The 57,671-nt window shown below is 33.4% G+C and carries 43 protein-coding genes (1 of these 43 only partly in view); 22 read left to right on the forward strand and 21 right to left on the reverse strand.

From position 1 onward, the window contains the following. Nucleotides 1-340 carry the start of an aminotransferase class I/II-fold pyridoxal phosphate-dependent enzyme gene (locus IW18_RS17440; RefSeq protein WP_041519267.1) on the reverse strand. It extends 923 nt beyond the left edge of the window, so only the first 340 of its 1,263 coding nucleotides appear in the window; its start codon is at nt 338-340; its stop codon lies off the left edge, out of view. Nucleotides 341-630: 290 nt separating this feature from the next. On the opposite strand from IW18_RS17440, the gene IW18_RS17445 reads away from it, so the two are divergent. Further along, on the forward strand, nt 631-1,413 hold the full coding sequence (locus IW18_RS17445) for an NYN domain-containing protein (protein ID WP_041519268.1): 783 nt from the start codon (nt 631-633) through the stop codon (nt 1,411-1,413). Nucleotides 1,414-1,447: 34 nt separating this feature from the next. Further along, on the forward strand, nt 1,448-2,959 hold the full coding sequence (locus tag IW18_RS17450) for an FMN-binding glutamate synthase family protein (RefSeq protein WP_041519270.1): 1,512 nt from the start codon (nt 1,448-1,450) through the stop codon (nt 2,957-2,959). 62 nt (nt 2,960-3,021) lie between these two features. On the opposite strand, the gene IW18_RS17455 is transcribed toward IW18_RS17450, so the two are convergent. Together IW18_RS17455 and IW18_RS17460 are read right to left on the reverse strand one after the other, a co-directional pair. Then, on the reverse strand, nt 3,022-3,429 hold the full coding sequence (locus IW18_RS17455) for a hypothetical protein (RefSeq protein WP_041519271.1): 408 nt from the start codon (nt 3,427-3,429) through the stop codon (nt 3,022-3,024). An 11-nt stretch (nt 3,430-3,440) separates the two neighbouring features. After that, nucleotides 3,441-4,619 carry a glycoside hydrolase family 88 protein gene (locus IW18_RS17460; protein WP_041519273.1) on the reverse strand — a complete coding sequence of 393 codons (1,179 nt, stop codon included), beginning with the start codon at nt 4,617-4,619 and terminating at the stop codon, nt 3,441-3,443. 183 nt (nt 4,620-4,802) lie between these two features. Between IW18_RS17460 and IW18_RS17465 the strand changes: the two genes are divergently transcribed. Next, entirely contained in the window at nt 4,803-5,126 is a 324-nt protein-coding gene (locus IW18_RS17465) for a ribosomal maturation YjgA family protein (protein ID WP_084607986.1), read from the forward strand. Here the strand turns inward: IW18_RS17465 and IW18_RS17470 are convergent. Continuing rightward, the gene (locus IW18_RS17470) at nt 5,107-6,885 is read right to left on the reverse strand and encodes an ABC transporter ATP-binding protein (protein WP_041519276.1); all 1,779 of its coding nucleotides are present in this window, start codon (nt 6,883-6,885) and stop codon (nt 5,107-5,109) included. The genes IW18_RS17465 and IW18_RS17470 overlap by 20 nt on opposite strands. A gap of 86 nt (nt 6,886-6,971) precedes the next feature. Between IW18_RS17470 and IW18_RS17475 the strand changes: the two genes are divergently transcribed. The 6 genes from IW18_RS17475 (at nt 6,972) to IW18_RS17500 (ending at nt 14,773) form a co-directional block, all read left to right on the forward strand. Continuing rightward, entirely contained in the window at nt 6,972-7,550 is a 579-nt protein-coding gene (locus tag IW18_RS17475) for a non-canonical purine NTP diphosphatase (protein WP_041519277.1), read from the forward strand. Nucleotides 7,551-7,754: 204 nt separating this feature from the next. Next, the gene (locus tag IW18_RS17480) at nt 7,755-9,674 is read left to right on the forward strand and encodes a DEAD/DEAH box helicase (RefSeq protein ID WP_041519278.1); all 1,920 of its coding nucleotides are present in this window, start codon (nt 7,755-7,757) and stop codon (nt 9,672-9,674) included. A 209-nt stretch (nt 9,675-9,883) separates the two neighbouring features. Then, the gene (locus IW18_RS17485) at nt 9,884-10,657 is read left to right on the forward strand and encodes a carboxypeptidase-like regulatory domain-containing protein (protein WP_041519279.1); all 774 of its coding nucleotides are present in this window, start codon (nt 9,884-9,886) and stop codon (nt 10,655-10,657) included. Nucleotides 10,658-10,742: 85 nt separating this feature from the next. Continuing rightward, on the forward strand, nt 10,743-11,084 hold the full coding sequence (locus IW18_RS17490) for a DHCW motif cupin fold protein (RefSeq protein WP_041519474.1): 342 nt from the start codon (nt 10,743-10,745) through the stop codon (nt 11,082-11,084). A 354-nt stretch (nt 11,085-11,438) separates the two neighbouring features. Continuing rightward, entirely contained in the window at nt 11,439-12,713 is a 1,275-nt protein-coding gene (locus tag IW18_RS17495; protein WP_123902487.1) for a porin, read from the forward strand. Between the two features lie 437 nt (nt 12,714-13,150). Then, on the forward strand, nt 13,151-14,773 hold the full coding sequence (locus tag IW18_RS17500) for an arylsulfatase (RefSeq protein ID WP_084607981.1): 1,623 nt from the start codon (nt 13,151-13,153) through the stop codon (nt 14,771-14,773). 82 nt (nt 14,774-14,855) lie between these two features. On the opposite strand, the gene IW18_RS17505 is transcribed toward IW18_RS17500, so the two are convergent. After that, nucleotides 14,856-16,316, reverse strand: coding sequence for an aminoacyl-histidine dipeptidase (locus IW18_RS17505; protein WP_041519283.1), 1,461 nt, complete (start codon nt 16,314-16,316; stop codon nt 14,856-14,858). A gap of 196 nt (nt 16,317-16,512) precedes the next feature. Between IW18_RS17505 and IW18_RS17510 the strand changes: the two genes are divergently transcribed. From IW18_RS17510 to IW18_RS17520, 3 genes are all read left to right on the forward strand, one after another. Further along, entirely contained in the window at nt 16,513-17,574 is a 1,062-nt protein-coding gene (locus IW18_RS17510) for a DUF3810 domain-containing protein (protein WP_041519476.1), read from the forward strand. A 131-nt stretch (nt 17,575-17,705) separates the two neighbouring features. Then, nucleotides 17,706-18,200 carry an RNA polymerase sigma factor gene (locus IW18_RS17515; protein ID WP_035648824.1) on the forward strand — a complete coding sequence of 165 codons (495 nt, stop codon included), beginning with the start codon at nt 17,706-17,708 and terminating at the stop codon, nt 18,198-18,200. Between the two features lie 8 nt (nt 18,201-18,208). After that, entirely contained in the window at nt 18,209-18,841 is a 633-nt protein-coding gene (locus tag IW18_RS17520; protein WP_041519284.1) for a hypothetical protein, read from the forward strand. Nucleotides 18,842-18,932: 91 nt separating this feature from the next. On the opposite strand, the gene IW18_RS17525 is transcribed toward IW18_RS17520, so the two are convergent. Together IW18_RS17525 and IW18_RS17530 are read right to left on the reverse strand one after the other, a co-directional pair. Continuing rightward, nucleotides 18,933-19,742, reverse strand: coding sequence for a lysophospholipid acyltransferase family protein (locus IW18_RS17525; protein ID WP_041519286.1), 810 nt, complete (start codon nt 19,740-19,742; stop codon nt 18,933-18,935). A gap of 125 nt (nt 19,743-19,867) precedes the next feature. Beyond that, the gene (locus tag IW18_RS17530) at nt 19,868-20,518 is read right to left on the reverse strand and encodes an NUDIX hydrolase (RefSeq protein ID WP_041519287.1); all 651 of its coding nucleotides are present in this window, start codon (nt 20,516-20,518) and stop codon (nt 19,868-19,870) included. Between the two features lie 91 nt (nt 20,519-20,609). Between IW18_RS17530 and IW18_RS17535 the strand changes: the two genes are divergently transcribed. After that, nucleotides 20,610-21,047 (forward strand): DUF4268 domain-containing protein, encoded by a 438-nt coding sequence (locus IW18_RS17535; protein WP_041519288.1) that lies wholly within the window; start codon nt 20,610-20,612, stop codon nt 21,045-21,047. A 110-nt stretch (nt 21,048-21,157) separates the two neighbouring features. On the opposite strand, the gene IW18_RS17540 is transcribed toward IW18_RS17535, so the two are convergent. The 6 genes from IW18_RS17540 to IW18_RS17565 all read right to left on the reverse strand — a co-directional run bounded on the left by IW18_RS17540 (nt 21,158) and on the right by IW18_RS17565 (nt 27,360). Further along, on the reverse strand, nt 21,158-21,568 hold the full coding sequence (locus IW18_RS17540; protein WP_041519290.1) for a hypothetical protein: 411 nt from the start codon (nt 21,566-21,568) through the stop codon (nt 21,158-21,160). 20 nt (nt 21,569-21,588) lie between these two features. Next, a complete protein-coding gene (locus IW18_RS17545) occupies nt 21,589-22,533 on the reverse strand; it encodes an NAD(P)H-dependent flavin oxidoreductase (protein WP_041519291.1) in 945 nt (314 codons plus the stop codon). 12 nt (nt 22,534-22,545) lie between these two features. Beyond that, complete coding sequence (locus IW18_RS17550) at nt 22,546-24,147, reverse strand: S8 family serine peptidase (protein ID WP_041519293.1); 1,602 nt, start codon at nt 24,145-24,147, stop codon at nt 22,546-22,548. Between the two features lie 45 nt (nt 24,148-24,192). Next, nucleotides 24,193-25,380 carry a tRNA 2-thiouridine(34) synthase MnmA gene (gene mnmA / locus IW18_RS17555; protein ID WP_041519295.1) on the reverse strand — a complete coding sequence of 396 codons (1,188 nt, stop codon included), beginning with the start codon at nt 25,378-25,380 and terminating at the stop codon, nt 24,193-24,195. 155 nt (nt 25,381-25,535) lie between these two features. Then, nucleotides 25,536-26,588: a tetratricopeptide repeat protein gene (locus IW18_RS17560; RefSeq protein WP_041519296.1), complete on the reverse strand. Its 1,053-nt coding sequence runs from the start codon at nt 26,586-26,588 to the stop codon at nt 25,536-25,538. Nucleotides 26,589-26,655: 67 nt separating this feature from the next. Then, nucleotides 26,656-27,360: a toxin-antitoxin system YwqK family antitoxin gene (locus tag IW18_RS17565; RefSeq protein ID WP_041519298.1), complete on the reverse strand. Its 705-nt coding sequence runs from the start codon at nt 27,358-27,360 to the stop codon at nt 26,656-26,658. 308 nt (nt 27,361-27,668) lie between these two features. On the opposite strand from IW18_RS17565, the gene IW18_RS17570 reads away from it, so the two are divergent. Continuing rightward, nucleotides 27,669-28,649 (forward strand): fasciclin domain-containing protein, encoded by a 981-nt coding sequence (locus tag IW18_RS17570; protein WP_041519300.1) that lies wholly within the window; start codon nt 27,669-27,671, stop codon nt 28,647-28,649. A 48-nt stretch (nt 28,650-28,697) separates the two neighbouring features. Here IW18_RS17570 and yidC read toward each other — a convergent pair whose 3' ends face one another. From yidC to IW18_RS17605, 7 genes are all read right to left on the reverse strand, one after another. Next, nucleotides 28,698-30,605 carry a membrane protein insertase YidC gene (gene yidC / locus IW18_RS17575; RefSeq protein ID WP_041519301.1) on the reverse strand — a complete coding sequence of 636 codons (1,908 nt, stop codon included), beginning with the start codon at nt 30,603-30,605 and terminating at the stop codon, nt 28,698-28,700. Between the two features lie 80 nt (nt 30,606-30,685). Next, entirely contained in the window at nt 30,686-32,299 is a 1,614-nt protein-coding gene (locus IW18_RS17580; RefSeq protein WP_041519477.1) for a CTP synthase, read from the reverse strand. 559 nt (nt 32,300-32,858) lie between these two features. Then, nucleotides 32,859-33,095: a DUF3820 family protein gene (locus IW18_RS17585; RefSeq protein ID WP_039117105.1), complete on the reverse strand. Its 237-nt coding sequence runs from the start codon at nt 33,093-33,095 to the stop codon at nt 32,859-32,861. A 278-nt stretch (nt 33,096-33,373) separates the two neighbouring features. Beyond that, the gene (gene nagB / locus IW18_RS17590; protein ID WP_041519303.1) at nt 33,374-35,302 is read right to left on the reverse strand and encodes a glucosamine-6-phosphate deaminase; all 1,929 of its coding nucleotides are present in this window, start codon (nt 35,300-35,302) and stop codon (nt 33,374-33,376) included. 27 nt (nt 35,303-35,329) lie between these two features. Next, nucleotides 35,330-36,709 (reverse strand): sugar MFS transporter, encoded by a 1,380-nt coding sequence (locus IW18_RS17595; RefSeq protein ID WP_165587342.1) that lies wholly within the window; start codon nt 36,707-36,709, stop codon nt 35,330-35,332. Between the two features lie 182 nt (nt 36,710-36,891). After that, the gene (locus IW18_RS17600) at nt 36,892-37,767 is read right to left on the reverse strand and encodes a sugar phosphate nucleotidyltransferase (protein WP_041519304.1); all 876 of its coding nucleotides are present in this window, start codon (nt 37,765-37,767) and stop codon (nt 36,892-36,894) included. A gap of 9 nt (nt 37,768-37,776) precedes the next feature. Next, on the reverse strand, nt 37,777-38,868 hold the full coding sequence (locus IW18_RS17605) for a mevalonate kinase family protein (protein WP_041519306.1): 1,092 nt from the start codon (nt 38,866-38,868) through the stop codon (nt 37,777-37,779). Nucleotides 38,869-39,100: 232 nt separating this feature from the next. Here IW18_RS17605 and IW18_RS17610 point away from each other — a divergent pair, with 232 nt between their 5' ends. Beyond that, nucleotides 39,101-40,141, forward strand: coding sequence for a LacI family DNA-binding transcriptional regulator (locus tag IW18_RS17610; protein ID WP_041519308.1), 1,041 nt, complete (start codon nt 39,101-39,103; stop codon nt 40,139-40,141). A gap of 291 nt (nt 40,142-40,432) precedes the next feature. On the opposite strand, the gene IW18_RS17615 is transcribed toward IW18_RS17610, so the two are convergent. Then, nucleotides 40,433-41,068, reverse strand: a complete 636-nt coding sequence (locus IW18_RS17615; RefSeq protein ID WP_041519309.1) for a sugar-binding protein — start codon at nt 41,066-41,068, stop codon at nt 40,433-40,435. 699 nt (nt 41,069-41,767) lie between these two features. Between IW18_RS17615 and IW18_RS17620 the strand changes: the two genes are divergently transcribed. The 7 genes from IW18_RS17620 (at nt 41,768) to IW18_RS17650 (ending at nt 57,648) form a co-directional block, all read left to right on the forward strand. Further along, on the forward strand, nt 41,768-44,872 hold the full coding sequence (locus IW18_RS17620) for a SusC/RagA family TonB-linked outer membrane protein (protein WP_041519311.1): 3,105 nt from the start codon (nt 41,768-41,770) through the stop codon (nt 44,870-44,872). A gap of 37 nt (nt 44,873-44,909) precedes the next feature. Continuing rightward, nucleotides 44,910-46,421 (forward strand): RagB/SusD family nutrient uptake outer membrane protein, encoded by a 1,512-nt coding sequence (locus IW18_RS17625; protein WP_041519313.1) that lies wholly within the window; start codon nt 44,910-44,912, stop codon nt 46,419-46,421. Between the two features lie 96 nt (nt 46,422-46,517). Beyond that, the gene (locus IW18_RS17630) at nt 46,518-47,921 is read left to right on the forward strand and encodes an aryl-sulfate sulfotransferase (protein ID WP_041519480.1); all 1,404 of its coding nucleotides are present in this window, start codon (nt 46,518-46,520) and stop codon (nt 47,919-47,921) included. 61 nt (nt 47,922-47,982) lie between these two features. Continuing rightward, nucleotides 47,983-48,978, forward strand: a complete 996-nt coding sequence (locus tag IW18_RS17635; RefSeq protein ID WP_041519314.1) for a c-type cytochrome — start codon at nt 47,983-47,985, stop codon at nt 48,976-48,978. Nucleotides 48,979-49,018: 40 nt separating this feature from the next. Beyond that, entirely contained in the window at nt 49,019-52,030 is a 3,012-nt protein-coding gene (locus IW18_RS17640; RefSeq protein ID WP_240475577.1) for a glycoside hydrolase domain-containing protein, read from the forward strand. Nucleotides 52,031-52,299: 269 nt separating this feature from the next. After that, a complete protein-coding gene (locus tag IW18_RS17645) occupies nt 52,300-55,395 on the forward strand; it encodes a DUF5107 domain-containing protein (protein WP_041519318.1) in 3,096 nt (1,031 codons plus the stop codon). Nucleotides 55,396-55,467: 72 nt separating this feature from the next. Then, the gene (locus tag IW18_RS17650; RefSeq protein WP_041519320.1) at nt 55,468-57,648 is read left to right on the forward strand and encodes a M1 family metallopeptidase; all 2,181 of its coding nucleotides are present in this window, start codon (nt 55,468-55,470) and stop codon (nt 57,646-57,648) included. Nucleotides 57,649-57,671 lie beyond the last annotated feature (23 nt).

Here is a 57,671-nt window from a genome sequence, read left to right on the forward strand (position 1 = left end):
AATTCAATAAATAAGCTGCTGGTTTCATTACAAATTCAGCCAATTCATTTTCTAATTGTTCATGGTATTTAGTATGACCTGACATCATACGAGCTCCCATTGGGTAAGCCGCTCCAAATTGAGTCGCAGCATCAATATCTGCCTGACGAACTTCTGGATGATTTGCAAGACCTAAATAATCATTTAAACTCCAATTCAAAATATCTTTTCCACCAAACTGCATTCTTGGACCAAGCTCACCTTCTAATTTAGGAAACACAAAATAACCTTCTGCTTGTGATGCCCATTTTCCTAATGGACCTTTATTGTTCTGAATTCTTTCGAATAAATCTTTTACCATAATATATTTGAAGTAATAATTTTAATTTAAACAGGGTGCAAAAATAAATATTTATTCGATGGTATCATAATAATTTAAAAATGATTAAGATCGAAAATCATTGTTTAATAATCTTTTACAACAAAACTCTTTTTATTGTAATACATTTCTCAATAAAAAACACAACAAAAAAAGTCAACTTGGTAATTTATACCAGTTATAAATTCAAAACAAAAGACCTTAATTGTTTTATTTTTTAGTAATTTTAGAAGCATTTTAAAAAAATAAACACAAATTCTAACACATAAATAATGGCTTTAAGCACCTCAAAAGATCTAAAGTTAGCCGTTCTAATTGATGCCGATAACGTACCGTACAGTAACGTTAAAGGTATGATGGAAGAAATAACAAAATTTGGAACTCCAACTACAAAACGTATTTATGCTGACTGGACTAAGCCTAACTCGAACGGATGGAAAGCTGTTTTACTAGAACACGCCATTACTCCAATTCAACAGTATAGCTACACCGTTGGAAAAAACTCTTCGGATTCTGCTTTGATTATAGATGCTATGGATTTACTATATTCTGGAAAACTTGACGGATTTTGTATTGTTTCCAGCGATAGCGATTTTACGCGTTTGGCAATTAGATTAAGAGAGTCCGGCATGAAGGTAATTGGTATTGGAGAAAAGAAAACCCCAAACTCTTTTATTGTGGCTTGCGATAGGTTTATTTATATTGAGGTTTTAGATGGTGCAATACAGAAGAAAAAACCTAAAGCTACAACCACAACCGATGCTAAAAAACCAGTCGAAAAACCTGCTGAAAAAGCATTACATAAAATTGACAAACAAACTATTGAGCTTATCGAAGCTACGATTGAAGATATTGAAGATGATGATGGCTGGGCATTTTTAGGAGATGTTGGAAATCTAATTGTAAAGAAAAAACCCGAATTTGACCCTAGAAATTATGGTTTTTCTAAACTTACTCCCATGCTAAAATCGTTGACAGATATTCTTGAAATCGACGAAAGAGAATCAGACAAAAAAGGTATCAAACATGTTTATGTTCGCCTACGATTCAATTAATTATTAAACTATTATTCTTTAAATTTTTGAAAACATGAGAAAAAAATTCTTTATCTATGGATTCTTATTGTTTCTAATTGTTGCTACAATTTATTATTATTCCGATCGCGGTTTTTTACTCGTAATTATCATCCCAATATTATTAATCATTGGAGTTTATAATACGATTCAAGAAAAACATGCCATTTTAAGAAACTTTCCTGTTTTAGGTTATTTTAGATATTTATTTGAAATGATTGCGCCAGAAATTCAGCAATATTTTATTGAAAGATCGACCGACGGAAAACCTTTTTCAAGAAATCAACGTTCTTTAGTATATCAAAGAGCAAAAAACATTGATTCGAGCACGCCTTTTGGAACACAACAAAACCTAAATCACGATAGCTACGAAGGAATAAAACATTCCATTTTTCCAGCGAAAGTTAACGAAGAACTACCTCGTGTTTTAGTTGGCGGAAAAGATTGCAAACAACCTTATTCAGCTTCTTTATTTAATGTCTCGGCAATGAGTTTTGGATCGTTAAGCGAAAATGCCGTTCGAGCAATCAATATTGGTGCTAAAAAAGGAAATTTCTATCAAAATACGGGAGAAGGTGGTTTAACCGAATTTCATCTTGCCGGCGGTGGAGATATTACTTGGCAAATTGGTACAGGATATTTTGGATGCCGTGATGCCGAAGGAAATTTCAGCCCCGAAAATTTCGCAGAAAAAGCGAATCTCCCAAACGTTAAAATGATTGAAATTAAGCTTTCACAAGGTGCAAAACCAGGTCATGGCGGTGTACTTCCGGCTGCTAAAAACACAGAACAAATTGCCAAAATTAGAGGTGTTCAACCGCACACCATGATTCTTTCGCCTCCTGGCCATCATGCATTTTCAGATGTCAAAGGACTTATACAATTTGTTGCACAATTGCGTCAATTATCAAATGGAAAACCAATTGGATTTAAACTTTGTATTGGAAACACTAAGGAGTTTGAAGAAATTTGTCACGAAATGATCGCCGAAGATATTTACCCGGATTTCATAACTATTGATGGTGCCGAGGGAGGAACCGGCGCAGCTCCGCTAGAATTTGCAGATGGCGTTGGAATGCCTTTTGAACCTGCTTTAATCTTTGTAAACAAAACCTTAATTGGTTTAAATATTCGAGACAAAATACGAATTATTGGTAGCGGAAAAATTATTTCGGGATACTCAATTTTACACGCTGTTGCTCTTGGAGCAGATATGTGTAATAGTGCCAGAGGTTTTATGTTTTCTTTAGGTTGTATTCAGGCATTACGCTGTCATAATAACGAATGTCCTACAGGAGTTGCCACACAAAACAAAATGCTAATGAAAGGTTTAGTTGTGACTGACAAATCAGATCGTGTTTATCATTTTCATAAAAACACTTTACATTCTGCAAATGAACTTTTAGCAGCAGCTGGCAAGAAAAACTTTGCCGATGTTGATATTAATATTTTCATGCGTGGCGATGAATTTGCTCACTTATCAGATCTTTATTTCCCTGATAATCTTACAAGTGTTACTAAACATTAAAACTAAAAAAGGCTTTTTTGAATTATTCAAAAAAGCCTTTTTTTTTTATACTATAATTAGATTTATTCTTTCATCAATTCAGGTAACTCTTCTTTATCAATGGTCCTTTTCTCTAGAACTGTATTGTCATTAGCCAAAAAATAAACATCAAATTGTACTCCCTCTTCTATTAACTCTTTAAGGTTTTGATCTTTATTTATCATCGTTTTCAACAATTTAGGAAAATCCTTCTGAGCTTCTAATTTATTCTGTTCGTTTTGCTCTAGATTCGTCTCAAATCTTAATTCAATTTTATCATCATTTATATAACCTCTGGCAGTAGTAAGCGTAACATTCTCACTTTTAAAGTTTTTGGCTGCAGCATTATACGAAACAACATATTCCTGAAGTTTTTGCTTGATATTTTTGCAACTTACCAACATCATTACAATAATAATTGCAAATAAAAATCTGTTCATCTTCTTGATCATAATTTCCTTTTTTAGTTTAATTTCTTTAGTCTTAAAAGTGCTTCCAAATAATAATAGTCCGCATAATTAATCGAACAATCAATCTCGCTTCCAGCTAGTTTATGTCCGGTCGAATGCAACAAAAATGCCGAATTTACTTCACGACTCTGATAATGATCCGAAAGAGATTCTATCATTTTTTTAGACTTTGCAAGATATTCATTTTTCAGATTTTTATCTTTAGTATAAGTACTTAATTCTATTAATGCTGAAGAAACAATTGCCGCTGCCGAAGCATCTCTTGGCTCATTTGGAATTCCGGGTGCGTTAAAATCCCAATACGGAATTAGATCTTCTGTTATCAATCGATCTAAATAAACACGTGCAATTTTATTGGCAAAATCTAAAAATTTTGGATCTTTTGTTTCTCTATATACCATAGTAAAACCATAAATAGCCCACGCCTGCCCGCGCGCCCACATACTATCATCGCTGTAACCTTGTACTGTAATTCCTTTTAATTTTTTGCCTGTTTCATAATCATAAATAATAACATGATATGAACTGTAATCTGGTCTAAAATGATTTTTCATAGTAGTTTCAGCATGTTTCACGGCAATATCATAAAGCTTTTTATTACCGCCATTTTTAGAGGCCCAAAAAAGCAATTCTAAATTCATCATATTATCTATGATTGTATTATGACCTCCGTATTTATTATGTGGCCAAGACAAGATCGTTCCCACTTTCGGATTAAAAAGCGTTGCCAAAGTATCGGCTGTTTTCAGAATAATTTTTTTGTATTCTGGATTTTTAGTCAAATGATATCCGTTTCCAAAACTATTAAAAACCTGAAAGCCTAAATCATGATCACCTGCTTTACTTACAGATAAAGGCGTTAAAAATAGGCTAAATTTATCTGCTTCTTTTTCCCACTTCTTATCACCCGTAGCTTCATATAAATACCACAATTCACCGGGCCAAAAACCGCTTGTCCAATCTTTATAATTTACAAATTTCCATTCCTTACTTCCGTTGAGCACAGCTCTAGGCAAAGTTCCGTCATTTGGAATCACTTTTAAAGTCTGAGAAGCCTGACTTGCACAATACTCCAACTGTTTTTTAATGTTAAATGAATTATCTTTTTGAGCATAACTCGAGTTTCCTAAAACAAACAACGCTAATATTAATGTACTAGATCTAAAATTCATGTGGTTATTTTTTTGATAGAAAGTTAATAGACTTGATAAATTTATAAAATAAGTAGAATCAATATGAATCTTTGTATTTTTGCTTCTCTAAAAAACACAAACAATACCAATCAATATTGAACTTTGAAAAAATCAAGAATTTATTATTTCGTTTTATTACTCTTGACTATTTTTCTTGGAATTATGTCACGAAAAATTCCTCAGATTCCATTATCTACCGGTGATTTTTTGTATGCAGTTATGATTTATATTTTAGTAAGAATCATATTTATAAGCAAAAATGCTTTGTACATTATTACTACTTCCTTATTAATATGTTATTGTATCGAGTTTTTACAACTTTACCAAGGAAAATGCATAATCGAATTGCGAAACACTCTCTTTGGAAGATATGTTTTAGGACAGGGTTTTCTTTGGACAGATATTATAGCCTATACTTTTGGAATTGCATTTGCTTTTAGTATCGAAAGAATCATCTTAAAAAATACTAATCAAGTGTCTGCGTAATCTTATCAATATTCAAACTATTTGCCATCGCCGTAAATATCTCATAGTATACTGATTTATTATCATACAATTCATCGTGCGTTCCCTGTTCTACGCAGTTCCCTTTTTCTAAAACTACAATATGAGAAGCATCAATAATTTGAGAAATACTGTGCGAAATAATAATTACCGTTCTGTCTTTTTTAATTGCATCGAGCGATTTTTTTATTTGTTCGGTCGCAATAGCGTCCAAACTGGCTGTTGGTTCATCTAAAAAAATAATTGGAGGATTCTTTAAAAACAATCTTGCTATAGCAATTCGTTGTTGCTGTCCTCCAGAAAGCAAATGAGCGTCAGAGTCATAGCCTTTTGGCAATTGCATTACTTGTTCGTGAATATAAGCTTGTTTTGCTGCATCTATAATTTCAGATTCTGTAGCATCTGGATCTCCGTATAGAATATTTTCTGCAATAGTTCCTTTAAAAATATGATTCTTTTGCAACACTAATCCAATGTTTTTACGCAGAAAGTCAGTATCATAATCATTTAAATCAACTCCATCCAAATAAATATTTCCTGATGAAGGCAAATAAAACTTATCCAATAAATTTATAATTGTACTTTTTCCTGCACCGCTTAATCCTACCAATGCACTTGTTTCATTTGGTTTAATGGTAAAATTAATATTAGAAAGTGCTTTAGTTCCGTTTGGATAAGCAAAACCAACGTTTTTTACTTCGATAAGTCCAACTATTTTTTCAGGAATATAACTACCGCTAGTTTCCTTTTCCTGATCAGATTCTAAAATATCAAAAAAGCCTTCTGAATAAATTAAAGCATCGTTTACTTCGTCATATATACGATGCAATTGTCTAATTGGAGACGAAACATTATTAAACAACATTATATGAAACATAATTGCACCAATGGTCATTGTATTATTCAACACAAAATAAGCAGTAAGTATAATAATAATTACAACCCCTATTTGCTCAATAAACCCTTTAATACTTTCAAAAATAAAGCTTGTTTTTCTGGTCGCTAATTGATTTTCGGTCATTTCGAACTGAATTTCTTTATGACGATCTGCCTCCATAGGTTCTCTGACAAAAGATTTAATTACTGTAATCGATTCAATCAAACTTATAATTCCGTTATTCTTCGTTTCACGATAATTGCGCATTCTTCTTCTAAAACCACTTAATTTACTGGCCTGCAATTGACTTACATAAAAGTAAATAGGAATAATACATAAACTCACTAAACCTACATATACATTGGCATAAAACATTAAAACCAAAGCCACGAAAGCGTTGGCAAACAAAGGAAGAATATCAATAAAAAAATTCTGGACCAATCTGGTTAAACTACTAATACCCAAATCGATTCTGGTTTGAAGTTTTCCGCTTTCATTTTCGCTTAACGTATAAAACTCCATTCTGTAGCTTAAAATTTTCTCGACAATAGTTTGCGAAATATCTCTTGTTATAAAAATTCGTAACTTCTCTCCATAAAATTTTTGCCCAAATTGAACTACCGAATAAATCAATTCTTTAGACAGTAAAACAATACTTATTATACCTAATAAATGAAAACCTTTCGATAGAGGTTCATGCGCTACCATTAAATTACTAATCGTATCAACAGTATATTTTAAGATCAATGCATTTACCTGTGCCGCAAATGAACCTAAAAAAGTAAGCAACAATGTCGCAATTACCATTTTTCGATAAGGCTTAACAAAGGGCGTTATTTTTTTATACAATAAAGATATCTCCATTTATTTTTATTTTTTTTGGCAACATATCAAATATAAGAATTCTAAATTTGTGTTTCAATTTACTCTTACCACTAAACTTATTTATTATGAAACTCGTTTTCGCTTCAAATAACACAAACAAAATCAAAGAAATTCAAAGTATTCTAAATGGATCCATACAATTATTAAGTCTTGATGATATTGGATGCCATGAAGAAATTCCTGAAACGGCAGATACTATTGAAGGAAATGCCATTTTGAAAGCCAATTATGTAACAGAAAAATTTGGTTATGATTGTTTTGCAGACGATACAGGCTTAGAAGTTACGGCTCTAAACGGCGAACCTGGTGTTTATTCTGCCCGATATGCAGGAGAACAACGTAATGCCGATGATAATATGAACAAACTTCTAGACGCATTAAAAGATAAATCAGACCGCAGCGCCCAGTTCAAGACCGTTATCGCTCTAAATCTAAACGGAAAGCAACATCTTTTTACTGGAATTGCAAAGGGAGAAATTACTTTAAATAAAACTGGTAATCAAGGTTTTGGATATGATCCGATTTTTCAGCCGGAAAATTATACAGAAACGTTTGCCGAATTACCTTTGGAAATAAAAAATAAAATTGGTCATCGCGGAAAAGCAACTCAGCAACTAATTGATTTTCTGAACACAACCAAATAATTGTTTAAAATACAACATTTTAGAGCGCTAAATTGATATTTCACGACGTTTTTTTTCTGAAAATTATTCAATTTGTTACTCAAATGATTTTATCATAAACATAACTTTTTGATAATCAAATCATAACAAATACATAATTCTTAAAATTGCATTAGTTTATATGAATAATTAACAGTAATTTTGCACCCTATTTTAAATACATATATGAATAAATTTGAACAATTAGGATTGAATGAATCGTTACTGAAGGCGATTTTAGATCTAGGATTTGAAAATCCGTCAGAGGTACAGGAGAAAGCGATTCCCCTATTATTGGAAAAAGACACAGATATGGTTGCGTTGGCTCAGACAGGGACGGGGAAAACGGCAGCTTTCGGTTTTCCGCTAATTCAAAAAATTGATGCTGACAATAGAAACACACAAGCATTAGTTTTATCGCCAACACGAGAACTTTGTTTACAGATTACCAACGAACTTAAAAACTACTCAAAATACGAAAAAGGTATTAATGTGGTAGCAGTTTACGGCGGGGCTAGTATTACAGAGCAAGCTAGAGAGATTAAAAGAGGGGCACAAATTATTGTGGCTACTCCGGGGAGAATGCAAGACATGATTAACAGAGGTTTAGTAAACATTAAAAATATAGATTACTGTATTCTTGATGAAGCTGATGAGATGTTAAACATGGGATTCTATGAAGACATCGTATCTATTTTATCAGATACTCCAGATCAAAAAAACACATGGTTGTTCTCTGCAACTATGCCACAAGAGGTTGCTAGAATTGCAAAACAATTCATGAGCGAACCAGTTGAAATTACTGTTGGAGCTAAGAACTCAGGTTCTGCAACAGTATCTCACGAATTTTACTTAGTAAATGCACGTGATCGTTACGAAGCTTTAAAACGTTTAGCCGATGCAAATCCAGATATTTTCTCTGTGGTTTTCTGTCGTACTAAAAGAGATACACAAGCTGTAGCTGAAAAATTAATTGAAGATGGATACAGCGCTGCTGCATTGCACGGAGATTTATCTCAGGCGCAACGTGATGGTGTAATGAAATCTTTCCGTGGAAGACAAATTCAGATGCTTGTTGCTACTGACGTTGCTGCACGTGGTATTGACGTTGATAATATTACTCACGTAGTAAATTATCAACTTCCTGACGAAATTGAAACTTACAATCACCGTTCTGGACGTACTGGTAGAGCTGGAAAATTAGGAACTTCTATTGTAATTGTTACAAAAAGTGAGTTACGTAAAATTTCTTCTATCGAAAGAATCATCAAACAAAAATTTGAAGAAAAATCTATTCCATCTGGAATTGAAATCTGCGAAATTCAATTGTTGCACTTAGCAAACAAAATTAAAGATACTGAAGTTGATCACGAAATTGACAACTATTTACCAGCAATCAACAATGTTCTTGAAGGTTTATCTAAAGAAGAGTTGATTAAGAAAATGGTTTCAGTAGAATTTAACCGTTTTATTGCTTACTACAAAAAGAACAGAGATATTTCATCTCAAGCAGGTGAAAGACGTGAAAGAAGCGATTCTGAACCAAGAGAATTCAATAATAATGGAGCAGTTCGTTATTTTGTAAACATCGGTTCAAGAGACAATTTCGATTGGATGACTCTTAAAGATTACTTGAAAGAAACATTAGACTTAGGTCGCGATGACGTTTTCAAAGTAGATGTAAAAGAAGGTTTCTCTTTCTTTAACACAGATCCTGAGCACACTGAAAAAGTAATGGAAGTATTAAACAACGTACAATTAGAAGGACGTCGTATTAATGTTGAAATTTCTAAAAATGACGGTGGTGGAAGACGTGACCATAACGGCCGTAGCGGTGGTGGACGTTCTTCTGGAGGCCCAAGAAGAGAAGGTGGCGGAAGTTTCGGACCAAGACGTGAAGGTTCTGGTGGCGGTGGCTTTAGAAGCGACAGAAACTCGGCTCCAAGAGAAGGTGGTTTCAGAAGCGACAGAAACTCATCTGCTCCAAAAAGAGAAGGTGGTTTTAGAAGCTCAGCTCCAAGAAGCGAAGGTGGTTCTGATAGAGCTCCAAGACGTTCTGAAAGCTTTGGTGATTCACCAAGACCAAGAAGACCAAGAAGAGACTAATTAAGTCAATATCTTAAAATATAAAATCCCAAATTCCAGACATAATTGGAATTTGGGATTTTTTTATACTAATAATCTTTCTCCTTGCCTCTTTTTAGTTAAATACTAAAAGCAACACATCTATCCTTTGTTAATTTTCTTATAATTATATTCGAAGACTGCGAAATATTTAATCCCTATTTACTACTTTTAATGCTTTAAATCAGGATATGAAATATTTCGCAGTTTTCTTTTTTACATTACTATCAGCCGTTACTTTTGCACAAGACGTTGAGTCTACTGTACCACAAAGAGTTTCAGGTTATGTTATTAACGATAATACGAAGCAACCTCTTGCAAACGTAAATATCATTAACACAAATAAAGTACGTGGTGCAAAATCTGATGCAAAAGGATATTTTGAAATAGATGTTCAGGCAAATGATACTATTCACTTCTCTATCTTGGGTTTTCAATCCTTAAGAATCAGAGTAACAAATGACTGGATGAAAAATAAAGTAACCAGAATTCAACTTACAGAAAAGGCTATTGCCCTTGAAGAAGTTATCATTGCTCCTTTTAACTTAACCGGATATCTTGAAGTCGATTCAAAATTAATTCCTACCAAGGAAAACTATCGTTACAGTATTTCTGGTCTTACACAAGGCTATGAAGCTGGTGAATATTCTCCAAACGCTTTTGGAAAAGTATTGGGTTCTATTTTTAATCCTGCCGATGTTCTCTATGGTTTTTTTGGTAAAAATGGAAGAGAACTCAAGAAACTTAAAGAAATGCGAAAAGATGACACAGTACGAAATTTATTAGAATCTAAATACGATCGCGAAACTATTTCGGTTCTTTTAGGAATTAGTAAAGACGAAATTCCAGACATTTTACAACGCTGCAACTATTCAGATTCATTTATTCAGACTGCAAATGACTTACAAATTATGGATGCCATTAGCGGATGTTACGAACAATATAAAGTATTAAAGCGAAATTAAATTTTTACTAAAAACATACAATAATCCTCCTTACATTAGTATCGAGGATTTTTTTATTTTAATGGCTTTATCTTTTAACAAAACTATGAGCGGAATACCTTTTCAAACTATAGACTGGAATAAAATTGTAAAAACAGAACATCCCGGAACATCTGGAATTGCATACTCTCAAACACTACAACTGGGAGGTTTACGTATTCGAAAAGTTTCTTATTCTGAAAATTATATTGCAGATCACTGGTGCCAAAAAGGACATATAGTACATTGTCTCGAAGGAAATTTTAGTACTGAATTTGAAAATGGCCAAAAAGTGAAACTCACAAAAGGAATGTCTTTCATTGTTTCTGACAACTTAAGTTCTCACCGCTCTGTAAGCAATACCTATACTGAGTTACTAATTATTGATGGTGATTTTTTAAATCAATAATTCGAGATGAATTAAACTTTAATCCCTATATTTACTAATCCCGAAAGGGAAATAACTAAATCAAAATATCATGTCAAAAAGTCAAGACGCGAAGAAAACGGTTAAAAAAGAACCGTTAAAAACAGCAAAAGAAAAGAAAGAAGAAAAAAGAGATAAGAAAAACAATCCTAAAAGAGATTAGTTTTTTTTAAAAAAAAATTTTCAATCGCGGTCGCAGTTTTCTTTTTAAAATCAAAACTGCGACTTAATATTGAGTTTTTCCTCAACTACAATAAACGAATACTTTGACCAGATACTGATACTTTTTTTTAAGTGCCCAATTTTAGATATATCGATAATTTAAAATTAGAAGCAATGCAAAAAAAATACATTTTAAAGATTACGCCTTTGCTATTTCTCTTTTTTTTTAGCAGCAAAAGCTTCTCACAACATACTGATTTAGTAGATGATTCTCAAACTCAAGTCCTAGCCGATTCTACTAAAAACTATATCATTCCCGACGCAACAAGCAAAGGAATGAAATGGTCAAGAACTCACAATAAGTGGTTTACCGCAAAATTAGGATTCGCTCCTATCTTAGATTATAATGCCAATTTTCAAAATCAGGACAGTAAAAATCAGATTGGTAAACAAGAAAGTCGATTTGACATTAGAAGCGCCAGAGTTATGGTGAGCGGAAAAATTAACTTCAAAAATCCTTGGAAATACTTGATAAGCGTAGAATACAAAGGCTTAGACAGAGCCGATGATGCGAGCAATTTTGGTATAACCGATTTTAAAATTGTTATTCCTTTATCTGAAAATAGTCAGTTAGATTTCGGAAAAGTCAAAGAAACTTTTGTTTACGAAATGGTTGGAGACGCTGCCAACTTACCTCAATTTGAACGATTATTAAATCCTTTTTTCAATAGCAGAAATATTGGTGTAATTTATCGTCATTATTTATTGAACAACAGAATTTCTCTTTCTGGTGGAATTTTTAAAAATTGGCCTGCCAGTGACAAAAGTTTCTCCAACACTGACAATACTTTTACAGCCAGAATTACAGGATTACCAAAATGGCAAAATGACGGAAAAGAGTTTATGCATGTGGGAATTGGTTTGCGCTATGTAGACGCTAAAAATGATATTATCAGATTAAAAAACAAAAACGAATCAAATATCACCACTACCTATGTTGATACCGGAAATATGGATGCTTCGCACCAGTTTAATTTAAGCATGGAACAACTTTGGAGTTTAGATAATTTTTCGGTTTTAATGGAATATGTTCATAACTGGACCGCAACAAACGATTTAGGCACGCAGCAATTTAGCGGTTACTATGTAACAGGAAGTTATGTTTTAAGCGGAGAACAACGACCTTACGATCAGAAAGCAGCTTATGCTCGCAGGATAAAACCAACAGGAAAATATGGAGCATGGGAAATATTTGCACGCGTTGGAGCAAATGACCTAGAAACCAAAGAAATTCATGGCGGAATAAATAATCGTTATGATTTGGGATTGAATTGGTGGGCAACTCAATATTGGAAAGCTGGTCTTGTTTATGGAATTGGTAATTTAGAAAAAGACGGAATTACAGGAGTAACCAACAATCTTCAATTTCGAATTCAATGGATATATTAGAAGAATTTTCAGTCTCAGTTTTCAGTACTATTAAAACTGAATACTCAGACTGAATATTGAGATTTTTTCACTTATACTATTGTGCGAAAAAATTGATTCAACTTTTCCTCGCTCCATCAGCCCAAGTAAAAATTATAAACGAATCTGATCAAAACCTATAAAATCTTACTAAAAAATATCACATATACAGCTAGTTCGTTAAAAATAAGTTTGTTTCATTTTATAATTTGAAACACTTTCAAGTTTAAATTCTATCAGTAAAATCTTAAAATATCATATTTTTGGTTTAGAGGTTTTTCTTTTTTTAATACAAAGAAAAAACAACCGCTAAAAATGCTCCAAATCAAACAATCTAATTTATCGCCCCTATACAAGTCTAAATACCAAAGATTAGATTAAATAATATTGATTTTTAACCATTATTATCCAAATAAACTATGAAGACAAACAAAGTATTAATCAAAAAGCCAAACATTCGGTCAGTTTTTACAGCTCTATGTTTTTTAGTAATGACAGCAATTGGATATTCCCAGAAAAGTCCAAATATTATTATTTTGCTCTCAGATGATACCGGTTGGGGAGATTTAGGTCCCTATGGTGGTGGTGAAGGTCGTGGAGCTCCAACTCCAAATATCGACAAAATGGCTAAAGAAGGTATTCAGTTTTGGTCATTTTATGGACAACCAAGCTGTACTCCTGGAAGAGCAGCCTTAATAACCGGACGAATTCCAAATCGAAGCGGAATGACGACCGTTGCATTTCCCGGAGATGGTGGCGGTTTACCAAAAGCAGAATGGACATTAGCCTCTATACTAAAACGCAAAAACTATAGTACTTTTTTTGCCGGAAAATGGCACCTTGGTGAAGAAGATTATTCTATGCCAATTGCACAAGGTTTTGATGTGATGAAAAATGTAACGTTATATCATTTAAATGCCTATACATATACAGACCCAGAGTGGAATGCAGATATGCCTGATGATATTAGAGCAACATGGGTCAAAGGAACAAAAGGAGCTTTGGAAGGCGAAGCTGGAAAACCATACAGAGAAGTTCGAAAAATTGACGGTAAAGTAATTCCATATCTAGATCAATATACAGAAGAAGAATCTGTAAAATGGCTGAAAGAAAATGCGAAAAAAGATAAACCTTTTTTTATGGAAATCTCTTTTGCTAAAAACCATCAGCCAAACATTCCACATCCAGATTTTGCGGGGAAATCACCGGGTAAAAATAAATATGCGGATTGTATTGTTGAATTAGATACCAGAATTGGCCGCATTATGGATGAAGTAAGAAATCTAGGAATTGCCGAAAATACTTTAATTATCTATACAGTCGATAACGGTACATGGCAAGATGTATATCCTGATTGTGGATATACTCCGTTTAGAGGAACAAAAGGAACTGATCGCGAAGGCGGAAGCCGTATTCCAACTTTAGCATGGTGGCCTGGGAAAATCAAAGCAGGAACTCAAAATCATGACATATTAGGGACGCTTGATTTTATGGCAACATTTGCTGCTTTGTCTGGGCAAGAATTACCAACGGTAGACAGAGAAGGCAAACCAACAATTTTCGACAGTTATGATATGTCGCCAGTTTTATTTGGTACAGGAAAATCAAAACGAACAATGTGGTTTTATTTCACTGAAGATGAATTATTGCCAGGAGCAATAAGAGTTGGAAAATTTAAAGCAGTTTTTAATTTACGTGGTGATAACGGTCAAGCAACAGGAGGTTTAGCGGTAGATTCTAATTTAGGTTGGAAAGGGGCAGCAAGTTATGTAGCAACTGTACCTCAAATATTTGACTTATGGGCAGATCCGCAAGAGCGCTATGATTTATTCATGAACAACTTTACTGAGAAAACTTGGTTCTTACCAACTATTCAGAATATCATTGGTGAATTTGCTAAAACTTATGAAAAATATCCACCTCATGTAGTACAAAGTAACCTATATCCTGGTCCAATTACTATCGATAATTATTTGAAGCTTAAAGAGGCACAAGAGAAATTAAAATCCATATCAACTGCTAAAAGAAGTGGTGGTGGTTGATTTTAATTACCATTTTAAAAATTTATAAAAAAATAACCCGACAGGTTTCAAAACTTGTCGGGTTAATTATTTTATGCACTAATTATTTTACTGGAATATTCGAAAGAATTTCTAATACAAATTTCCAATATTTTTGAGCAGACGATATACTTGCTCTTTCATCAGGAGAATGCGCACCGTGAATAGTTGGTCCAAAAGAAATCATATCCATATCTGGATAATTTGTTCCTAAAATTCCACATTCTAGACCAGCATGACAAGCTACAACTTTTGGTTTCTCTCCGTTTTGTTTTTCATAAATACCAACCAAAGTATCTAAAATCTCAGAATTTACATTTGGTGTCCAACCCGGATAAGAACCTGAAAGTTCCACTTCGCAACCCACTAATTCAAAAGCAGAACGCAAAGCATTTGCCAAATCAAATTTTGAAGTTTCAACAGATGAACGTGTTAAACATCCAATAGATATTTCACCATCTTTTATAATAACTCTAGCAATATTGTTTGAAGTTTCCACTAAATCAGCCATATCAGCGCTCATTCTGTAAACGCCGTTATGAGCAGCATAAATAGCTCTGATAATCCCTTCCTGAACTCCTAAATCCATTACTTTCTTTGGCGTATCGCATTTTACGATTTCAATAGTAAGATTTGGTTCAGTAGTTTTGTATTCAGTTTTAATATCGTTGATGATTTCCTGCATATCAAAAATATACGCTTCATCAAACATTTCAGAAATAATTACTTTCGCAACACTTTCTCTTGGAATCGCATTTCTTAAGCTTCCACCGTTAATTTCTGCCACTTGCAAACCAAAGTTTTCAAAAGCATCAAATAACAAACGGTTCATAATTTTATTAGCATTCCCTAAACCTTTATTGATATCCATTCCTGAGTGACCACCATTTAAGCCTTTTACGGTAATAATATGCCCTACAGAACCTTCCGGAACTTCTTCTTCATTATAAGACCTTGTAGCCGTTACATCGATTCCACCTGCGCAACCTATATCAATTTCATCATCTTCTTCAGTATCAAGATTTAATAAAATCTGACCTTGAAGAATTCCTCCTTTTAGGTTTAAGGCACCAGTCATTCCAGTTTCTTCATCAATTGTAAACAAAGCTTCGATGGCCGGATGTGGAATATCTTTACTTTCCAAAATTGCCATAATAGTTGCTACTCCTAGCCCATTATCAGCACCAAGTGTTGTACCACGAGCACGAACCCAGTCACCGTCTACATACATATCGATTCCTTGTGTATCGAAATCAAAAACAGTATCAGCATTTTTTTGGTGCACCATATCAAGATGCCCTTGCATTACAATTGCTTTACGATTTTCCATTCCGGGAGTTGCCGGTTTACGAATGATTACATTTCGAATTTCGTCTTCAAAAGTTTCCAAACCTAAGCTATTTCCAAAGTTTTTCATAAACTCAATAACACGCTCTTCTTTTTTTGAAGGACGTGGAACGGCATTCAAATCAGCAAACTTATTCCAAAGTGCTTTTGGTTCGAGATTTCTTATTTCTTGACTCATTATATTTTGTTTGAAGTTTAACAATTAAGAAGCCCAAAGTTACAAAGTTTAAGCGCTTTTTCGCCACGAATTTCACGAATTATAATGACTCTAAAGTTAAACAAATCAATAATTAGTGAAAGTTCGTCAAATTCCTGGCGAACATTTTTTAAACATTCAATTTTGTAATTATATTTACGTATTAAAAATTCAAATCGTGAGAAGAAAGTATATACTTCCCTTATTCTTATTAATTCAAATCATCTTTTTAAAAATTCTACGCTTTTTCCCAGATTTTGTCGAAGGATTTTACAGCAACAATTTATTTGTTAGGATTTCGCACTTCTCCAGAACACTTTTAGGAAAAGTTCCATTTTCTGTAGGCGATTGTATTTATGCTCTTTTAATCTTATCTATAGTAATTTGGTTTTGGAAAATTCGAAAAACATGGAGAACAGATTGGAAAGATCACCTTTTAAAAATATTAGGTAAAATTTCTGTTTTTTATTTTTTCTTCCATCTTTTATGGGCTTTCAATTACTATCGTGAACCTCTTTTCGAAAAAATGGAAATCAAAAGAGAATATACTGATACTGATCTTTTAGCTTTTACAAAAAGACTAATTGTTAAAACCAACGAAATTCAATTTCAGATTACTAAAAATGATAGCGCCAAAATTGTTTTTCCATATTCTCAAAAAGAAGCCTTCAAGATGAACTTGAATGGCTATAACAATCTCGCCAAAGAATATCCGTTTTTTAAATATGAAATACCAAGCGTCAAAAAATCACTTTTTAGCGTGCCTCTAACCTATATGGGTTTTGGTGGTTATTTAAACCCTTTTACAAACGAAGCACAGATAAATTCTTTGCTTCCTATGTATAACTACCCCCAAACAACGGCTCACGAAATGGCGCATCAAATTGGTTTTGCCAGCGAAAACGAATGTAATTTTATTGGTGTCTTGGCTTCTGTAAAAAATGATAATCTCTACTATCAATATGCAGGGTATAGCTTTACATTGCATTATTGTCTAGGAATTTGGAAGTATAAAAACGAGAAGATTTATAATCAATTAAAAAAATCTGTACACGTTGGAATTTTAAAAAACTATCAGGAAAGTCAGGATTTCTGGAAAAAGTATGACACTTTTCTTGATGAAGGTTTTTACTTTCTATATGATAATTTCTTAAAAACAAACAATCAAAAAGACGGAATGGATAGTTATAGTAAATTCATTGATTTGATGGTGAATTATTATAAAACTAGAAAACTTTAATTCTACCACAGATTAAAAAGATTTAAAGGATTTCATTTTAGAATAAAAAAAAACACTTCAAATCTTTTTAATCTGTCGCAAAAAAATAAAAATTACTGTAACAAAACCTATCGCAATACTACTAATACATTATGAGCGAAAATCTAGAACAGTCGTTTGTTGCGCAATTGCAGGCAAACCAGAATATAATCCACAAGATTTGTAGATTATATACTGCTGGCGAAGATGCTCACAAAGACTTGTTTCAGGAAATAACAATTCAGCTCTGGAAAGCGTATCCAAAATTTAGAGGCGACAGCAAATTTTCGACCTGGACGTATCGTGTTGCTTTAAATACCGCAATTACCTTATACCGAAAAACCAAACGAACCATATCGACAATAGAATATGAAAGTCATCAGCATTTTGTAAAAGATGTTGACTACAATTATGAAGAAGAAGAACAGATTAAATTGATGTATAAAGCCGTTTATCAGCTTAATGACATCGAAAAAGCATTGGTTTTTATGTATTTAGAAGACAAAGATTATCAAGAAATAGCTGAGACCTTAGGAATCAGCGAAGTGAATGCTCGTGTGAAAATGAATCGAATTAAAGGGAAACTTAAAAAAATATTAAATCCTTAAAAATTATTATGAAAGAACTGGATTTACTAAAAAAAGACTGGAAAAAGAACTCAAATTCTTTTCAACAAATTTCTGAAACTGAAATTTACAAAATGATTCATAAAAAGTCTTCTTCGATTGTGAAGTGGATTTTAATTATTAGTCTTTTGGAATTTTGTTTTTGGACGTTTTCAAACTTATTTATCAATACTGATGATTTATTACGAAAAATGAATCATCCTGAAATTGTACTGGCTCTTGATATTTTAACCTATTTCAATTACGCCGTTGTATTGTTTTTTGTGATCAATTTTTATAAAAATTATAAAACAATTTCTACCACCGTTGCTACAAAATCCTTGATGAATGCTATTTTAAAAACCCGCAAAATAGTACAGTATTATGTATGGTATAATCTTGGTATGCTTGTAATTATTTCGATTTTTAGCTATTTTATTGCTTTTGTTTACAATCCAGATTTTGCATTTTTTAGAGAAAGATTAGAGTCAGATGGTAAAGCAATGTTTTTTACAGTCGGAATTTTAATTCTAACAATACTTGGTTTGCTGGGTATTTTCTGGTGTATTTACAGATTGCTATACGGAAGATTGCTGCACAGATTGTACGCAAATTATAAAGAGTTAAAGAAGATTGATTTCTAAGAAAAAGCACAAAGTTACAGAGGAACAAAGGTTCAAAGGTTTTGAAACTTACAATTTTTAAATCTAAATTCTAAAATCAAAAATCTAAAATTTAATACTCCCATCTTCTTAGTTTATTAAGTTCTTCCTGTACTTTAATTTCTTCAGCTGGAATAACTTTTAAAAACGATGGATGTTGCTCGATTGCGTATTCTACTTTTTCAACGATTTCATCAATCGTATCGTTTTCATAATCAATATCAAGAGGTTCTTTGATAATGAATGATTGCAGAATTCCTTTTTTCTTCATTCGTAAACCTTTTTTATCAAACGAACGACGAAAGCCGTCAATTACAATAGGAATTACAATGGGTTTATGTTGTTTAATAATATGTGCTGTTCCTTTACGAACGGGTTTAAACGACTTTGTTGTTCCTTGCGGAAAAGTAATAACCCATCCATCTTCAAGAGCAATTCTAATATTTTCGGTATCATTTGGGTTTACATCGCGTTTTTCAGTAACATCTACACCTTTTGCACGCCAAGTTCTTTCGACAGTAATAGCACCAACATAAGCCAAAATTCTTGGTAACAAACCTGCTTGCATGGTCTCTTTGGCTGCAACATAATAAATATTCATTTTAGGTTGCCACAAGTAACCAATATTCTTAATATTATCCTGACGTCCGCTTAAACTTGCGTTAAACACATGAAACATCGCTACAACATCAGCAAAATAAGTTTGATGATTTGATATAAACAAAACATTTGTATCCGGAAGCGTTTTAATAATTTCAGATCCTTCGATTTGCAAATCATTAAAACCTCTATATCTTCGGTGAGTCATGGCGCCCAAAATTCGGATTAACCATTTCTTGATGAATAATATATGTCCAAAAGGATTTCGTTTAAACAATCCCATAGCTGTTTATTGTGTTTTTTTGTTAGGACGCAAACATACAAAAATTATTCTTTTAGCAATACTAATAAACTATTTCGGAAAGAAATTGTTATTATAATGAATATCAAATTGTTAATTCTAGCTTTTTATTTATTTTCTTCAAAGGTAATCTTCAAAACATCTCTCAATTCACTTAAAATCATAGCGGTTGCTCCCCAAACGACATGATTTTGAATATTAAATGCAGGAACTAAAATATTATTGCCGTAAGATGTTGACAATGTGGCTTCGATAATAATTTCATCATCTAAAAAAACAGAAAGAGGCAGTTCTATAATACCCGCAACTTCTCTGATATCGGGATAAAACTGAAGTTCCTCTTTTGAAATTCCTAAAAAAGGATGCACCAAAAAATTACTTGGCGGAATATACATTGGTGAAAATTGCTTAATTACTTCTATTTTATTTGGTGCAATACCTACCTCTTCATGTGTTTCTCGCAAGGCTGTTTCCGCATAATCAACATCTGTATTTTCATATTTTCCGCCTGGAAAAGCAATTTGCGATGAATGAACTCCATTGTAAGCATTTCTAACAATTAAAACTAAATGTGTTTTTCCATTTTTTGGATAAAACAACATCATTACCGCAGCAATTCTAGGATTCTCTGCTTTAAAATCAAGTTTTTTTAAGGCTTCAATACGTTCTTTGGGAGCCATTTTAATATGTGCTAACGTTGCTGGCAGTTCAACCGGAATTAAATTAGGAACATATTGTAAAAAATCTTGAAAATCCATAAGCAAAGTTTATTTTTGTACTTTCAAATAAAATATAAATATACTCTAGAAAACGCGTTTCTACAAGTTTTCTAAAACCAAAGCCATAAAAATGTACAGCAAAGAAGAATCACAAAGAATAAAAAGAGAGTTTTGGGTGGCTTTCGCCGAAAAATATCCACGCAAATGGGTTCTTTATGACACGAAGATTAAAGATTTCTCTTTTAAGTTTTATGTTGACAATAAAAAAGCACAGGTTTTTATCGATATCGAACAAAGAAGCGACGAAAAACGAACTGCTTATTTTGAAAAAATTGAAGCTCTAAAAAATATTCTGGAAGAAGAATTTATCAAAGATTTGGTCTTTGAAAAAAATTACACTTTAGAAAGTGGTAAAACTATTAGCCGAATTTGGACTGAAATTCAAGGTGTAGGTTTTAGTAACCGAAATAATTGGGATACTATTTTTGAATTTTTCAACGAAAAAATGCACGCTCTTGAGATGTTCTATTTAGAATATGATGAGTTTATTAAGGATATTGATTCTTAAAAAAAGATACTAAGATACTCAGATGCTAAGGCACTAAGTTTTTTTTATATAGTAAACCCGACAGGTTTTTAAGATCTGTCGGGTTTATTAGTTTATAGCGTTTTCTAAAATCACACAGTAATAATATTATAAACAATAATGTGATCGTCGTAGTTAATGTAAAGTTGCTTGCGGTAATCTTGTTTTTTACGCGTAATTATAGAAAGTTTACAGTCTTTTCCATCATTATCTTTGCACATAAAAGAGTAAACAATATCGGTATCATTTTCTTCACGCTCAATATAATCCAAAATACTAAAAAGCTGAATTTCTTGCGAATACACGACAATTCTATGTTTATTGGTATCTAAAATTACCGATAAATTGACTAGGTCAAGATTCGACCATTCGCCCCATTTCCCTCTTTCGTTTTTCTCTAATACACTAAATCCTGATGTTTTAAAGTGATACGACTGGCTTTGAACTTGTTGCAGACCAAATCCTAAAAAAAGTAATAATATATAATTTCGTATGGAATTCATGTTATATTTCTAGCAGGTAATTAAAACTCAAATTTAGCTTTTTCTAAACAAGCAACTTCAAAATCTGCTACCATTTCTTGAATAATTTGTTCTACAGGTAAAATTTCATGAATTAATCCAGCGATTTGACCAATCTCTAGTTCTCCCTCTTCAAGATCGCCTTCAAACATTCCTTTTTTTGCTCTTGCTCTGCCTAAAAGCTGCACTAAATCTTCTTTCGAAGGACATTGTTCATACAACTCCTGTACATCCTGATAGAACTTATTTTTTATCAAACGCACCGGCGCCAATTCTTTCAATGTTAATTGCGTATCTCCTTCTTTAACTCTAACGATTGTTTCTTTAAAGTTATTGTGAGCAGAAGATTCTATCGAAGCCGCAAAACGACTTCCAACTTGTACACCATCTGCACCTAAAACCATTGCAGCGAGCATTCCTCTACCCGTAGCAATTCCTCCGGCTGCAATAATAGGAATTTGAATTTTTTCTTTCACCATCGGAATTAGTGTCAGAGTGGTTGTTTCGTCACGACCATTGTGTCCACCTGCCTCAAAACCTTCGGCAACAATAGCATCAACTCCTGCTTCTTGTGCTTTTAAAGCAAAAACACTACTACTTACAACATGAACAACAGTAATTCCTTTTTCTTTCAAAAAAGAAGTCCACGTTTTAGGATTTCCGGCAGAAGTAAAAATAATCTTCACTCCTTCTTCGATCACAATATTTATGATTTCTTCGATATTTGGGTACAACATCGGAATATTGACACCAAAAGGTTTATCGGTTGCTTTTTTACATTTCTGAATATGTTCTCTTAAAACTTCAGGATACATTGATCCAGCTCCTATAAGTCCTAAACCTCCTGCATTACTAACGGCCGAAGCCAACTTATATCCACTATTCCAGATCATTCCGCCTTGAATAATTGGATATTTTATTTTAAAAAGTTCTGTAATTCTATTCATTCAAAAATGCTATTATTGTTTGATTATCTTTCCTGTTTTATGCAAACCATCAGCTTCAAAAGTATAAAAATACAATCCGCTTTTTAGCATTTCAATAGAAAGATTTGGGTTTTGATTGGTTATCTGCTTCTCAATTACTTTTTGCCCTAAAACAGAATAAATTGAAATTGAAGCTGTATCACTTTGGAACAAAAATGAAACTGTTGTTTGAACTGGATTTGGAAACACAGAAAAAAGAGATGAAGAAGTTTCAAAAGTCTCTACTCCTAAAGTAGCTCCAAAATTTGGAATTCCATAACCATAACTATTGTTAGGAGAATTATATCGATCTGAAGATGCCAAAATCATCTGCCTGATTTCTTTATTGGTTTTCGACGGAAAAGCCTGCCATAAACAAGCAATCATTCCTGCCATAATAGGACATGAAAATGAGGTTCCATCGGCGACTCTTATCGTTCCTAATGCATCTGAAATTACGGCGGAGCTTCCCAAAGCCATAACATCAGGTTTTATTCGACCATCATAACTTGGACCTATAGAACTAAAACTAGATTTTGTTTTTGAAGCTGTAACTCCTCCAACTGTAATTACCGAAACTGCATCTGCTGGTGCACCAATATGAGGCTCAGCTTTATTTCCTTCATTTCCTGCAGAGGCTACAACAATTATCCCTTTGCTAAAGGCGATTTCTGCACCACGAGAAATAAAATTTGTTGATCCATTCATATCACTATACAAATGACTATAATTTGGATTATCAAAAGCAAAATAACCTAACGAAGTGGTTATAATATCAACTCCTAAACTATCGGCTTTTTCCGCCGCTTCAACCCAATACGATTCTTCGACTGGAGTTTCTGTAGGGTCATATTCTGTAATAAACAAATAGTACGAAGCATCAGGCGCAGTTCCAACCAAAGCATTCTCCTTGTAACCGCCCATTGTCGAAAGCACCATAGTTCCGTGATCGTCCCCTGTATAGAAATTTTCGTTTCGGTTCACAAAATCATAACCTCCAAGAATCTGGTGATTATCAACTAATTTTTTGAATGGCTGAGCTGTATTTACTCCAGGAAATCCTGCATCCAAAACAGCAATTATTTTACCTGAACCTGTTTTATTTTGTTGATGTAAAATTTGCCCGTTAAGCATTTGAATTTGACTTCCTGATGATCCATAGGCATAATCAATTGTCGTTTTTAGCTTGTCACTTGTCTTATTAACTTGATCTGTCGAAACTTTTTTAGAAGTGGTATTTAAAGTTCGATCTGCAAAAACAACTTTATCTACAAATGAAAGCGATTTAAGAGCCAAAACATTACCCTGAGTTCCTTGTATATGAAGCGCATTTAACCATTTAGATTTTGCCTTTATAGTGATTCCTGAACTCAATTTTACCTGATTAATATAGGATGCTTCTATTGGAGCATCGGTACTATTCAAGGCAATACTTTGATTGGTTCTTCGCTCTAAAGACCGAGCCGAAAGCATATTTAATGGATTATCCAGATAGGATTGTGCATTTGGTTTACTCTTAAAGTATACCCAGGCATCTTCTTGCGAAAACATCACAGAAGAAATTAGAAGCAAAAATAACAAGAAATTGAACTTCATAATATACTTTTTTAAAAGGTTAAACCTATTTAAGAAAGTATAAAGCTATGAAATTACTCCCGAACCAACTAATTCATTATCGAAATACCAAGCTACGAACTGACCTTCAGTAATTGCTGACTGAGGCTCATCAAAACGAACATACATTCCGTTTTCGAATTGGTGCAAAGTTGCTTTTTGCAAAGGCTGACGGTAACGAATTCTCGCCATAACTTCTAAAGTTTCACCAACTTTTAAAGTTAAATCTGTACGAATCCAGTGTACTTCAGATTTATCAACGAATAAAGCTTTTTTAAACAATCCAGGATGATTGCTAGTTAAACCTGTATAAATTGTATTGGTATCAACATCTGTAGCAATAACAAATAACGGATCCGTAGTTCCACCAACATTCAATCCTTTTCTTTGTCCGTTTGTAAAATAATGTGCTCCTTGATGATTTCCCATTACTTTTCCCATTGTTGGAAGATAAGCAGGTTTTTGAGCCTCTATTTTCAATACTTCTTCTAAAGATAATCCAGCTGGTATTTCAACTGTATAAATTGGATCGTTTTTGTCAATTTGAATAATTTTACCTTCTTTTGGTTGTAATTTTTGCTGCAAAAATTCAGGTAAACGAACTTTTCCAATAAAACATAAACCTTGAGAATCTTTCTTCTCGGCCGTTACCAATTCCATTTCAGCAGCGATTTCGCGAACTTCCGGTTTTGTTAATGCCCCAATTGGAAATAATGCTTTTGACAATTGATCTTGCGACAATTGACATAAAAAATACGATTGATCTTTATTATTATCAGCTCCGGCAATCAATTGATACATTGGTTTTCCATCAACTTCAATTTCATTTTTTTGACAATAATGTCCTGTTGCAACATAATCTGCACCAAGACTTAAAGCAATTTTCATGAAAACATCAAATTTGATTTCGCGATTACAAAGCACATCAGGATTTGGAGTTCTTCCTTTTTCGTATTCGTTGAACATATAATCAACGATTTTTTCTTTGTATTCTTCGCTTAAATCGACAGTTTGAAACGGTATTCCAAGTTTTTCAGCTACTAATAAAGCATCATTACTATCTTCTAACCAAGGACATTCGTTAGAAATAGTAACCGAATCATCGTGCCAGTTTTTCATAAAAAGCCCAATAACTTCGTATCCTTGTTGTTGCAATAAATAAGCAGCAACACTCGAATCTACTCCACCAGAAAGTCCAACAACTACACGTTTCATTCTAAATCGTTTATATTTTTACAAGGGTGCAAAGATAAGCCGTATTTTTGATAATTGCAGTAGTTTTGATTAGTTTATGTAATGACATTGTAGATAAAACTTATTATGTTATTTGTTTGAAATAAATTAATTAAAACAGTTAATCAATTTAAAAACTATTTCTTCCAATTGTAATCTTTTGACCAAGCATAGAATTTATCTAATTCATCCTGATTTTTCTTATGCCATTTTACAACATCTTCAGTACCTGAATCAACATAGACGATATACGCAAAAGGTTCAATTAACTTTTTCTTTTTCATTTCAAGAAAATAGGGAACGAAAGTAGCCCAGTAAAAGCCATAATTATCATTCTTTACTTCGTCAAGAGATGCACAAATAGTTTCAAATTTTCTAATAAAATTCTCAACGTCAGTTTTCTTAATATTTTTTTTATCAAAATCTAAGGCAGCATCCATTGACAAAATCAGATCTGTTATCGAAAAATCATTTTCTTTTTTATTTGCTGTTCCTGTAGAATCAGGAAGGCTAGCTGCATTAATGTTTATGGAAATAGATTTTGTTCCGGTTTGGGTAACACCTTGCATTAATAAACTCTGTAAGCTTTTAAAGTTTTTCTTAGATCGAGATGTTTGCGGTTCTACAATTAAAAACCTTGAAAAGGCTAAAACTGCTGGAATTCTATGTTCCCCCATTTCAAGAGTTCCAATTGCATTTAAAGAACCTGCATGCTTTGGATTAATTTTAAGCGATTTCTGAAAACAAAGAATAGCATCATCACGCTTATTCATGTTAGCGTAACAAATTCCTTTATTAAAATATAATTGATAGTAATTAGGAAATTTCTCAATTCCCTCGTCATAGATTTTTAAAGATTCATCAGTCTTTTTTAAGTGATCTAATGAATTAGCATAACTTACATATAAATTACTAAGATCATCGTTTGAATGTGTTGCAATAGCCAATTTAGCAACTTTTATTGATTCATCATATTTACCAGTTGCGTTTAGAGACATTGCTTTTTCTGAATACGCAAGCAAATTATCCTTATCAACCTCTAATGCTTTACTATATTTATCGATTGCTCCTTGATAATCTCCTTTATCATGGAGTGCGACGCCTTCATTTATAAGCTTTTCAGCTTCAACTTGATTTTGCGCATAAGCACCTGAGAACAATAAAAATAAAAGTAAAGTTTTGATCTTCATAAAGATTAGTTTTTTAGATTATAAACTTAAGTATTTAATTTAAAATACCAGTTTTTAAAATAAAAATCTAATTCATTTTAGGCTTTGAATCTACTTGGTAACTGCTTTTGGGGTCGCTCATATTTACTTCTTTGGTTAATTTACCTTTTAAGTAAAACTGCCATATATTCGCTTTTTTTCCATTGACAAATTTCCCTTTTGAAGCTACAACTCCATCGGCGTCATAAAAAATGGCATCACCATTATATTCATCCTTTTTATAAGTACTTTGCTCTAAAAGAATTCCGTTTTGACCGTATTTTTTATAAATCCCCTCCTTTAAGCCGTCTTTGTAACTTACTTCTTCAGCAATTTTTGAGTTTGGATAATACACCGTTCTTGCACCTTCTAACTTTCCATTTTTATAATTTTCAAGCGTCATCAATACTTTAGAAGCTTTATGATAATACTTCCACTCTCCTTCATGCACTTTACCAAGTTCTTTTCCTTCACTTACTATATTCTTACTCTGGTCATAAAAAATAGTATACGAAGTTCCGTCATTTGCCGTAAAATCACGAGTTGCTAAAACATCTCCTTTTTTAGTGTCATCGAAAAATTTAAAAATTCCAGTTTCTTTTCCGTGATTAAAAGTTCCTTCATAACGAGGACGTTTTGAAACTTCGTATGTTCCTTTCCAAACGCCGTCTTTTTTTCCGTTAGCATCTACTTTATTAAACTCTTGAGAAAAGGCTACAGCACTAATAAAAAGTAAAATCCAAAAATTTTTCATAATTCAGTTTTCTATATAACAACAAAAATTCAGTTTTAGTATCGCAAAAGTATAACCATTTTGACTTTATTCGAAGCTCCAAACGATAATATTCACTTTAATTTCTGTTTAACCTTTCATTTACAATTACTTCATATAAAAACAGCGAAAACAAAAGCGAAACAAACATAATTAACTAAAAATCAACAACATAAAACACTAAACAAAACAGTTAAAATATAGCCAAACTTAATATTTGTTTAACTTTTTAGTCATTTTGTTAAACAAAATAAATAACTTAGTGGTAACAAACGAAAAAAAACTATATTATGAAAACAATCAAAATTAAATTAATTGCTTTATTAGCATTAATTGCTTTCGTCAGTATTTCATGTAACAACAACGATAATGATGATTCGTCTCAACAATCAAAAACAATCGTTTCAATTGCGAAAGCAAACCCTAATTTAAGCTCACTAGTTGCAGCTTTAGAAAAAGCAGATTTGGCAACTACACTGAATTCTTCCGGTACTTATACCGTTTTTGCACCTACCAACACAGCTTTTAGTGCTTTTTTAAGCGCTAAGGGTTATGCAAATTTAGATGCAGTTCCTGTTGCTGCTTTAAAAGAAATATTACTTAATCACGTTTTAGTCACCAAAGTAAAATCGACGGAAATTGCAACTGGCTACGTAAAAACTTTAGCCAAAGGAACTGCATCGACTTCAAACACATTAAGTATGTATCTGGAAAAAGGAACAGGATTCGATATTAATGGAGGAAAAACAAATGGAGGTGCTACTGTAACAACTGCTGACATTGAAGCTTCAAACGGTATCATTCATGTTGTTGATGGTGTAATTGGTTTACCTACAATTGTAAATCATGCCATTGCAAATAAAAATTTCACAACTCTTGTAGCCGCTTTGACTTACAATCCATCGTCCGGATTTGCCGGAATATTATCTGGAACAGCTAGTTCACCTTTCACTGTTTTTGCGCCAACAAATGCTGCTTTCACAAGTTTTCTAACTGAAACCGGATATTCAGGACTTGCCGCAATTCCTGCAAATGTTTTAGAAACAACTCTAAAATATCATGTGGTCGCAGGTGCCAATGTACTTTCAACTTCTTTAACGAACGGTCAAGTAGTAAGCACTTTTGCAGGACAAAATTTCACAATTGGATTGACAGGAGGGGCAAAAATTACTGATACAAATGGAAGAGTCAGTACTATTGTTGCAACAGATGTGCAGTGTTCAAACGGCATAATTCATGTGATTGACAAAGTCTTATTGCCAAAATTTTAAACAAAAAAAAACCGCTATTTACAGCGGTTTTTTTTTATAAAATTCTAATTATTTCTTTTTGCCTTTTGCAGCTTCTTGTTGCTCCATCACCTCTTGTAGACGTTGCTGAAACTTGCTTTGTTTTTTAGGCTCTTTCAATTTATTTTCTTGAATTTGAGCATGAATTTTATCACTGTCAACAATATAGTTTTTAATTACAAACATAATTCCAATTGTAATTAAGTTAGAGATAAAGTTATATAAACTCAAACCTGCACCATAACTATTAAAGAAAATTAACATCATTAATGGCGAAACGTAAATCATGATTTTCATCATTTTTGCCATATCCGGCATACCTTCTTGTTGAGGAGCGGCCATTTGCTGATCTCCAGATGTCATTTTCATATAAAAGAAAATCGCAATTGCTGCCAAAATTGGGAACAAACTAATGTGACTTCCGTATAATGGAATGTTGAATGGTAATTTTACAACAGCATCAAATGATGATAAATCGTCTGCCCATAAGAAACTTTTTTGTCTTAACTCAAAAGCTGACGGGAAGAACTGGAATGAAGCATACATAAAAGGAAGCTGAATCAATGCCGGAATACATCCTGCCATTGGGTTTACTCCTGCTTTGTTGTACAACTTCATTGTTTCTTGTTGTTTCTTCATTGGGTCTTTTTTGAATTTTTCTCCCAACTCTGTAATTTCAGGACGTAAAACTTTCATTTTAGCCTGAGACAAGAATGATTTATAAGTAATTGGCGACATAGCCAATTTAACAATAATAGTAAAAATGATAATGGCAATTCCTAAAGACAATCCCATTGTAGAACTTAAGAAACCGAATAATGGAATAAAAACCCACTTGTTAATCCATCCGAAAATTCCCCAACCTAATGGAATAATTTTCTCGAAATTTTTATCGTAAGATTTTAAAGTTTTATAATCAGATGGTCCAAAATACCAGTTCATTTTATAATCAACTTCTCCATTAGAAAAAGCTAAAGGAACTGTAGCTTTAAATTGTTTGATATAAGTTGTATCTATTATTTCATCTTTAACTAAATCATCAGATTGTAACTTAGATTTTTCGAATGGTTTATCGGTTGCTAAAATAGCCGCAAAAAAGTGCTGTTTGAAAGCAATGTAACTTACTTTTTCAGGAGTATCTTCTTTTCCAACACCATGACTTACTGAGCTGTATTTTTCATCACCATACTCATACTCAATTTGAGCATATCTCTTTTCAATAGAAACACTTTTTTCATTTCTATAACTCTTTAAATCCCATTGTAAATCTAATGGTTTTGAAGAATTTAAAACTTTATTTAATCCTTGAGAACGAATATCAAAACCAACTAAATAATCGTTTGGTTTCAATATATATTTGTATTCTAAAAACTCATTTTCGCCAGCTTTCAAACGCATAGTCAAAATTTGATCTGCTCCGTTTTTAGTTAACGTTGGCTCAAAATAAAGATCTTTAGAGTTTAAAGTTCTATTATCTGTTGTTTGTAATTGAATATTTAGATTAGAATTATTGTCTTTGATCAATTCTACTAATTGTCCAGAATTTTTCTCAAATCTTTTGAATTCTTTTAGAGTAGCTTCAACTATATAACCACCTTTGTTGGCGATTTTTAGTATCATCTTTTCGTTTTCAATAGTTGTAAAACCTTCTTTAGCAGAAGGAAGTGTAGCTGAATAAGCAAAACCTCCTAATGATTTTTGTAATTTTGCCAATTGAACTGTATCTCCCGGAGTTGCTGTAGCAGCAACTGGCAAAACAGCTGTTTTAGTTTTATCAGCCTGAGCTTGCGCTTCTTGCTTGGCAACTAATTCTTTCTTGGCTTTTTCAGCAGCAATCTCTTTGTCAGAAGGCTGATTTTGGTACATAATCCAAATCAAAATACCAAATATCAATACAAAACCAATGATTGAATTAAGATCAAATTTTTTTTCTTCCATTATAATTTAAAAAAGGTTATTCGTTTAAGGCTATTAGTTATGAGTTTGACTCAAACGTTACATCCTTTCAGAATTAATTATTATTTTTTATGCGTATTTACTGCAGCTGCTACAAAATTCACAAAAATTGGATGCGGGTTTGCAACCGTACTTTTGTATTCTGGATGGTATTGTACTCCAATAAAAAACGGATGATTTTCAAGTTCTACTATTTCTACTAAACCTGTATCCGGATTTACTCCTGAAGCTTTTAAACCAGCTTTTTGTAATTCGTCTGCGTATTTGTTGTTATACTCATAACGGTGACGGTGTCGCTCTGAAATAGTCGTTTGTCCGTAAATTTTATGCGCTAATGTGTTTGGTTTAATATCACATTTCCAAGCTCCAAGACGCATTGTTCCACCTTTATCAGTAACTGTTTTTTGCTCTTCCATCAAATTCACAACCGGATGAGGAGTATTCTCATTCATCTCTGTTGAATTTGCTTCTTTATAACCTAAGATATTTCTAGAATACTCGATAACTGACATTTGCATTCCTAAACAAATTCCGAAAAACGGAATGTTATTTTCACGCGCATAACGAACTGCTTCAATTTTTCCTTCAATACCTCTTTCTCCAAATCCAGGTGCAACTAAAACTCCATCAAGAGGTCCTAATTTTTCTTCAACATTGTCACTATTAATATGCTCTGAGTGAATAGAAATAACGTTTACTTTTGTTTCGTTAGAAGCTCCCGCATGTATAAACGCCTCTAAAATAGATTTGTAACAATCTTGCATTTCTACGTATTTCCCAATCAAACCAATATTTACGGTATGTTTTGGATTTTTTAATCTGCGTAAAAAAGTGTTCCAGTTTTTTAAATCCGGAGCTGCTTTTTTAGGTAAATCTAATTTCTTTAAAGCCACAACATCTAATCCTTCTTCAAGCATTAAATTTGGAACTTCGTATATTGTTGATGCATCAATAGACTGAATTACTGCTTCTCTTTTTACATTACAAAATAATGCCAATTTACTACGCAATTCATCAGAAAGTTCGTGCTCTGTTCTACAAACCAAGATATCTGCTTTGATACCACTTTCCATCAAAGTTTTTACAGAGTGTTGTGTCGGTTTTGTTTTTAACTCACCGGCAGCAGCCAAATAAGGAACTAACGTTAAATGAATAACGATTCCATTATTTTCTCCTAATTCCCAAACTAACTGACGAACTGACTCTATATAAGGTAAGGATTCAATATCACCAACAGTTCCACCAATTTCAGTAATAACAATATCATAATCGCCAGATTTACCTAGCAATTGCATTCTGTCTTTGATTTCGTTTGTAATATGAGGAACAACCTGAACTGTTTTTCCTAAAAATTCTCCTCTTCTTTCTTTTTCGATTACTGAAAGATAAACTCTTCCTGTAGTAACATTATTCGCTTGAGAAGTAGGAACATTCAAGAAACGCTCGTAGTGACCTAAATCTAAATCTGTTTCTGCACCATCATCTGTTACATAACACTCTCCGTGTTCGTATGGATTTAAAGTACCTGGATCCACATTAATATATGGATCAAATTTTTGAATAGTTGTACGATATCCTCTTCCTTGTAACAATTTTGCTAAAGATGCCGCGATAATACCTTTTCCTAATGAAGAAGTCACACCGCCTGTAACAAAAATATATTTTGTTTGATTCATTCTGTTGTTGTTTGTATTGTAGTTGTGTAAAAAACTTGGCAAAAGTACAAATTTAATTAGATAATTTATCAATTAGGGAATGAGATAATTTGCAAATTTTTAAAGAGAACGATTACTAGGTTTTGTAATCGATAATTTTAACTTTTTATTAGAGCTTTTTTTGAAGAATACTCTTAAAATACGTTTTCGATATTGTTTTTTTGACTCGATAAAATGATTCCACATACTGTAAAATCAATTTGAACTAAAAAAAAATTCTTGCGTCTGTCAACTACACTTGTTCCTATTGAAGTAAATTTAGCCAAAAAAAAAAATATTATAATCTTCAAAACATTGACTTGTACACATTAAAAAATTCAGGCTTGAATTCTGTGGTATCAATATGTTTTAATAAATTATAATATTTTTATGTATTAAATATTATCTTTTAAAAATAATGACTTGTACACATGTATACATTCAGGCTTGAATTTGTGGTATCAATTTATTTTTAAAAATTATAATATTTTTATATATCAAACATAAATAAAAAAAACGAAACAACAAAAGATTTTTCTTACTATTTTAACGGTTTAGGGTATTGTTTCTTAATATTTCGAATTAATTCTTCTAATCCGTTTAATTTTAATTCATAAACAAGCGCCAATTGTTGCCCTAATTCTCCATTAGGAAATCCTTTATTATGATACCAAACGACATAATATTCTGGTAAATCGATTAAAAATCGTCCTTCGTATTTCCCGAAGGGCATTTTGGTGTGGGCTAATTTTATGAGAAGTTTTTTGTCTGGTTCCATTTTTTTAAAGAAGAAAGAAGCAAGATGAAAGAATATAGATTTTCTCTCTTCTTGCTTCTATTTGATGCAAAGCTATTATTTATTTTTATTTTCTGCCACAGATTATACGAATTAAAATAATTTCTAATCGGTGTATTTTTTAAGAGATTCTAAAAAAATCGCCACGAATTCACGAATTATATTTAATTTAATTCGTGAATTCGTGGCGAATATTTTCAAATACTAAATAATCTTAGCGACTTAGCAACTGAGTCCCGAAGCCTCGGGATAGCAGCTTTTTAGTAATGCCATCTTACGAAAGCTTCCATCGCTGCATAAGTTGCCAAACCTAATTGGTGGTACAAAGCTGCAGTTTCTGCATTTCTATCTTCGGCTCTTTGCCAAAATTCTCTGGCATCTGTTCCTTGAAAAACAACTCCGTCTTTTTGAGATTGATGCTTGAAAATTCCGTGACGTTTTGCCAAAACCTGATCTGGGCTCATTGGAACAGCCATTTCGACTTCGTCAATTCCCCATTCTTGCCAAGCTCCACGGTACAACCATAACCAACAATCATCCATGAAAGATTTTGGTTTTAAAGCTTTTACAGCTTCAAAAATAGCATCTAGACAAACTTTATGCGTTCCGTGTGGATCTGCTAAATCTCCTGCTGCGTAGATTTGATGTGGTTTAATTTTTTCAATTAAATCCATTGTCAATTGAATATCTTCTTGTCCAATTGGCTTTTTCTCGATTGTACCTGTTTCATAAAATGGAAGTTCCATAAAATGAATCTGGTCATCTGTTAAACCAACAAAATGACTTGTTGATCTTGCTTCTCCTTTTCTGATTAATCCTTTAATGTAACGTACTTCAGGAATATCAATTTCACTGTTCTTTTTATTCTCTAAAAAGGTTTGTGCTTTTTTGTAGATATCATCCGCTTCTGCACTTTTGATTCCGAATTTCTCATTGTAATCAATTACGAATCTTGCAAAACGCAATGCTTCGTCATCGGCAACAGCAATATTTCCCGAAGTTTGGTATGCAACGTGTACTTCGTGTCCTTGCTCTTGCAAGCGCATAAAAGTTCCACCCATACTAATAATATCATCATCTGGATGTGGACTAAAGATCAATACACGTTTTTTAGCTGGCTCTGCTCTTTCCGGACGATGTGTATCATCAGCATTTGGTTTTCCACCTGGCCAACCTGTAATTGTATTTTGTAATTTATTGAAAATTTTAATGTTTGTGTCGTAAGCCGGTCCAGAATCTGCCAATAAATCGCTCATTCCGTTTTCGATATAATCAGCATCAGTAAGCATCAAAATTGGTTTTTTAAGATCTAATGCTAATCCTAAAACTGCTTTGCGAGTTAATTTATCTGTCCAAACAATTTTCTCTACCAACCAAGGTTTATTGATTCTTGTTAGTTTTGAAGAAGCTTCTTTGTCCAAAACAAAAACTGCATTATTATGTTCTTGCAAAAATGAAGCTGGAATTCTATTCGTAACTTCACCTTCGGCAGATTTACTTACAATATTTGCTTTCCCTTCACCCCAAGCCATTAAAATAACTCTTTTGGCTTCCATGATTTTTTTAACTCCAAGTGTAATAGCGGTTCTTGGTGTATTATTTAATCCAAAAAAGTCTTTACTTGCCGCAACTCTTGTAATGTGATCTAAAGCTACTAAACGAGTTTTAGAGTTTTGTAGCGAACCAGATTCATTAAAACCTATATGTCCGTTACCACCAATTCCTAAAATTTGAAGATCGATTCCGCCCAAAGCCTCGATTTTAGCTTCGTAATTGTGACAATAATCTGCGATTTGTTCTTTTGTTAAAAGCCCGTCCGGCACATGTGCGTTTTCAGGTAAAATATCGACGTGATCAAACAACAATTCTTTCATGAAGCGAACATAACTGTTGATTGAATTTGGTTCCATTGGATAATATTCATCCAAATTAAAACTTATTACATTTTTAAAACTCAAACCTTCCTCTTTATGCAAACGCACTAGTTCTGCATATAATCCTTTTGGAGAAGAACCAGTCGCTAAACCTAAAATACAAGGTTTATTTTCTTTTTGTTTGGATTGAATTAAAGCTGCAATTTCTTGAGCAACAGCTTTCGAAGCTTCGTTTGAATTTTCAAAAACAACTGTGTTTATATTTTCGAATCGTTTTTCGAAACCTGTTGCTTTGTCGATTTTACTTTTTAACATGATATATTTATTTATAATTCCTGTCGATTAATTGTGCCAACTTCTATACTTATGTCCTTTTATGGCATAAAAAAGAATCATCAAATATGATGGCAGTAACATTAAATATGCAATTTGGTTTCCGCTTTTTGAAACAGCCTGTGTCCCATTTGCAATATTTGATGCGTTAATACTTTCTGTAATCATTCCGTAGAACAAAGGAAAAATTGCTCCTCCAATAATTCCCATAATCAAAATGGCGCTTCCTATTTTTGTGTATCCTCCTAAATCTTCTAATGCCATTGGCCAAATTGCAGGCCAACAAAGTGCATTTGCCAAACCAAGTAATGCTACTAAAAGAATTACAATTGGCAAACTTGGAATTCCAGGTAACTGAATCATTATTTTTGGTGAAACCAGAACTATTGACAACACCAAAATTATACCTAAAGCTCCTGAAGCCTTTAAAGCTGTAACTTGAGAAAGATATTTTGGAATTAATGTTATTCCTAATATATATCCAACAACCATTGCAGACATTGTAAATGAGGTTAGTTTTAAGTAAAAATTCCCTTCATCGCCATACACTCCTAATTGTTTCCCGAAACCACCTATAGAATCTCCTGCTAAAACTTCGGCTGCTAAATAAAGCATCAAAGTTACAACTCCTAAAACTAATTGAGGTCGTTTAAATGCGTTTTTAATTTGTTCAAAAACACTCAAATTTGTTATATTTCCATCTTCATCCAAATCAATTTCAGGAAGCGGAGATAATTTTACTAATAATGCCAAAACTACAATAATTAACCCCATATAAATATAAGGTTGTTGCAATTGTAGTGCAAGCGAATTTAAGGCATTTGCTTTTGAAACTGAATCTAATAATGCAATTTTATCTGCGGTAAACTCTTGCATGTTTGACAAAACTAAAGCTGTCAATATTAATGGCGCTACAAATCCTGCTAATTTATTTGCGATTCCTAAAACACTAATTCTAGCTGCCGCACTTTCTCTTGGACCAATTACTACTACATAAGGATTTGATGCGGTTTGCAAAATTGCTAATCCAGTTCCCATTATAAATAATGCAATTAAGAACAAAATAAAAGTTCTGCTTTCTGCTGCCGGATAAAACATAAATGCACCTGATGCAATGATTAATAATCCTAACGAAATTCCGTTTTTATACCCTACTTTCTCGATTACCCAAGATGATGGTATTGCCATTACAAAATAGGCAATATAAAAAGCAAATGTTACAAAATATGCCTGAGAAGAGGTTAACTCACACGCTAACTCAAAAAATGGAATTAAAGGACCGTTTAGCCAGGTTACAAAACCTAGAATAAAAAATAATGCTGTTAAGATTATCATCGGAATAATAGTACTCCTCTTTTCTATTTGTAACGCACTTTCAATGTTTGACATAATACTTTTGGTTGATTATTAATAGATTATTGGTTTTTTGAATCTAAATTAGCATCAACACTTTTGAAATTATCCTGCAATTTTCATGCAAATGAATGCGTAAAAATTGCAATTTGAAGCAAAAGTACTTTAATAAGTTAAACTTATTGGTAAATTAGATATCAATTTTTTGTTAATTTTTGTTATACATTCCAGTCTAAAACCGGATAATATTTTTGCAAATATTCTTTTACATCTGCAATATCTTCTTTTGCTGTTAAATCAGGAACGTGCTCTGAAAAAGGAATTCCTAAGGTTGTATTTGGGTTTTCTTTTACTGAATTTAAAAGCACTGTTGGCAATTCTTTTTCATCTCTCTCAGGATGAACGGGACAATTTTTTAGATGTGCATATAAAGTACTTCCGTTAAATTTAAAAGCATTCATACTTACTCTAATTTTTCCTTCAACATCTTTATAATCATTTAAAACTTCTGCCGATGGTTTTTCCAGAATATCTAATAACTGATTGTTTTTATCCAATTTTGCAATTGCAAAACGAGAAATTCTTTCTGAAGGAAATTCTAATGCATCACGATCATATGCGATAAAAGCGTTTGGACTGGTTGTTTCTCTCAATGCTAATAATGCTTCTGCCGAATATAAATTATCACTATTACAAACTGAATATTGTTGCGTGTTCAACTCTGTAAATTGCTCAACTGCCTGAAACAATGCATCGGCAGTACCAAATGGTTTTACTCTCCCTTCTGGAATATATTGTACGGCAAATGAAATATTAAGTCCGTGAAAATCATTATTTACATTTTGACTTCCGTAAAACTCTTTAAACAATTCTCCTTGTTCTCCTATAATAATATAAATGTTTTTATATCCTGCCTTTTTAGCATTCAACAAAAGATAATCTAATAATGGTCTTCCGCTAGATCCAACCCCAATTAAACCTTTACTTCTTTCGTTTGCCTGTGCTATTTCTTCTGGCGATAAATTATCTAAAACAGCTTCTTTTTTCATACGAGACGATGCTCCTCCCGCTAGAATAATTAAATTGTTGTGCATACTTATTTTTTAAATTTGAATATTTTCAATGATTCTTGCTCCCGGATCTACGTTTACCGCATAAGCTTCGAGCGCTCCCGCTTTTAAGATGGCTTCTATAACCACATTTTCTTTTTCAGGATCTGCAATAACAACGATACTTCCGCCACCGCCAGAGCCTACAATTTTTGCACCGTAAGCGCCTGCTCGCAATGCAGCATTGATCATATCATCAATTCGCGGTACAGTTATTTTTAATAAATCACGCAAAACTTCGTGATGCTGATTCATTAATACTCCAATTTTCTTAAGATCTAAAACTGGTTTTTCAAACTCTTTTAAGGCTTCTTTGGTGTAATGATAATTTTTTAATGCTGCCTCAAAAAACGGAATTAAGCGATCTGGCAAACAATTTCTATAGCGGTCGATATCTCCAATTTCGGAAGTATTTAGGTCAAAATCAGGGAAATTTTGTTTTACAATTCCTATAGACATCAAAGCATTGCCCTTAATTTCGCCAATTAAACCAATTGTCTCTTTAGGAACTCCGGAAACTCCGGTAATTAGTCCTTTTAATTCGGTACCAATAACATTGTATGAAAAAGGTTCTTTGGTATTTATATAAACCACATTCCCTACTCCAATACTAAAATGATCCATCATTCCGCCTGGTTCTCCGTGTTCTAAAACTTCAGATTCATATCCAACTTTCGAGATAAATTCTGGTGTAACTTCACGATCTACTCCAAAAGCAGCCACTAAAAATCGAATCCAAGCCATTAATAATGCCGATGAACTCGATGTTCCTGAATTTATAGGAATGTTTCCTGTTACTGTAATAGTGTAACCAACATTGGGAACACAACCGTATCTGCGCAAAACCCTCAACGAAGAGGCAAAATAATCGCGCGGCTCTAATGTTTCGAAAGTTGCATCGATATTAATGATTCGAACTTCGTTAATATCGATCATATTTAGAACAAACGTACCTGAGTCATTTTGTTCTGCGGTTAGTTTTATATTTCGATCGATTGCACAGGCTATAACCGGCAATCCTAAATAATCTTGATGATCTCCAAAGAGACATGTCCGACCCGGGGCTAATGAAGTAATTTTTCTCACTTATATTTCTTTATAATAAAACACTGCAAAACAAGTAATTACAATGCTGTTTGGTTATAGATTTATTTGTTTTTTGGGATTTTGATTCTACGAAACTATATATTATATTTTTATAAAACAAGAAAAAAACAAAAAATGTGCTCGAACACACTTAAACAATGTTCTCGAGCACACTAAATAATTCTTACACCATTTTTTAAATTATTAAATCAAAGTTTCTATATTTGCTTATATGGATAAAAAGTACACAATTAAGGATATAGCAAAAATGGCTGGAGTTTCTAAAGGAACTGTAGACAGAGTTTTGCATAATAGAGGAAAAGTTTCTCCAACGGCATTAGACAAAATCAATGAAGTCTTAAATGTTATTGACTACGAACCCAACTTAATTGCTCGTAATTTAAAAAACACAAAAGTATATCGTATTTGTGTTTTACTTCCAGATCCCGAAATCGATCCTTACTGGCTTCCATGTGTTAACGGAATTCAGGAAGCTATTACCGAATTTAAGGCTTACGGTGTTATTATCGAAACTCACTATTTTAATCCGGAAAGTACGAAGTCGTTTTTGCATACTAACGAAACCATTATCAAAAAATCGCCCGATGCGGTTTTAATTGCTCCATTATTTCACAAAGAAACTTTAGGAATAGTAAAGCAATACGACGAATTGAATATTATGGTGAATACTTTTAATAATCAAATCGAAGGCGAATCTATCAAAAGTTTTGTTGGCCAGGATTTAAATAAAAGCGGACGTGTTGCTGCCAGTTTAATGAATCTTATTATTACTGAAGGACAAATTGCAATTATCCATATTGACGAAAGCCTTAAAAATGCAGTTCACATGCAGGAAAAAGAAAAGGGTTTTAGAAATTATTTTGACGAAAAAAAGATTCCAGGTTTTCCTATAACGACTTTAAAGTTAAAGCACCCAAATGTTGAGAGTAAATTCTCTACTTTTTTAGAAGAAAATCCAAACTTGAAAGGAATTTTTATAACAACTTCTAAGGCCTATCAGATTGCTTCGATTTTAGCGCCTTTAAAAAATAAAAAAATTGCCATTATTGGTTACGATTTAGTCGAAAAAAATGTAAACTTCTTAAATCAGGGATTGGTACATTTTTTAATTCACCAAAACCAAAAAAGACAAGCCTATTTAGGCGTTAGTACTTTAGTGGAGCATTTTTTATTTAGAAAAGACATTCCTGAAACTATTCTGCTGCCAATTGACATTATCAATGTAGAGAATGCCTCTTTTTATGTGTCGTAAGAATATAGCACGCTGATTTTTTGTTTCTCTCAAAGTTTTTTTTTAAAAGCTATAATTTGTCATTTCGACCGAACGGAGAAATCACAAAGCTATTCCTAATAGTAAAAAAGACTCCTATATGTCATCTCGACGCAAGGAGAGATCACACTCGAAAATCGACAAAGATTGGCGATTTTCTGTGAGTCATTTCTAGTGCGATTTCTCCCTTCAGTCGAAATGACAATTTTGTGTTCAAGCTTTGTACCTCTGAACCTTTGAACCTTTGAGCCTCTGAACCTTTGAATCTTCCCCCTACAACAACCTAAACTTCCCAAATGAAGAAGCAATATGAAAGTTTGGTGTTTCGGTATTTGGATTTACCCACGAAATCCAGGTTGGCTCATATTCTTGTTTTTCGTTTTTAGAAAACTTGGCTCTATAAACTCCCGCTTCAATAATATTATCCTCAATTAAGTTTAACTCTCGTAAGGATTGAATGCTAATTCTACCTTCGACAGTAAATGAAATTTCGTCTTTGGATGTTTTTATATCCAGATCTTTTTTAGGCCATTTCCAATCAAAATCAAAATCTTTATTAGGATGCGCTTTAAAATCCATTAATCTACCCGAAGCATCCATTTCCAGACAGAAATAAGGATTTAGAGATTCATTTTTTCGAAAAAACAACTCTACTCTATCAGAATTTCCAATACTATCAAAACTGTCATCTTTTTGATCCAAATAAACATCTGTATCAAAAACTCTAAAATTGAAAAAGAAATTTTCAAGATTCCAAAGTGCTCTAAATTCAATTTTCAAAATAGGATCTTCATTCCAGGCAGAACAAAAATCGGTTAAACAATTTGCTTTCTCAAAAAAAGAACCATTCAAACTTTCATTAAAATTGATATGATTTTCACTCACTAATTTCACTTGATATTCTTTCATAATTAAACTGTTAATTTTTGTTAATTTTTTATTTTTAGAAAAGAGAGAGACAAATCAAAATACTACCTTTTCTTGTTAGATTTTTACCGCTTTACGAAAGTACTCTAAAACGTAAGAAAAAAAAATCTCTGATTACTGAAATATATTTTTACAAACCTCCATTTATTAGTAAGAAAAACGATAATAAAACACTATTTAATTAGTATCAAACACACTTTTACATTAGTAAATTCCTAACATTTTACAACATCTTCTAACATTCTTATTACATTTTAAACTTTGCCTTAAAAAAAAGCCAAAAACAAGAACTCATTTATCTGTCAAATATTTTACTATAATCATACGAATTTAAGTTAAAAAAAACATTTCACACAAATTTATGTGCTCGAGAACATAAATTTCGTGTGTTCGAGCACATTTTTCATGTTTTTTCTTGTTTAATAAAAATATAATCAATAGTTTCGTCAGGTAATAATCTTAAAACTAAGTTAAATAAGTTCTTTTTTAACAGAATTTAATCCTTCGAAAACGAGTAAAAGTGGCGGAAATACAACAAAAAAAGAAATCAGGTATCTTTTTTTTAAACCATTTGGAAAGGCGATGAATTAAAAACCAAAAAAAAATAACGCAACAAAAAAGAAATCAAAAACTTACAAACAAAAAAAAACAAATTAATCATTAACCAAACCCAATTTAAGTATGAAATTATTAACCCAAAAAAAACCTAGAGATTTTCGGATTAACAATCTAGCTAGTAAAGAAATTAAACTCACACTTCTTTCGCTATTAGTTTTTACATTTCAAGCTTCTGCGGCTTCGTCAATAGAAACATCAACTAAAGACAATACCACTTTGTTTTTTGAAAAAACGGTGAAAGGAAAAGTTACAGATCAAAATGGACTTCCAATTGCGGGGGCAAATGTTATTCTGAAAGGTACTTCTACAGGCGTTCAAACGGATGTTGATGGAAGTTTTGCTATTACTGTTCCAGATAATGCTACTAAGCTTATCATTACTTACATTGGTATGGAAGATCAGGAAGTAGCTATCACGGCTTCTCCTCTAAAAATTGTCATGAAAGAGGTTGGACAAAAATTAGAAGAAGTAGTAATTGGATACGGAAAGTCTAAGAAAAAAGATCTTACCGGTTCTGTAAGTTCTATTGGTAAAGACAACTTAAACTTGGGTGGAACGATTGCCAATGTTGGACAAGCTTTGCAAGGTCGTGCTTCTGGAGTTCAGGTACAACAAAACAGTTATGCTCCGGGAAGTAGCCCATCGATTGTAATTAGAGGAGGAAACTCTCTTAATACTTCGAACGCGCCTTTGTATGTTGTTGATGGATTTATTACTAGTACCGGTGCACAAATTAGTCCAAACGATATCGAGAATATTCAGATTTTGAAAGATGCTTCGTCTACCGCTATTTATGGTGCTCGAGGTGGAAATGGGGTAATTTTAATTACTACTAAAAAAGGAAAATCTGGAAAAATGCAAATTGAAGCAGAGATTTCTGATGGTTTTCAAAACATCATCAAAGAACCTTCTTTGTTAAACGGACAGCAATATGCTGACATTCAAAATGCTATTGCTAAAGAAAACGGAAGACCTCCAGTTTTCCCTGCAAGTTTTCCGGTAGCCAATACCAATTGGTTTAAAGCAGCAACACGTCCGGGTGAGGTTTTAAACAGAACGATTAACTTTAGCGGAAGCGATAAAACTTCTAAATTCTTTCTTTCCGGAAACTATTTAAAACAAACTGGTGCATTAGAAAATACCGATTTTACAAGATATTCTGTGAGAACGGGTGCTGAGAAAAAATTTAGTGATAAATTAACTATCGGCGTTAACATTTATGGTGCTGCAAGTGAAGGTCATAACAGTGATTTTGGCGATAATATTCTATCTCCTATGTACTCACTACAAACTGCTGCGCCTAATCTTCCTATTTATAATGCAGATGGAACTTATTACAAATATCTAGGAAGAGATAATGCTTTAGCACTTTTACTGGAACCAACTGATCACACTATTAACAGATTGGTAAACGGTAATATGTTTATGGATTATGAAATCATAAAAGGTTTAACGTACCATTTTGGTGCAGGATCTGAGTGGCAGGAAAACATTCAAGGTAAATATACTCCTAGAACATTGGTTGCAGGAGCGGCTCTTAACGGAACTGGTTCTGAAGAAAACAAAACTTATTTTAGATGGAGTACGGAGCAATATTTAACGTATAAATTTACCGTAAAAGAGAGACACGCCATTTCGGCAATGATTGGTACATCAAACCAAAAAGATACTTACGAAAGAATGAAAGCTTCTGGTTCTGGTTTTTCTAATGACTTGCTAACGTATTACAATCTTCAAGGTGCAGCGGTTTATTTGAAACCTGAAACTGAGAAAACAGAAACTAAACTGACTTCTTATTTTGGTCGTTTAAACTATGGTTTTGATGATAAATACTTGCTTTCTTTCACGATAAGAAAAGATGGTTCGTCTCGTTTTGGACCAAACAATAAATTCGGAATTTTCCCTTCTGGAGCAATTGCCTGGAAAATGTCTAACGAATCTTTTATTCAAAAATTAAACACTTTCTCTGATCTTAAATTAAGAGTAAGTTACGGTCTTACAGGTAATGACGGTATTGGTGATTATGCTTATATGAACCGTTTAACTTCTTGGGGAGTAACAATTGGCGAAGGTAATTTTGTGGGTGGTACTGAACCAGCAAACTTAGCAAACCCGAACCTAAAATGGGAACAAACAGCTCAAACTAACATTGGTTTAGATATGGGTTTCTTTAATGACAAACTTACTGCTACAATAGATGTGTACGAAAAAAGAACTACAGATGCTCTTTTAAATGTTCCTGTTGGTGGATGGTGGGGATTTGATACACAAAGAATCAACTCTGGAATAATTCAAAATAGAGGTATCGAGTTGGGTATTACAAGCACAAATTTCAGAAATGACAAATTTACTTGGACCACATCATTAAATATGGCGTATAACAAACAAGAAATTATCTCGCTTGCTGATAATGTAAAAATCATTAGCACAAACACTTCTAACCCAAGTGGTACTGTTTCTGGACAAGAATTTACAAGACTAGTTCCTGGTAAAGAAATGGGCGAATTATTTGGATATAAATATGCAGGAGTAATAAAAACCGGAGAAACATACGCAGCTCAGCCACTTTCTGTAGCGGGAGATCCAAAATATGTTGATGTTAATGGAGACGGAATTATCAATGCTGATGACAGAACGTATTTAGGAAATTCAACTCCGCACTACACTGCTGGTTTGAATAATGATTTTAGATACGGAAATTTTGATTTGAATATCTTCTTTCAAGGTGCTTTTGATTATTCAGTTTACAACATGACCAAAATGGTTGGTGAATCATCTACAAGTACAGATGCCTTAAACCGTTGGGTTGCCGGAACAAATGAAAACACTGATATTCCTAGAGATGGATACTACAAAAGCAAATACGGAAGCTACGTAAACTCAAAGTTTGTTGAAGATGCTTCATACATTCGTTTGAAAAACGTTTCGATTGGATATTCTATTCCGGAAAGTCTTTTAAAACCAACAAAATTTATAGATAGTATCAGATTGTATGCTATTGGACAAAATTTATTAACGATCACCAATTATTCTGGAAACGATCCTGAGATAAACGGACACTTTACTGCTGATAGCCCAACTAAACAAAACTTAGGTGGAGGAATCGATTTTAACTCATTCCCAGCTTCTAGAACCTTTATTTTAGGAATAAAAGTCGCAATTCACTAGTCTAAAAAGCTTTTTTAGTAACACTAAATTTATTAAAATGAAAAAATATACAATTCTATTACTTTTACTTACCGCCGGTGCACAAATTTCGTGCAATCAGGATCTTGATCCTACGGTATATAGTAATTTAACCAACACCAACGGGTACCAAACCAAATCGGATGCCGTTGCAGCGATCAACTCAATTTATGGTCGATTAAAAGGGCCATCTGTAGGAGATAACTTTTCGTACTGGGCAACACGTCACTTTGCTTTGACAGATATTGCTACAGATTTAGGACATTGCCAATTTGGTGGAGATCCGGGACAATTGTCTTTAGGAACCTGGAGTTCGACAAATGGTTTGCTTAAAGAAGACTGGAATGCGATGTATAAACTGATTGCGAATGCCAATAGTGCTATTTTTAACATTACACCAATGACAGGTATTACGGCAGCAGAAAAAGCACAATTTATAGCCGAAGCCAAGTTTTTAAGAGCATCAGCTTATATGGATTTAACAGATGCTTGGGGACCGGTAATTTTGATTACAGAAGCCAACTTAGGAAATCCGGGGTATTTAGATCAAACGCCTCCATCATCTGTAGAAGAAATTGATGCTTTCATAATTAAACAATTAAATGAAGCTGCCGATGTTTTACCAGTAAACTACAAACAAAATGCAATTTACAGTACAAACGATGTAGGTCGTGCAACAAAAGGTGCAGCACTTACTTTATTGGCAAAACTATACTTACGCGCTCACGATTGGCCAAAAGTTGCTACTTTGACACAACAAGTAATGAACTTAAACGAGTACAGCCTTTTTCCAACTTACTTAGGTTTGTTTAAAGAAAGTAACAAATGGTGCAGTGAAAATATCTTTTCATCATTAAGTGATGCGAATACAAACGGAACTGAATTATTAAATCACTTTGGACCAACAGATCACCCGGTTGTACAAAACAGATGGCAGTATTATACTGTAAACTGGGATTTCTACAACACTTTTGGCGATGAAGATGATAGAAAAAAATGTTTCTTTCCAGAATTTATGGGTAGCGATGGTTTATTGCACAAACAAGCACCAACTTTGGGAGCTCAGCCACCAGCAGGCGTACTTTATATGCCAGACGTTGCAACTAGAAAATATGCCGATGATGAAACGACAACGTATTATGACGGTCACAGTGTAAACATTTTACGTTATGCAGATGTTTTATTAAGCAGAGCCGAAGCCTTAAACGAAATTAGTGGGCCAACTCAGGAAGCAATTGATCTTATTAACCGAGTTAAAGGAAGATCACACGCAAAACTTCTGATTTTAGCAAATTACACACAAGCTACTTTGAGAGATGCAATTTTGCAAGAAAGAGGATGGGAACTTTTCTACGAAGGAAAACGTCGCGCCGATTTAATTAGAATGAACAAATACGATGTTCTTGTAAATGCATATCACCTTAGAGTTGGTGAAGCTGCACAAGTTAAAATGCCACAAAACAAATATTATACATACCCACAAAGTCAGGTCGATCTTAACCCTAAGTTAAGTAATGCTGATAGACAATAAAGAATGCTAAATCAGGAATAGGCAGTTTTATACTGCCTGTTCTTGATTTTTTATACAAAAAAAGTACTTTTCTGTTTCATTAAAGAAGCCTTTCAAATGATCAAAAAAATAGCAATAAAATGGAGTTTTATTTTAGCACTACTTACAATCGTAAGCTGTTCTAAAAATCAAATCAAGAATATCATTATTGGGATTCATGGCAACAACGAATTGAAAATTCAAATCGATGTTACTACGAATGACGATGTACAGGTATTTGCAGAATATTGGTCTGATAAAAATGGACAAAAAAATAAAATAACTACTCCGATTTCAAAAAAAGGTCTTACCCACTCCTTAGTGTTAATCAATATCACGCCCGAAACCAATTACAATTATCAGTTAGTAACCGTTCAGAGACAAGAAAAAAACACCAGTAAAGTATACACATTCAAATCTCGAACATTGCCAGAATGGCTACAAAAACAATTTAAAGCAAATATTCCAAAACCAGAACTTTTACCTCAAAACTTCAAAAAAGGTTTTATGCTTTTGGCCAAAAGAGAAACGCCTGGAGTTGCTTACATTGTAGATTACAAAGGCAATTTAAGATGGTATCATACAGTTGAAGGAACAGGTTTTAAAGTTACCCATTTTACAAAAGAACAAAGCATTATTGCTATTCTTGGAAAAAATGATGAACCAACAAGTTACGGAAGCGAAATTCTGGAACTTAATTTACAAGGCGATACTTTAACGCATATTAAAAAAGGACAAGGCGATTTTAAACAAGTCATTCATCATGAAATCATAAAAAAATCGGCAAACGAAATTGTAACCTTAACCGTCGATCAAAAAATTATGGATTTAACTTCTATTGGAGGAAAAAAGAATGATACGATCAACGGAGATGGGATTCAAATTTTGGACAAAAAAGGAAAACAAATATGGAAATGGAGCGTCTTTGACGATTTAGATCCTTTAAAAGATAAAGCTTTATTAAAAACAAAAAAAGACTGGACACACGCCAACAGCCTGAATTATGATAAAGATGGAAATTTTCTAATCTCTTTTTACAACAACGGTCAAATTTGGAAAGTAGACTCTAAAACCGGAAAAGTAATCTGGAAATTAGGAAAAGGCGGAAATATGAATATGTCTAAAGACACTGATTTCTCTCAGGCACACGCCGCACATATTAACCAAGACGGAAGTTTACTCTTTTTTGATAATGGAGTCGATAAAAAACAATCATCGGTTTTTGCCCTAAAAGTAGATGAAAAAGGAAAAAACGTAAAATTGGATTTTCACATCAACTTGCCAAAAGACATTTATAATGACCGAATGGGAAGTGCCTATATGATTGATAAAGAAACTGTTTTGGTTTGTTGCTCAAAAAGACACATCACAGTTTTAACCAATAAAAAAGGAGTATTACTTTGGGCTTTAGAGTCTGAAATTCCTCCTTATCGCACAGAGTTTATTCCGGAAGAAAACATGAAACCTTTTCTTTTAAATTAAAAAACATTGACATTCCTAATCCCTTTTTATTATTTCGAATGTCAGATTAAAATTTTCAACCATGAAAAAAATAATTCTTATTGGTCTATTTTCAGCACTGCCAATTGTTGTTTTCAATTCTTGCAATACTTCAAATTCGCAAACACTAGTCTCAAAAACTACTGTTGCCGATGATGAGGGTTATATTACAATTGATACCTCAAAAATTCCAGATGACGAATTTGGAAAATCAGTTCGCTACGGAAGAGAATTAATGATGAAAACCGCCTATTATATAGGTCCAAACGGTATCAACGGAAAATATTTAGGAAACAAAATGAATTGTACCAATTGTCATCAGGATGCAGGTACAAAACCTTATGCCTTTAATTTAATGTCGTCTCACGATAATTATCCACAATATCGCGGACGTGAAAATAAAGTCCTAACGCTTGCCGAACGTGTTAACAATTGTGTAATGCGCCCGCACTCCGGAAAACCTCTTCCGCTTGACGGAAAAGAAATGGTCGCGTTTTTATCGTACTTCAAATGGATTAGCAAATTTGTTCCTAAAGATGGAGATTTTAAAGGTGCTAAAAATTTAGAAATAGAATTTCCAGACGTTGCTGCAAGCCCAGAACGAGGAAAAGCTCTTTTTACTGAAAACTGCGCCCGTTGTCACGGAAACAATGGCGAAGGACAATACAACGCCGATAAATCTGGTTACACCTACCCGCCACTTTGGGGAAATTATGCTTATCAGCCTGGCTCAAGTATGCACCGCGTTATCAAACAAGCACAATGGCTAAAAAGCAATATGCCTTATGACAAAGTAACTATTGGAAAACCATATCTCACAGATGCCGAAGCCCTTGACATTGCCGCATATGTAAATGACGATGCCATACACGCAAGACCAAACCCCAAAACATTAGATTATCCTAACAAAATGGGCAAACCTATCGATTATGCACACAGTCCGTTTATTGATAATTTCTCGGCAGAACAACATAAATACGGCCCTTATAAACCAATTATCGCTTACTGGAAAAAGAATGGTTGGAAAGCCGTTTACTAACTTTTAAAATTAGCATACTCTAAACCTGAATACTAAAACAATGAAACTAAACTCACACAACAAACCCATTTTAAGCCTAATATTGATCATGTGTCTTTGCATTTTCAGTATTCCCTTGGCTGCACAACAAATAAAATATACAGATGGTAATGACAGTTGGAATTCTAATCAGTTAGGAAATCATCGTGCCGTAGTTCAATTTTCCGGAAAAGGAAATGTGGCCAAAACTACTATCGAATGGCGTAGAAGAGACGAAAACCCAGATCTAAAACGCATTATTGTTCAGGATGCAAAAACAGGTGCAACGATTCTTAACGTAAAAACTGAAAACATAAATAGAGAAAACGGAACTATTTTCTTTGAACCAATTTCTGGAAACGGAAACTATTATGTGTATTTCATGCCATATATCGATGAAGGTACAGCCAACTACCTTAAAGGAGTTTATGCCAAACCAGAAAATAAAGCCGATGCACAATGGTTAGCCAAAGTAAAAACAAATATGGCTGACAATTGTACACTAACAGAAATTCAGAGTATAAATGCTTTTAATAGTTTTTATCCAATGGATGTTATTGCAACGGCTGCCGAAACAAAAGATATCATTGCTAAAAACAGCGGTAACTCATTTCTAGTTTTCCCAGAAGACAGAATATATTCTATTAGAATGAAAAATGATTTGCCACAAAGATGGATTCAAAAAGGAGTTCAAAACACATTTTCTGACACCGCTTTAAAAGGCGAATATTTGGCTTTTCAGTTAGGTGTTTATGCATTACAAGATTTAAGTAGTGTAAAGATTTCATTCTCAGATTTAAAAAACAGCAACGGAGAAACCATTTCTTCAAAAAACATAAGCTGTATTAATACAGACGGCGTAAAATACGACGGATCTGTTTTTGCAAGTACCGTTTCGGTTGCAAAAGGAAAAGTACAAGCAATGTGGTGTGGCGTTGACGTTCCGCAAACTGCTGCTGCCGGAACCTATACAGGAAAAGCAACCGTTACTGCCGATGGAAAATCTACTGCAATAACACTTCAAATAACAGTAAAAAACGAAGTAACAAAAAATGGCGGAATTGATTCTCCAGAAAAAATGACACGCTTAAAATGGTTAAACTCAACTTTAGCACAAGAAAACACTGTTATTGCACCTTATACTCCGCTAGTTGTAAAAGACGCAGAAGTATCATTATTAGGAAGAAAAGTAGTTTTAGGATCTGATGGTTTTCCTTCTCAAATTCAAACTTTCTTTACGCCGGAAATGACAACTATTACCACAAAAGCTAACGATATTTTGAGTGCTCCATTTGCATTTCATTTTGTCGACGCTTCAGGAAAAGAAGTGGCACAATGGAAAAATACAGGACTAAAATTCACTAAAAAAGAAGCTGGAACTGTAGCTTGGGAAAGTACTTCGACATCAAAATCGGTACAAATGGATGTGAATGCTTCAATTGAATTTGATGGTTTTTTACATTATACCGTTAAAGTTACCGCTCTTGAAGATGTTACTTTTAATGACATTAATTTTCAAATGCCAATTCAGCCAACATCTGCAAAATACATGATGGGATTAGGTCAAAAAGGTGGCGACCGTCCTGCAACTTTTGACTGGAAATGGGATGTTGCTCATAAAAATCAAGACGGCGCATGGATTGGATCTGTAAACTCTGGATTGCAGTTTTCTTTTAGAGACGAAAAATACAGCCGTCCGTTAAATACCAATTTCTATTTGCAAAAACCTTTATTATTGCCAACTTCTTGGGGTAACGAAAACAAAGGAGGAATTACAATAACACCAAACCAAAAATCAGTTTTGGTAAATGCTTACAGTGGAGCGCGTAGCATGAAAAAAGGAGATGTTTTATATTACAACTTTACCTTACTAATTACGCCGTTCCATAAAATCGATACCGATTTTCAATGGGACAATAAATTCTATCACAAATACAGCCCAATTGATACCATTGTAAAAACTGGCGCAACCGTAATTAATATTCACCATGCAAATGCTATAAATCCTTATATCAATTATCCTTTTATCGAATTTAAAAAGATGAAAACCTATATTGATGAAGCACACGAAAAAGGATTAAAAGTAAAAATCTACAATACAGTAAGAGAAGTTTCAAACAAAGCATATGAAACTTTTGCCTTAAAAAGTTTAGGTCACGAAATTTATTCTCCAGGAAAAGGCGGCGGATTCTCTTGGTTGCAAGAACACGTTGGCGACGATTATATTCCGGCTTGGTTTGTTCCTGAAATTAAAGATGCAGCAATCGTAAATAGCGGTATGAACCGTTGGCATAATTACTATGTTGAAGGTATGAACTGGTTAACTCAAAATGTGGGTATTGACGGTATTTATCTTGATGATGTTGCCTTTGACAGAATTACAATGAAACGTATCAAAAGAGTATTGACAAAAGACGGCCATCCGGGAATTATCGATTTACACAGTGCCAATCAATACAATAAAAGCGACGGATTTAATAATAGTGCCAACTTATATATGGAGCACTTTCCGTACATCAATAAACTTTGGTTTGGAGAATACTTTGATTACGAAAAAGGTCAACCTGATTTTTTCTTAACAGAAGTAAGTGGAATTCCTTTTGGATTAATGGGAGAAATGCTTCAAGACGGTGGAAATCCGTGGAGAGGAATGGTTTACGGAATGACAAACAGATTGCCTTGGAGCGATAATGCTGATCCTAGAGAAATCTGGAAATTATGGGATTCTTTTGGAATCAAAGGTTCTGAAATGATTGGATATTGGAGCGAAAACTGTCCTGTAAAAACTAGCAACGCCAAAGTTCTGGCAACCGTTTACAAAAAGAATGGAACTGCTTTAATTTCGATTGCAAGTTGGGCAGATACTGATGTAAAAGTAAAACTAAACATCGACTGGAAAAAACTAGGAATCAATCCTGCAAAAGCAACAATTACAGCTCCAGCGGTAACTAATTTTCAACCGGCACAAACTTTTACTGCAAACGACGAAATTCCAGTTTCAAAAGGAAAAGGATGGTTGTTGATTGTGAAGTAATAATCTGTAATACCAACAAATAACACCCAGTTTGTCATTCTGAGGAACGAAGAATCTCTACAAGTAGCTCGACAAAGATTGTGGAGTTTCTTGCGGAGATTTCTCCTTCGTCGAAATGACAAAATCACGAGAAAGTTCAGAGTATAACAAAATAGTTTAATGCCACAGATTTCACAGAATAACACAGATTAAATCTTTATAGATAAAAAATCATTTTAATCTGTGAAATCTGTGGCAAAAAAAATAACCACAAATAAATTGCTCTCCATATGAAACTTAAACCTTTCTTATCGATTTTACTCTTTGGAAGCCTTTTTGCAAATGCACAAAATAACCCAACCATAAAGGAATACAAAAAAGTATTTACCACATATCCGTTTTCAGATCCGGACCCAATTCCTAAACCAGATACAAAATTCTATCCCTACTTTAGATTTGATGGTTTTACAGATAAACCTGTGCAAAAAGAATGGAAAGTAATTGAATTAGAAAACGATTATATCAAACTAACCATACTTCCTGAAATTGGCGGAAAAGTTTGGTCGGCGGTTGAGAAATCAACCGGAAAAGATATCGTTTATAACAATCATGTAATCAAGTTTAGAGATATCGCAATGCGTGGTCCGTGGACAAGCGGTGGCGTCGAAGGTAATTATGGTATAATTGGTCATACACCAAATTGTGCTACTCCTGTCGATTTTACAACTATAACCAGAGAAGATGGAAGTGTAAGCTGTATTATTGGAGTTCTGGATTTACTTACTCGTACTTCGTGGAAATTAGACATTAATTTGCCTAAAGACAAAGCCTATTTTACCACAAGTTCGTTTTGGTTTAACTCAACAGAAGCAGAACAACCGTATTATACCTGGATGAATACCGGAATTAAAGCCGCAGGAAATTTGCAATTTATTTATCCGGGACAAAGCTATATTGGTCATAACGGCGAGCACAACAACTGGCCAATAGACAAGAAAAACGGCAAAGATTTATCATTTTACAAAAACAATGATTTTGGAGGTTATAAATCCTATCACGTTTTTGGTAAATACAATGATTTCTTTGGTGGATATTATCACGACGAAGATTTTGGAATGGGACGCTACGGCAATTATGATGACAAACCAGGCAAAAAAATCTGGATTTGGGGATTGTCTCAACAAGGCATGATTTGGGAAAAATTATTAACAGATACTGACGGTCAATATGTAGAAGTTCAAAGCGGAAGATTATTCAACCAAGCAAGCGAAGGCAGTAATTACACGCCTTTTAAACAACGTTCTTTTGCACCGTATCAAACAGATACTTGGACAGAATATTGGTTTCCGGTAAAACAAACAAAAGGTTTTGTAAAAGCCAACAATTACGGCGCAGTCAATATTAAAAATGAAAATGGCTGGTTGAAAATCTATTTTTCTCCACTTCAAAAACTAAATGAAAAAATTGAAGTTTTTGATAATGATAAGAAAGTCTATTCTAAAAACATTTCGGTAAATACATTAGAAACATTCAAAGATTCCATTCAAGTTGCGGTAGATCAAAACAAACTATGTTTTGTACTTGGCGACAATAAACTGGTTTGGAATTCGGCTCCCGAAGACGGAAACCTAAATCGTCCTGTAGAAATTCCAAAAGATTTTGACAACAATTCGATTTATGGATTATACCTTCAGGGAAAAAACTATATCAGCTTTAAAGATTACGTAAAAGCCGAAGAAAAATTAACAGCTTGTCTTCAAAAAGATCCCAATTACGCTCCTGCTCTATCAGATTTAGCCTCTTTACAAATTCGAAAACTCGAATACACTAAAGCAATTGCAACTGCAAGCAAAGCTCTCGCAATAAATACTTACGACCCAGCCGCCAATTATTATTATGGTCTTGCAAACTTACACATCGGAAATACAACAGATGCCAAAGATGGTTTTGATATTGCCGCTGCAAGTGTCGAATTTAGAAGTCCTGCTTATACCGCTTTGAGCAAACTTTATTTTGCCGAAAACAATCAGCCAAAAGCAATTGAATATGCCGAAAAAAGTCTCCTAAACAATCAGTACAATCTAGAAGGTTTGCAAGTTTTGGCGGTTTTATATCGTTTGGAAAATAATCCAAATAAAGCCTCTGAAGCATTAAATACGATTGTTAAAGTTGATCCACTAAATCATTTCTCTGGTTTTGAAAGATTTCTTTGGGAAAACTCAACTGCAACAAAACAACATTTCACCTCGTTGATTCAAAACGAAATGCCAGAACAAACTTATCTTGAATTAGGAATCTGGTACCAGCATCTGGGCCGTAAAGAAGAAGCTTTGAAAGTTTTTGCTCTTGCGGTTCCAAATGCTGAAATTATGTATTGGAAAGCATATTTAGAAAATAAACCCGTTGATTTAAGTAAAATTCAGCCCGGAATCAGTTTCCCTTTCCGTGGAGAAACAGCTATTATTCTTGAAGATTTAATTCAGAAAAATGATCAATGGCAATTAAAATATCATTTGGCTTTAATCGAATGGAATCGCAATAATCTTTCGAAAGCAAAAGAATTGTTTGCACAATGTGGCACCAAACCAAATGATCCTGCTTTTTATGCTGCAAAAGCTGCTTTGATGAAAGACGATTCTCAATTGGTAATCTCAAGTTTGCAACAAGCCATAAAACTAGATGCTCAAAGCTGGCGATATCCAAAATTATTAACGGAACATTACATCGTTCAAAAACAATATGATAAAGCATTGGCTATTGCCGAACCTTTTTACAAACGTCACACAGAGAATTATGTTTTTGGAATGTTATACGCTAAAACATTATTACTCAATAAAAAATATGTTGCCGCAGATGCATTTCTTACCAAATTAAAAATTCTTCCATTTGAAGGAGCAACAGCAGGAAGACAATTGTATCACGAAGCCAAACTAATGCAAGCCTTGGTAGAAATAAAAAACAAGCAATACAAAAAAGCTTTACAATTAATTGCCGATGCTAAATTATGGCCAGAAAATCTAGGCGTAGGAAAACCTTATGATGAAGATATTGACGAAAGATTGGAAAACTGGCTGAATTATCAATGCTATACCAGCTTAGGAGATAATGAAAAAGCAAACAAATCATTGCAAAAAATCATTACTTTTAATCCAAAAATTGATAATACTGTAATGAATTTTTTACCAGCAAATCAATTGGTTTCGGCTTGGGCGATCGAAAAAACTTCATCGGCTCAAAAGGCAGCAGAATGGTTGCAAAATCAAGCCAAATTATATCCGGAAAACAAAATTGTGCAATGGAGTTTAGAAGTTTACACTAAAAAACAATCTACCATTTTATCCGAAGATGAAAAAGATGGCGAAGTTAGAATTATAGAAAAACTTTAAAAATACAAATATTCGAATTACAGCATAATCAGCTTTAATTCAGCAAAAAACAATCATTCTAAATCAAATAAAATGAACAAACTTTTTTTTAAATGTTCTCTTTTTAGCATCGTTTTACTCACGTGCCAAAATATAGAAGCGCAAAATACGGATCAAAACAAAGACGAATCATCTACTTACAGAGTTACGCCATTAAAAGTAAATGATTTAATACATACAAAACTAGACGTGTCTTTTGATTATGGCAAGAGATATTTGTACGGAAAAGAATGGCTTACTTTAAAACCTCATTTTTACGAAACAGATTCGCTTACGCTCGATGCAAAAGGAATGGATATTAAAGAAATTGCCATTATTCAAGGAAAAGTAAAAACGACTTTAAAATACACTAATGATGGTGAACAGCTTTTTATTACTTTAAACAGAAAATATAAAAGCACAGAAAACTACATCATTTTTATCGATTATACAGCAAAACCTAACGAGCTAAAAGTAAAAGGAAGCAAGGCAATAACAGATGCAAAAGGCTTGTATTTTATAAATCCTGACGGAAAAGACGATAAACCAATCCAGATTTGGACACAAGGCGAAACCGAAGCTTCATCGGCTTGGTTTCCAACAATAGACAAACCAAATCAAAAAACAACATCAGAGATTGCGATGACGGTTTTGGCTAAATACACCACTTTATCTAATGGAAAATTAGTTTCGCAAAAACCAAACATAAATGGTACGCGCACCGATATCTGGAAAATGGATTTACCGCATTCTCCTTATTTGTTTATGATGGCTGTTGGCGATTTTAAAATCTATAAAGACACTTACAACGGAAAAGAAGTTAGCTATTATCTTGAGCCAAAATATGCTCCTTATGCCAAACAAATATTTGGAAAAACACCAGATATGATGAATTTTTACAGCAAAATGTTAGGCGTAGAATATCCTTGGGTAAAATATGCTCAAATTGTTGCCAGAGATTATGTATCTGGTGCAATGGAAAATACATCGGCAACTTTGCACGGCGAATACGTTCAAAAAACTGCAAGAGAATTATTAGATGATAATCAAGAAAGTACTATTGCGCACGAACTTTTTCACCAATGGTTTGGTGATTATGTAACGGCCGAATCTTGGTCTAACTTAACAATGAACGAATCTTTTGCCACTTTTGGCGAAGTGCTTTGGCACGGTCACGATGCCGGACAAGATGCCGAAGACAGATCGCGTTACGAGAAATTACAAAATTGTTTACGATCTTCAAAAAACGGAGTTAGTCCGCCATTAGCCCGTTTTTATTATAAAAACCATGATGACATGTTTGACAATATTAGCTACTCAAAAGGTTCTATAATATTGTATGCAATTAAAAATCAAATGGGCGATGCAGCATTTTTTAAATCGCTAAATCGTTATCTCACAACCAATGCTTTAAAAAGTGGAGAAACACATCAATTGCGTTTGGCAATGGAAGATGTTACCGGAAAAGATTGGAGTCCGTATTTTAATCAATGGTATTATCAAGGCGGAAATCCTATCCTAAATGTTGAGTATGGTTTTGCAAATGGAAAAGCGACAATTGCCGTAAAACAAATTCAGGATAATGCAACACAAACCTTTAGCCTGCCTTTAAAAGTAGATTTCTACGTAAACGGAACTAAAATAAGAAAGGATATTTTGATCGATAAAAGAGAACAAAATTTTAGTTTTGATGTTCCGGCACAACCCAATTTTGTAGATCTTGATCCTGACAAAATTTTAGTAGGTCAGGTAATCGACAATAAAAAAGTAGGCGATTATTTGTTTCAATACAAAAATGCTCCCACTTATTATAACAGAATTGAAGCTATAAAATATGCTACAAATGATAAAAGCCATGAAGCACAATTAATACTTTTGGCAGGTTTAGAAGATCAGCAAGATGATTTGAGAATCCTGAGCATTAAAGCAATAGATTTAGGTGATAATCAAATTAAAGAAGCGGCATTAAAAAGCTTACTTAACATTGCTAAAAACGACAAAAAAACAGCTAGCAGAGCGGCAGCAATTGTAAAATTAGCTTCAACTGGAGATGCAGCTTACAAAGGATTAATGCAGGAAAGCATTAAAAACCAATCTTATAATGTAATTGCGGGCGGAATATTAGGATTATCAAAATTCTCAGCCGATGAATCAGATAAAGCATTATCATCATTAGACGAAGACACTAAAAAACACGTAACACCGCTAATTAAAAAATTTAGCAGTCAAAAATAGTTAGTAATACCTTTTTCATTAAA

The sequence above is a fragment of the Flavobacterium hibernum genome (assembly GCF_000832125.1).
Classification (GTDB): domain Bacteria; phylum Bacteroidota; class Bacteroidia; order Flavobacteriales; family Flavobacteriaceae; genus Flavobacterium; species Flavobacterium hibernum.

Bases quoted from the DNA above. Each gene is read 5' to 3' on its own strand.
- IW18_RS17445 (WP_041519268.1), top strand. From the start codon at position 631: ATGGCTTTAAGCACCTCAAAAGATCTAAAGTTAGCCGTTCTAATTGAT.
- IW18_RS17450 (WP_041519270.1), top strand. From the start codon at position 1,448: ATGAGAAAAAAATTCTTTATCTATGGATTCTTATTGTTTCTAATTGTT.
- IW18_RS17455 (WP_041519271.1), bottom strand. From the start codon at position 3,429: ATGATCAAGAAGATGAACAGATTTTTATTTGCAATTATTATTGTAATG.
- IW18_RS17460 (WP_041519273.1), bottom strand. From the start codon at position 4,619: ATGAATTTTAGATCTAGTACATTAATATTAGCGTTGTTTGTTTTAGGA.
- IW18_RS17465 (WP_084607986.1), top strand. From the start codon at position 4,803: ATGTCACGAAAAATTCCTCAGATTCCATTATCTACCGGTGATTTTTTG.
- IW18_RS17470 (WP_041519276.1), bottom strand. From the start codon at position 6,885: ATGGAGATATCTTTATTGTATAAAAAAATAACGCCCTTTGTTAAGCCT.
- IW18_RS17475 (WP_041519277.1), top strand. From the start codon at position 6,972: ATGAAACTCGTTTTCGCTTCAAATAACACAAACAAAATCAAAGAAATT.
- IW18_RS17480 (WP_041519278.1), top strand. From the start codon at position 7,755: ATGAATAAATTTGAACAATTAGGATTGAATGAATCGTTACTGAAGGCG.
- IW18_RS17485 (WP_041519279.1), top strand. From the start codon at position 9,884: ATGAAATATTTCGCAGTTTTCTTTTTTACATTACTATCAGCCGTTACT.
- IW18_RS17490 (WP_041519474.1), top strand. From the start codon at position 10,743: ATGAGCGGAATACCTTTTCAAACTATAGACTGGAATAAAATTGTAAAA.
- IW18_RS17495 (WP_123902487.1), top strand. From the start codon at position 11,439: ATGCAAAAAAAATACATTTTAAAGATTACGCCTTTGCTATTTCTCTTT.
- IW18_RS17500 (WP_084607981.1), top strand. From the start codon at position 13,151: ATGAAGACAAACAAAGTATTAATCAAAAAGCCAAACATTCGGTCAGTT.
- IW18_RS17505 (WP_041519283.1), bottom strand. From the start codon at position 16,316: ATGAGTCAAGAAATAAGAAATCTCGAACCAAAAGCACTTTGGAATAAG.
- IW18_RS17515 (WP_035648824.1), top strand. From the start codon at position 17,706: ATGAGCGAAAATCTAGAACAGTCGTTTGTTGCGCAATTGCAGGCAAAC.
- IW18_RS17520 (WP_041519284.1), top strand. From the start codon at position 18,209: ATGAAAGAACTGGATTTACTAAAAAAAGACTGGAAAAAGAACTCAAAT.
- IW18_RS17525 (WP_041519286.1), bottom strand. From the start codon at position 19,742: ATGGGATTGTTTAAACGAAATCCTTTTGGACATATATTATTCATCAAG.
- IW18_RS17530 (WP_041519287.1), bottom strand. From the start codon at position 20,518: ATGGATTTTCAAGATTTTTTACAATATGTTCCTAATTTAATTCCGGTT.
- IW18_RS17535 (WP_041519288.1), top strand. From the start codon at position 20,610: ATGTACAGCAAAGAAGAATCACAAAGAATAAAAAGAGAGTTTTGGGTG.
- IW18_RS17540 (WP_041519290.1), bottom strand. From the start codon at position 21,568: ATGAATTCCATACGAAATTATATATTATTACTTTTTTTAGGATTTGGT.
- IW18_RS17545 (WP_041519291.1), bottom strand. From the start codon at position 22,533: ATGAATAGAATTACAGAACTTTTTAAAATAAAATATCCAATTATTCAA.
- IW18_RS17550 (WP_041519293.1), bottom strand. From the start codon at position 24,147: ATGAAGTTCAATTTCTTGTTATTTTTGCTTCTAATTTCTTCTGTGATG.
- mnmA (WP_041519295.1), bottom strand. From the start codon at position 25,380: ATGAAACGTGTAGTTGTTGGACTTTCTGGTGGAGTAGATTCGAGTGTT.
- IW18_RS17560 (WP_041519296.1), bottom strand. From the start codon at position 26,588: ATGAAGATCAAAACTTTACTTTTATTTTTATTGTTCTCAGGTGCTTAT.
- IW18_RS17565 (WP_041519298.1), bottom strand. From the start codon at position 27,360: ATGAAAAATTTTTGGATTTTACTTTTTATTAGTGCTGTAGCCTTTTCT.
- IW18_RS17570 (WP_041519300.1), top strand. From the start codon at position 27,669: ATGAAAACAATCAAAATTAAATTAATTGCTTTATTAGCATTAATTGCT.
- yidC (WP_041519301.1), bottom strand. From the start codon at position 30,605: ATGGAAGAAAAAAAATTTGATCTTAATTCAATCATTGGTTTTGTATTG.
- IW18_RS17580 (WP_041519477.1), bottom strand. From the start codon at position 32,299: ATGAATCAAACAAAATATATTTTTGTTACAGGCGGTGTGACTTCTTCA.
- IW18_RS17585 (WP_039117105.1), bottom strand. From the start codon at position 33,095: ATGGAACCAGACAAAAAACTTCTCATAAAATTAGCCCACACCAAAATG.
- nagB (WP_041519303.1), bottom strand. From the start codon at position 35,302: ATGTTAAAAAGTAAAATCGACAAAGCAACAGGTTTCGAAAAACGATTC.
- IW18_RS17595 (WP_165587342.1), bottom strand. From the start codon at position 36,709: ATGTCAAACATTGAAAGTGCGTTACAAATAGAAAAGAGGAGTACTATT.
- IW18_RS17600 (WP_041519304.1), bottom strand. From the start codon at position 37,767: ATGCACAACAATTTAATTATTCTAGCGGGAGGAGCATCGTCTCGTATG.
- IW18_RS17610 (WP_041519308.1), top strand. From the start codon at position 39,101: ATGGATAAAAAGTACACAATTAAGGATATAGCAAAAATGGCTGGAGTT.
- IW18_RS17615 (WP_041519309.1), bottom strand. From the start codon at position 41,068: ATGAAAGAATATCAAGTGAAATTAGTGAGTGAAAATCATATCAATTTT.
- IW18_RS17620 (WP_041519311.1), top strand. From the start codon at position 41,768: ATGAAATTATTAACCCAAAAAAAACCTAGAGATTTTCGGATTAACAAT.
- IW18_RS17625 (WP_041519313.1), top strand. From the start codon at position 44,910: ATGAAAAAATATACAATTCTATTACTTTTACTTACCGCCGGTGCACAA.
- IW18_RS17630 (WP_041519480.1), top strand. From the start codon at position 46,518: ATGATCAAAAAAATAGCAATAAAATGGAGTTTTATTTTAGCACTACTT.
- IW18_RS17635 (WP_041519314.1), top strand. From the start codon at position 47,983: ATGAAAAAAATAATTCTTATTGGTCTATTTTCAGCACTGCCAATTGTT.
- IW18_RS17640 (WP_240475577.1), top strand. From the start codon at position 49,019: ATGAAACTAAACTCACACAACAAACCCATTTTAAGCCTAATATTGATC.
- IW18_RS17645 (WP_041519318.1), top strand. From the start codon at position 52,300: ATGAAACTTAAACCTTTCTTATCGATTTTACTCTTTGGAAGCCTTTTT.
- IW18_RS17650 (WP_041519320.1), top strand. From the start codon at position 55,468: ATGAACAAACTTTTTTTTAAATGTTCTCTTTTTAGCATCGTTTTACTC.